The sequence below is a fragment of the Streptomyces sp. PL-25 genome (assembly GCF_058344915.1).
In genome coordinates this window covers 7,180,851-7,236,763 of sequence record NZ_CP136997.1, presented here as the reverse complement: position 1 = coordinate 7,236,763, position 55,913 = coordinate 7,180,851, and the positions used below count along the sequence as shown (strand labels likewise).

The following is a 55,913-nucleotide window of genomic DNA, read 5'->3' as shown; positions in this document are numbered from 1 at the left end:
GCGGCCCAGCCCAGCGCTGTCACGACCGCGCCGGCCCGGCGGACCCGGCTGCCCGAGCCGGTGCCGAACAGCACCGCGTCACCGACGTCCGAGGCGATCCGTACGGCGGTCGCGGTGACCAGGGCCGGGCCGCGCGGGGCGAGCAGCATGGCCAGCCCGGAGGCGGCGTCGCGCCAGGCCAGCGGACGCAGGGCCGTGGCCGTGTGCGGATGGGTGTTCCCCGCCGGGTCCACCAGCCCCACGGGCCGGGCCAGCCAGCCGGGCCGGTACGCCGCCACGGCTCCGTAGGCAGCCGTCACCGCCCCGACCGTACGCAGCAGTCCTGTACGCACCGACACACCTCCACCGAGCAGGAAAACACCTCTTGCGTGAAATGCCTTGCATGAGCGACCGGCACTCTTTGTCCTAATTCCTGCGCATACATACCCGTTGGGGCTTCTTTGGGTGCACAGTGGAGGGAGTACTACCCCCAACAGGAGGCGGCCATGATCCTCGTCGGCGTCATTCTGCTCATCGTCGGCTTCGTCACCGGCATCTCGATCCTGTGGACCATCGGCATCGTCCTGGCCGTGATCGGCGCGGTGCTGTGGATCCTGGGAGCCATGGGGCACGCGGTGGCGGGCCATCGCCACTACTGGTGACCGGCCCGGCAGCGCCTCGACGTCACCCGGACCTCATGTCACCCGTACGGGAGTGGTCTATTCCGTGCGGGGCGGGGTAACCGGACAATCGGAAGAGCAGTAACACAGTGTGACAGTTTGAGGCAACCATATGGCCATCCCGCTTAGGCAGAAGGCGTCGGATGAGCCGGACCGGTACGGGAGCACGCCCGCAGCGCTGCGCTGGGACGTCCGCTGGGACAGTGGCGCGATCAGCGCCGCCGAAGCCCGAGCGGCTGTCGGCGGGTTCCTGGACCACGTCCGTGTCACCGGCCGCACAACCGTCCCCGACCGCGTGGCACAGGACGCGCAACTGGTGGTCAGCGAGCTGATCACCAACGCGGTACGGCACGCCCCAGGCCCCTGCGGGCTGTGCCTGGAAGCGGAGCCCCGCACCGGGCTCGTGCGGATCAGCGTGTGGGACACCTCCCCCCGGCCGCCCCGGCCCCGCCCGCCGGACGGGCGCCGGGTGGGCGGTCACGGGCTGGAGATCGTCGAAGCGCTCAGCCACAGCCTGACGGTCACCGACCGTGAGAGCGGGAAGGAGATCACCGCCCAGTTGCTGCTGCCCGCGCCGTCCCGCGAGCAGTGAACCGGCGGCCCGCGCCAGCGGATGCGTCACCCGGACGGGCGGGCCATGCTGGAAGAGAACGAGCCGTGAAGGAGTACGCGATGGGCATGATGGACAAGCTCAAGGGGCTGCTCAAGGGACACGAGGAGCAGGCCGGCAAAGGCATCGACAAGGGCGGCGACTACGTCGACCAACGCACCCAGGGCAAGTACAGCGGCCAGGTGGACACGGCCCAGGACAAGCTCCGGGGACAGCTCGGCGACCAGGGCCGGGACACCGGCGAGCCGCCGCGCTGACCCCTTGGCCCGTCCCGGCCCCGGCGTGATCACCCGCGGGTGATCACGCCGGGGCCGTTCCTCGCGTCACGGCCGCCGGGCGACGGGTCCCGCTCAGAGGACGCGGGCGACTCCGGCGTAGATGCCGCTGCCCTCGGGCTGCGGCGCGGGAGCGTCCTTGACCCACTCGGTGGCCGTCACCAGACCCGGCTCCACGAGTTCCAGACCGTCGAAGAAACGGGCGACCTCCGCGCGGGTACGGAAACCGAGGCGGATGCCGCCCTTGGCGTACTCGGCGGTGACCTGCTCGGCCAGCTCCGGGTAGAGGTCGGACGCCGCGTGGGACAGCACCAGGTGGCTGCCGGAGGGGAGCGCGGCCACCAGCTCGCGGACGATGCCGTGGGCGTCCTGGTCGTCGGGGACGAAGTGCATCAGCGCGATCAGCGAGAGGACCACGGGACGCTCGAAGTCCAGTATCCGCCGGGCGTGTTCGAGGATCTGGTCCGGGTGGCGCACATCGGCCTGGATGTAGTCGGTGACGCCCTCGGGGCGGCTGACGAGCAGCGCCTCCGCGTGCCGCAGCACGATCGGGTCGTTGTCGGTGTAGACGATCCTGGCGGTCGGGACGGTGCGCTGGACGATCTGGTGCAGGTTGGGCTCGGTGGGGATACCCGTGCCGACGTCGAGGAACTGGTCCAGGCCGCGCCCGGCGAGCCAGGCGGCGGCGCGGTTCATGAACGCCCGGTTCTGCCGGGCCGCGTCATGGGCCTCGGGGGGCAGCTGGCGGCCGACGGCCTCGTCCACGGGGTAGTTGTCCTTGCCGCCGAGCAGCCAGTCGTACACCCGGGCGGGATGGGCCTTGCTGGTGTCTATCGTCGGGGTGGACGGGAGATCGGGGGTACCGGTGGCCATGCGGACTCCGTCGTGCGAGTGGAACGGGCAAGGGGTGTCGATCACCGCAGTCTCGCACACCGTTTCGCCTGCTGATAAGGGCAGTTGCCGAAGGGCGGTGGCCGCACGCGGGCAGCACGGCCGGGGCGGGCGGAAGCGGCGGAAGCGGCCGCCGGGGGCGCGTACGGCCCCCCTTCTCCTCTCCGCCGGGCCGTCGGGACGGCTCAGTCGGGCCGCCGCCCGTGCACACGATGCGGTTCGGCGTCGGCCCACTTGACCTCCAGGCCGAGTCCGGGCCGCCCCTGGTCGGGCCGCAGGGCTCCGCCGACGGGCGGGAGCGTGCCGTCGAACACCAGGCGCTCGAAGCGCACATGGTCGTGGAAGTACTCCAGGTGCCGCAGCCGCCGCACCGCGCAGAAGGCGTGGGCGGAGACCGCGGGGGCGCAGTGCGCCGAGAGGTCCAGGTGCCGGGCCGCCGCGAGCCCCGCCGCCTCCAGCAGGCCCGTGATGCCGCCGCAGCGGGTGACGTCGGCCTGGAGGCAGTCCACCGCGGCGCCGTCGACGAGAGCGGCGAAGTCCCCGGTGGTGTAGGCGTACTCCCCCGCGGCGATCTCCAGCCGCGCCGGTCCGCGGTCGCGCAGCATCCGCAGCCCCTCGGTGTCCGGTGAGCCGACCGGCTCCTCGAACCAGCGCACGTCCCACTCGTCGTGGAAGCGGTGCGCCCAGTACAGCGCCTCCTTCCGGCCCAGCGCGCCGTTGGCGTCGGCGAGCAGCGCGGGCGCGTCGCCGATCGCCCGGCGGACCGCGGTCAGCCGCGGCGGATCCTGCTCGGGGTGGCGCGAGGTCTTCAGCTTCACCCGGGGGATGCCCTGCTCCACCCAGTCGGCGAGCTGGTCCGCGAGGCGGTCCTCGGGGTAGTTGGTGAAGCCGCCGCTGCCGTAGACCGGGACGCGGTCGTGGTGGACGGGCAGGACCTGGACGAGCGGCAGGTCCAGCAGGCGGGCCTTGAGGTCCCACAGGGCGATGTCGGCGGCGGACAGGGCCATGGCGCCCACGCCGGGCTGACCGGCGTTGCGCATCCGCCGCCCCATCGGCTCCCACAGCGCGGCCGGTGCGGTCGCGTCCCGGCCGGTCAGCAGCGGGGCGAGGACGCCGGACAGGAAGACGGCGACCGACACGTCCCCGTAGGTGTAGCCGATGCCGGTCCGGCCGCCCGCGTGCACCCGGACCAGGACCATCGTGGTCGAGTGCCACTCCAGGGTGCCGTCCTGCTCGGCGCCGCCGGGCCCGTCGGTGGGCAGCTCGAAGGCGTGGACGTCGACGGCGTCGATCGGCTCGGACACCATGGCTGACTCCTTCGGACCGGCTGCTCGTGGGCGGCTTGCGCCGGGCTGGGCGTGTGACCCGGCAGCGGGGAGTCAAACCCGCGTCCGCGACACACCGCCGGGTCACCCCTGGGGCGGAACCTCCGCGGCAGCCGGCCCAAGCCCCGCATGAGGCGCCCCGCGGGCGGGACGGATGAACCGCTGGAGGGCGCCATGACACAGATTCACCCCGGCCTGGACGAGCCGCGGCACCGGACCCGTCCGCCCCGCGGCCGTACGGGCGAGCGGATCCGGGACTACCTGACCACGACGGATCACAAGAAGATCGGCAATCTCTATCTGGTCACCGCGTTCTGCTTCTTCCTGGCCGCCGGGGTCATGGCGATGCTGATGCGGGCGGAGCTGGCCCGGCCGGGGCTCCAGATCATGAACACCGACCAGTACAACCAGCTGTTCACGCTGCACGGCACGATCATGATGCTGCTGTTCGCGACGCCCACCTTCGCCGGGTTCGCCAACGCCGTGATGCCGTTGCAGATCGGCGCGCCGGACGTCGCCTTCCCCCGGCTGAACGCCCTCACCTACTGGTTCTTCCTGTTCGGCGGGCTCACCGTGGTGTCCGGGTTCGCGGTCGACCTGGGCGCCGCGCCCTTCGGCTGGTTCGCGTACGCGCCGCTGACCAGCTCCGTGCACAGCCCCGGGCACGGCGGCGACCTGTGGGCGATGGGGCTGGTGGTCGCGGGGTTGAGCACCACGCTGGGTGCGGTGAACTTCATCTCCACCGTGCTGTGCCTGCGCGCGCCGGGCATGACCATGTTCCGGATGCCGATCTTCACCTGGAACGTGCTGTTCACCTCGATCCTGGTGCTGCTGTCCTTCCCGGTGCTGACCGCGGCGCTGCTGGCGCTGGAGGCCGACCGCAGGTTCGGGGCGCACATCTACGACCCCGCGAACGGCGGCGCGCTGCTGTGGCAGCACCTGTTCTGGTTCTTCGGCCATCCGGAGGTCTACATCGTGGCGCTGCCGTTCTTCGGGGTGGTCACGGAAATCATCCCGGTCTTCAGCCGCAAACCGGTGTTCGGCTATGCGGGCATGGTGGGCGCGACCATCGCGATCACCATGCTGTCGGCGACGGTATGGGCCCACCACATGTTCGCCACGGGCGGGGTGCTGCTGCCGTTCTTCTCGATGCTGTCGTTCCTGATCGCCATCCCCACCGGGGTGAAGTTCTTCAACTGGATCGGGACGATGTGGAAGGGCAGCCTGTCCTTCGAGACGCCGATGCTCTGGTCGCTCGGCTTCATGGTCACCTTCCTTCTGGGCGGGCTCAGCGGGGTGCTGATCGCCTCCCCGCCGCTGGACTTCCACCTGACCGACAGCTACTTCATCGTCGCCCATCTGCACTACGTGCTCTTCGGCACGATCGTCTTCGCGACCTTCGGCGGGCTCTACTTCTGGTGGCCCAAGCTCACCGGCAGGCTGCTCGACGAACGGCTGGGGAAGTTCCACTTCTGGACGCTCTTCACCGGCTTCCAGACGACCTTCCTGGTCCAGCACTGGCTCGGCGAGATCGGCATGCCCCGGCGCTACGCCGACTACCTCGCGGCCGACGGGTTCACGGCGCTGAACACCGTCTCCTCGATCGGCGCCTTCCTGATCGGCCTGTCCACCCTCCCGTTCCTGTACAACGTGTGGCGCACCGGCCGGTACGGCGCGCGGGTGGACCTCGACGACCCGTGGGGCTACGGCCGCTCCCTGGAGTGGGCGACCTCCTGCCCGCCGCCCCGGCACAACTTCACCGCGCTGCCGCGCATCCGCTCCGACTCCCCCGCCTTCGACCTGCACCACCCCGAGGTGCTGCGGGAGCTGCCGGCCACCGGGCGCGGGAGCACGGAGCCCACCCCCGACCCCCGGAAGGGGGGGAGCTGATGAAGTCCGAGGCCCTTCTCTTCGCCGGCGTGGCGGTGTTCTTCCTGCTCACCGACACGGCCTACATCTGGTTCGCGCGCGAACCGGCGGGGATCGCCGCCCTCACGGTGTCCTGCCTCATGTCCGCTGTGATCGCCTTCTTCTGCCTGGTCAACCACCGCCGCAAGGGGCAGCGCCCGGAGGACCGCCCGGCCGGTGAGATCCGGGAGCGGGCCGGACGCGTCGACTTCTTCCCGCCGCGCAGCGGGCACCCGGTGGTCACCGCCGCCGGGGTGACGCTCTGCGCGATCGGCGTCGTCTACGGCCTGTGGCTCTTCCTGATCGGCTTCGGCGTCCTCGCGGCCGGAGTGATCGGCATGACGCTCGCGTACGTGGGCCGCCAGGGCGGCTGACGTCTTCCTGAGGGGCTACGGCGTCATATCTACGCCCGAATTGGGGCATAAAAGGCGTATAAGTCACCCATACAGGGGAACCCCTACGTGACGTAAAGACCCCCTTTTCGGAGAGGAGACGACAGCGATGTCGTATCCACACCGCTCCAGTGACGTGGGCACCCACCATCCGGAGATGATGGGCTCGCATCCCGAGATCGCGGAGATGCGGGAACGGCTCGAACGCACCGCGTCGAGCGGCCCGGCGATGGCCGTCGAAGGCCTCATCGTCCTGGCCGGCCTGTACGCCGCGATCTCTCCCTGGGTCGTGCACTTCGCGATCCAGCCCGCCATCACCGTCAACAACCTGATCGTCGGGATCACCGTCGGCATCATCGGGCTCGGTCTGGCACTGGCACCGGAACGCATGTTCCGGCTGGCCTGGGCGCTCGTGCCACTCGGCGTGTGGCTGTTCATCTCCCCCTGGGTGGTGACCCTCACCCACGGCGCACGGGCGGGCATCATCTGGAACAACTGCTGGGTCGGAGCGGTCATCGCCGCGCTGGGCCTCGCGGCCATGGGGCTGACCATCGGCGTGGCACGCCGGGGCCGCACCCACCGCTGACACCGCCGGCCCGGGGATGCGCCGTGCCCGCACACAGCCGAGCGGGCACGGCGCACCGACGGCACTGCCCCGCCTCACCCCTGCCCCGCCGCTCCCGCTACTCCTTCGCGGGGCCGGTGCCGCCCGCGACCGGATCGGCGGTACGTCCGGTGATCTGCAGGCGCTCCTCCGCCGTGGCGATCACCTCGACCCGTTCGCCGTAGTACCAGGTGCTCAGAGCGGCCCGCAGCCGCTGCCGCAGCGGGGCGCCGGGCCCGGGGTGCTCCAGCGGCAGCGGAATCTCCCTGACCAGCAGCCGGTGGCGGAGCCGCGCTTCGAGGCCACGGCGGGTCTCGGACATGCCGCCGGGCAGCGCCTGGAACACCTCGCCCGTCTCCTCGCCCTCCTCCAGCAGCTCCCTCTCGTGCCGTTGCAGCGCCAGGCAGACGCGCCGGGTGAGCAGGAAGGCGAGCACCGGGGCCAGGAAGAACGCCGCGCGGAAGATCCAGGTGAGGCCGTTGACGGAGACCTGGAAGGTGGTGGCGATCACGTCGTTGCCGCCCGCCAGCAGCAGGACGGCGTACCAGACGACGGCGGCGACGCCGAGCCCGGTGCGCACCGGGCGGTCGCGGGGCCGGTCGCACAGATGGTGCTCGACCAGGTCGCCGGTGATCCACCGCTCGAAGAAGGGATAGCCGTAGAGCACCAGGAACAGCAGGCCGGGCAGCACCACGGCGGGCAGCAGCACGTTCCACATGACGGTGTGGCCCGCGACGTTCCACTCCACACCGGGCATCAGCCGGAGCGCGCCCTCCAGGAAGCCGACGTACCAGTCCGGCTGGGCATCGGTGGACACCTGGTCGGGGACGTACGGGCCGAAGGCCCAGATGGGGTTGATCTGGGCGAGGCCCCCCAGCACGGCGAGGACGCCGAAGACCACCAGCGACAGCCCGGCCGACTTGCCGACGAAGGCCGGGAACATGGGCTGTCCGACCACGTTGCGGTTGGTGCGGCCGGGCGCGGACCACTGGGTGTGCTTCAGGTACACCACCAGGATCAGGTGCAGCGCGATCAGGGCGATCAGCAGCCCCGGCACGAACAGGACGTGCACGATGTACAGCCTGCGGACGATGGCCGTCCCGGGGAACGGCCCGCCCCAGGCGAAGTACGCGAGGTACGTCCCGACCACCGGCACGGACTGCACGATGGAGTTCGCGGTGCGCAGCCCCGTGCCGGACAGCAGGTCGTCGGGGAGTGAGTAGCCGCAGAACCCCTCCAGAAGGGCCAGCAGGAACAGGGTCACGCCCACGCACCAGTTGATCTCGCGGGGTCTGCGGAAGGCCCCGGTGAAGAAGATCCGCAGCAGATGCACCCCGACGGCCGCCACGAAGACCAGCGCGGCCCAGTGGTGCATCTGGCGCATCAGGAGCCCGCCGCGCACCCCGAAGCTCAGGTCGAGCGTGGACTCGTACGCCTTGGAGACCAGCAGGCCGCGCAGCGGACCGTACGAGCCCTGGTAAGGCACCTCGGCCATGCTGGGGTCGAAGAAGAGCGTCAGGAAGCTTCCCGTGAGGACCAGCACGGCGAAGCTGTACAGGGCGATCTCGCCCAGGAGGAAGCTCCAGTGGTCGGGGAACGCCTTGCGCAGCACCTGCCCGGCCAGTTCCGAGACCGGTGCCCGCCGGTCGGCGGCGACGTACGTACGGAACGCGGTCTGCCGCGCCCTCGCCTCGACCCGTGCCCCGCGCCGCCTCAGCACGCCCGCGTCACACTCCTTCATGTCACGTGGTGCTTCCCTCTGTGGTGCCTCAATCTTGGGTGTGCGCCGCGTACCCGTCGCGCAGGCGTGCCGGGGGCACCCCCATTGCCACACGAGGAGCAGCGGTGGACCGTCGCAGCGGCATCGTCGAGGAACTGACGCGGGACCACGCTCGCGTCCAGCACCTGTTCGACCGCATCCGGGCCGCCCCGCCGGGCAGCCCCGAGCGGACGGCCCTGGTGGAGCGGGCCGCCGCGGAGCTGGTCCGCAACGGGGTCGCCGAGAAGGCGCACCTGTACCCGGCGGTGCGCCGGTTCCTGCCGGACGGCGAGCACCGGGCCGCGCACGGTCTGCGCCGGCTGCGCGAGACCGAGGAGCTGCTGGTCCGGCTGGCGGCGGCGCACGGCGAGGACGCCACGCGTCTGCTGGTCGCGCTGGTCACCCAGGTGGGCGAGCGGTTCGTCGAGGAGCAGCAGGAGCTGTTCCCCCGGTTGCAGGCCCTGTGCCCCGCCGAGGTGCTGCGGGACCTCGGGACGCGGGCGCGGGCCGCCGCCGCGTCCGCGCCGACCCGGCCCCGGCCCGCCGCCCCGGACGCGGCGCCCCTGGTGAAGGTCACCGCCCGGGTGTGGGGGCCGCTGGACCGCCTCCGGGACCTGGCCACGCGCCGTGGCCGGCCCTGACGTTCCCGTGCCGCGCCGTCCCCGGACCCTGGGCGGGCGGCGCCGGGTGGGGCCGGGCGGACGCCCGCGCGTTGCGGGCGGGCGTCCTCGCGTGCAGAGTGGCGCTCGTGAAGCGCCACGTGCCGCGGGTCCGGCAGGCGGTGCTCGATCTGGAGCACCGGCTCGGCGCGTACGTCCTGGTCCGGCGCGGTCGCGACATCGAGCTGATGCACCGGGCCATGGGGTTCGCCACCCTGTCCCTGGTCACCCTGGCGCCGCTGCTCATCGTGGTGGCCGCCGCCGATCCGCTGGGCGAGGGCGGCTTCGCGTCGTGGCTGGTGGACGGCATGGGCCTGTCGGGCCGCTCCGCCCATGTGCTCACCGACATCATCACCCCGCCGGTCAAGGTGATCGGCACCACGAGCGTGTGGGGCGGTGTCCTGCTCGCGGTGTTCGGGGTGTCGTTCGCCGGCAGCGTCCAGAACGGCTACGAACGTGTCTGGGGGCTGCCGCCCGGCCCGTGGCACCGGGTGTGGCGGCAGGTCACCTGGCTGGCGGTGCTGACCGCGTACCTCTACCAGGAGGTGCTGAACGGCCACCAGTTCCACGGCCTGCCCCGGATCGCGGTGTCCGCGACGACGGGCGTGCTGTTCTTCTGGTGGGGCCAGCACTTCCTGCTGGGCGGCCAGCTGCACTGGCGGACCCTGCTGCCGGGCGCGCTCGCCACCATGGTGGGCCTGGGCGGCCTGCGTGTCTTCTCCTACCTGGTCTTCACCCCGCTGATCGTCGACAACGCGATCAGCTACGGCACCGTCGGGATCGTGCTGGTGGTGGAGTCCTGGCTCACCGGGGTCGGCTTCGTCGTCTACGGGGGCGCGATGTTCGGCCGCTGGTTCTGCGACCACCACTGGACGCCCCGGCACGAGCCGGGCCACGGCCGGCACGTCTGGCGGCGCGTACGGCGGGACACCCCGTGAGCGCCGGACCGTCCCGGACGCCTGTCCGGTCCCGCGCGGACACCGGGGCACGCAGAGCCCCCGACGAGGTCCGGGCCGGCCGCCGATGAGCGCCCTGACCATCGTGCTCGCCCTGTTCGCGGCGCTGTCCAACGCCTCCGCCTCGGTGCTCCAGCGCCGGGCCGCGACGGACGAGGCCCCGGGCGGCTCCGGGATCCGGCAGTCGGCGCGCTGGCTCGGCCGGGTGCTGCGGCGCCCCTACTGGCTGGCGGGCGCCGCGCTACTGGGCCTGTCCACCATCCTCCAGGCGGCGGCGCTGGCCGTGGGCAGTCTGTCGCTGGTCCAGCCGCTCATGGCCAGTGAGCTGCTGTTCACGCTGGCCGTGGGCAGTGTCGTCTTCCGCAGCCGCCCGGACTGGCGTACCTGGCTGGCGTTCGCCGCGCTGGCGGTGGGCCTCTCCCTCTTCCTCGGCGCGGCCTCCCCCTCGGAGGGCCGACCGACCGCCGAACCGCGTCTGTGGCTGCTGGTGGGTCCCGCGGTGCTCGCGCTGGTGGCCGTGTTCACGGCGGCCTCCCGCCTGGTGCGGGGCGCCCCGCGGGCCGGACTGCTGGGTCTGGCGTCCGCGGTGTCCTTCGCCGGCACCGCCGCGCTGCTCAAGGAGGTCATGGGGCGGCTCGGACAGGGCGTGCCCGCGGTGCTGGCCTCGTGGCCGCCGTACGCCACCCTCGTCGTCGGCGTGCTCAGCTTCCTGCTGCTCCAGAGCGCGTTCCGGGCCGGGAGCCTCACCGCGTCCCAGCCCGCGCTGACCCTCGGTGACGCCCTGACCAGCGTGGTCCTGGGCTGGGTGCTCTTCGAGGAGTACATCGGGCTGGGAGTGCGGGTGCTGCCCGAGGCGATCGGTGTCGCCCTGATCGGCGCGGGCAGCGTGGGTCTTGCGCGGGCCACGGCCGCCGACGGCGGCTGGGACAGCCCGCCCGGCGACGGCTGCCGCGAGGGTCCCGGCCCCGCCCCCTGACGGCGGGGCAGGAGCCGGGACCGGGGCCGGGCCGCGCTCCTGGCGCGAACCGGCCCGCCGGTCGGCCGGCCCGCCGGTCAGGCCAGATGCGCCTCCAGGGCCGCCCGGACGCCGGACTCGACGGCGCCCTCGATCCAGGACGGCTTGACCGAGGTGTGGTCCCCGGCGAAGCGCAGCGGGCCCTCGGGGGCGCGGATGTGTCCGAGCAGTTCGGTGTGCTGGCCGGGCAGCAGCACCGACGCCTCGCCGTACGCGTACGGATCGCGCAGCCAGCTCTGGGTGCGGCCGGCACCGGTGTAGAACACCTCCAGGCGCTGCCCGTAGACCTGCTGGAGACCGCGCAGGGCGAACGGGTAGCGGGCCTCGTCCTCGAAGGAGTCCCAGCGCGAGGCGTCGTCGGCCCAGCTGTAGGAGGCCAGCACGACGCCGCCCTTGCTGCCGGGCACCGGGTGCGAGGGGTTGATCATGAAGCGGTTGGAGTTGTCGGAGACGGATCCGCCGCCGACGATGTGCGCGGCCTCCGGCTGGTCGCGGCCCGCCCAGCGGGCGGCGGCGTAGTGGGCGCGCTGCGCCGCGCTGATGTGGCCGCGCGGCACCGAGGGGTGCGCGCCGAGCAGACTACCGTCGGCGGGCGCCTTCCCACCGCGGTAGTCGTCGTACAGCCCGGCCCGGACGGCGTCGAGTTCGCGTTTCCAGTCGGCCTCGGTGAACTCCCACCAGCGGCGGCTGAACTCCAGCAGCACCTTGGTCGCGCTGTCGTAGTGCAGTTCGGCGACGGCCCGGCGCTTGCCGTACGACATCAGGGGGCTGACCTGCACCTGCCGCAGCCCGGAGAACGGCACGGTGACGACGGCGAGATCACCGGTGAACTGCTCGCGCACCACCTTGCCGCCGCGCCCCTCCGAGACGGTGTCGATCCACACATGGGGTCCGTCCCGGCGCACGTGCGAGGTGTCCCCGCCGTCGGCGCCCTGCTGCCGGGTGCCGTCCCAGTACTCGATGTGCGTGGCCCGCCGGTCGCGGTGCAGCACGTCGGACACCTGGCGCAGCAGCGCGTCCGGCAGCGTCGCGGTGCCGCCGGTCAGCTCCCAGAAGGCGGTGTCCGGGCTGATCAGGGACTGGCTGATGAAACTGTGGATGAAGGAGAGCGGCAGCCGTGAGGTCAGGTTCTCCAGGGTGCCGACCAGGTCCAGGGTGCGCTCGTCGAAGCCGGCCTGCTCGGTCAGGAACCGGTACATCGACCAGTCCCCGTAGCGCTGGACGACACGCGCCCAGCCCTGCACCCGCTCGGGCAGGGGCTTGTCGACGCGCTTGCCGTCCTCGCCGACTGTGCTGAACTCGTCGCGCACGGGGTCGAGGGCGGCGGCGAGGATCGCCGAGGACGGGGTGTCCCAGTGCTTGCGCGGGACGCCGAAGGACTGGTTGACGCGGCGCGGCGACTTCGCGTACTCGGAGCGGCGGACGCGGACGCCGTTGACGTGCAGCCAGGCGTGGTTGACGGGTTTGCCGGAACCGTCGACGTCCAGGAGATGGAACGGCCGCTTCTTGAGGCCGAGCTGGTCGATCAGGCGCATCACCAGCGGATGGCTGCCGGGGATGCGCATCGCCCCGGCCTCCGCGTACTGCTTCGGATCGGCGAACGGCTGCGGGGCCTGCTCGTGGCCGCCGGTGCGGAAGGTCTTGATCCGTCCGCCGACCCGGTTGCCGTTGGCCTCGATCAGCGTCACCTGGTGTCCGGCGCGCTTGAGCAGCCAGGCGGCGACGAGGCCGGCCGGACCGGCGCCCACGACGAGGATCTTCTTGGCCGCCCCCGAACGGGCGCGGGGCAGCCCGGAGCCGAGGATCTTCTCGTACTGCGGGACGAGGGGCTTGTCGTGGTCATCGACGACCAGCAGCGCGCGGGCGACGGCGAGGCAGGTGTCCCAGTCGGCGGTGGAGCGGGCCGTGGCGGGGGCCTGTCCGGGACCGGCGGGGACCGCCGGAGCCGCCGGGGGTGCCAGGGGGGCCGCGCCGGCGGGCTCGGCGGTGCCCAGCCCGAGGGCCGCTGCGCCGGCCGCCGTGCCGGCCGCGGTGGTGAACAGCCGCCGGGACAGGGGCGGTTGGCTGGCTGTGGTGCGGAGTTCATGCATACGTCCTGGATAGGGCCCGCACGGCGCCCCCGGCCCGGGGATGATCAACCGTCACCTGAACGGGTGAGCGCGGGGAGCGAACCGCCTTGATGCGCCGCGCACGCGCCGGTGCGGATGCTTCCGCACGCCCCCGCATTCCGGGGAGCGCCCGCCCCCTCTTCAGGTATCGGACGGCGCCTCAGGTTCCGGACGGCGCCTCGGCCTCCGGTGGGCCGGATTCCGGCGCGGCCGCCGCCGGAGTGTCCTCGGTCAGGGTCACCGCCAGGCCGCCCGCGCAGCGCGCCACCACGTTGTAGAGGAAGGTGCACAGCGCGGTGAAGGCGGTGACGAACACGATCGTGACGATCGCCAGTACCGCCAGTCCCTCGGCCGGGGGCCAGGGGTCCTGGCCCAGCAGCCGCAGCAGGATCCACACCGGCGGCATGGTGACGGCCGCGCACACGATCAGGCCCAGGGAGAGCAGGCAGCCCGCCACCATGAGCGTCCAGGGCTCGGCGGTGTCCAGGCGCATCCGCCCACTGAGGGGCAGGGGGGCCGGGGCGGGTTCGCTGAGGGCGGGGGCGGAATCGGGAGCGGGGGCGGGATCCGGGGCGGGGGCGGGATCCGGGGCGGGGGCAGAGGGGGAGGCCGGTTCTGTGGGAGGGGCGGGTGCGGGTGAGGTCGCGGGGGGCGTGCCCTCGCCCTTGCCGCCGTCCGCGCCGGTGCCCGTGTCCGCGCCCGTGTCCGCGCCCGCAGCGGTGTCCTCTTTCGCGTCCGTGTCCGTGTCCGCGTCTGCGTCCGTGCCCGTGTCCGTGGTCGTCTCGGCGGCGTCCACGGTCTTTTCGGCGGCGGCCTGCTCCTTCGGTGGCGCGGGGCGCCCCGCGCGGCCGGCTCGGCTCCTGGCACGTCCGGTTCGGCTGGCCCGGCCCATGGCTGTCTCCTCTTCGGGTCCAGATGCTCCGGACGACGTCCGAGCCGTGCGAAACCCCCTTGGTCAGGCGGTCTCGACGCTATGCGCGGCGACGGCGGCCCGCACCCGCGGTTCACCCGGTCGGAGGCCGCTGGAGCCTGTCGGCGGCTGTCGGCGGGTGTCGGTGATCCATCGGCGAAGTGTCGGCAGCGGCTGTCACTTTGAGTGAGCCGAGGGCCGGGCGCCCGGCTCGCCCCACCCTCCGCACACACCCCCACGCACAACGCCCCCCACACCGCCACCACCACCTGCCGCAAGGGAACCCGTCATGACCGCGCCGTACGGCTCCTCCACCCCTTCCGTCTCCCCTTCCGACGCCGCTCCGCCCTGGGACGTCGCCCGCCCGCCGCGCGCGGACGGCCGCCTCTTCCTGGTCACCGGGGGCAACGCGGGCATCGGCTACTTCGTCGTGGAGCAACTCGCCGCCTCGGGGGCCGAGGTGGTGCTCGGCAGTCGCGACCCGGCGCGCGCGCAGGCGGCCATGGCGTCCGTACGCGGCCGGGTGCCCGGTGCCCGGGTGCGCGCCGTGCGGATGGATCTCGCCGATCCGCTGTCCCTCCCGGCCGCCGTGGCGGAGCTGCGGACGGACCACCTGGACGCGGTGGTGCTCAACGCGGGGATCGCGCTGGACCACCCGCCGCGCCGGGAGTCGGCGGCCGGTCACGAGCTGATGTTCGCGACCAACCACCTCGGCCACTTCGCCCTCACCGCGCATCTGATGCCGCTGCTGGCCGCGGCGCCCGCCGGCCGGGTGGTGACGACGGGCAGCTTCGCGGCCCGGTCGGAGCGACTGGACCTGGCCGACCCGCAGTCCCTGCGCGACTACCGGCCCAAGCGCACCTACGGCCGGTCCAAGCTGGCGCAGATGTCCTTCGCCCTGGAACTCGACCGGCGGCTGCGCGCCGTGGGCAGCCCGGTGTCGAGCCTGGTCGCGCATCCCGGGGGCGCCCTGGACTCGCTCACCCCCTCGCGCCCGCTGGTGCACACGCGTTCGGCCGGTGCACGGCTGCTCGGCCTGCCGGCCGGCGCCGTCCTCCAGGGCAAGGACGCGGGGGCCTGGCCGGCGGTGCGCGCGGTGCTCGACCCGGCGGCGCGCGGCGGGGACGTGTGGGGGCCGCGGGTGCTCGGGCTGCGCGGCCGGCCGCGCCGCGAGCCGGTCTGGCCGCACCTCGCCGACCGCGCCGAAGCCGCGCTTCTGTGGGACCTGAGCCGCGCCCTGACCGGAGTCGCCCCGGTGTGAGCCGGGGCGGCCCCGCCTCCCTACACCTCGCGGTCCGGCCAGCCCATCAGGCGGGCGCCGATGACCGCCGTCTGGAGGGTGTAGCGGTGCATCGGGTCGGCGGGATCGGCGCCGGTCAGCTTGTGGATGCGTTCCAGGCGGTAGGTGAACGCCCGGACGCTGAGGCTCAGGCGGCGCGCCGCCTCGGCGGCCGTGCAGCCGGCGTCGAAGTACGCGGCGAGGGTGTCCAGCAGGGGCTGGGCGCCGCCGCGTGCGCCGCGCAGCGGGCCGAGCGTGTCGCGCACGAGGTCGGCCATGGCCTGCCGGTCGCGGGTCAGGACCGGGTAGACGAGGAGGTCCGCCGCGCGCAGCACCGGTTCCTGGAGGTCGAGGCGGTGGGCCAGGTCGAGCGCGTTGAGGGCCTCCTCGTAGGAGTGGACGACTCCCCCGGCGCCGGGGTGCGGGCGGCCGATGGCGACCCGGCCGCCGTCGGTGGCGGCGTAGGCCTGCTTGGCGAAGAACGCCAGGACGTCGTCCTGGTCGCCGGGCGCGACACAGACGAGTCTGCCGTCCTTGGTGGTGAGCAGGACGCGGCGCTCGGCGAAGCGGGCGAGCAGCGAGGTCTCCACGTGCCGGGTGGCCGGGTGGGTGTCGTCGACGGGCTGTGCGCCCTGGGCGACGGCCACGGCGTGGGCGCGGGAGAAGAGCAGTCCGTAGCGTTCGGCGCGTTCCGCGAGCCGGCCGAGGTCGCTGCGCCCGTAGAGCAGGTCGTCGATGAACTCGCGGCGGGCGGCCTCCTCCTGGCGCATGGCGAGTTTCTGGGCGCGTTCGTGGCCCTCGGCGAAGGCGTCGACGGCCTGCTCCACGGCGGCGAGCAGCTGGTCCACGCCGGCCGTGCGCAGGGTGGCGGAGACCGCCCGGGTCTCGGCCAGATGCCGGCGGACCAGGCGGCGCAGTCCGTGTCCGTCCTCGGCCGCCCGCTCCCCCTGGGCCCGCAGGGACTCCAGTTCGTCCCGGGTGAGCCGGCGGCCGGTGACGCACACGTCGGCCAGCATCCGGGTGTACTCGGTCAGATAGTCGTCGGGCGCCTCTGGCCTCGTCACGGCCCCTCCCCCTGCTTGTTCGGTCGCTCGCGTTTTCTTAACCCATGCCGAACGCCAGTGCCAAACTTCCGAACGCCAAGCGCCAGGCCCCGGCGTGCGGCGGCCCTCGCGACCGGGTGCGGACCTGCGGGCGCACCCCCTGAAAGAGCGAGATCCGGTCGGGTTAGCATATGAGCGCTGCCTAGCTCGAAAGAGAAACCTGTGACTGTCAACGACGACTCGTTCACCAACTGGAAGCACCGCGAGGAGATCGCGGAGTCGATGATCCCGATGATCGGGAAGCTGCACCGCGAGCGGGACGTCACCGTCCTGCTGCACAGCCGCTCCCTGGTGAACAAGTCGGTGGTGAGCATCCTCAAGACCCACCGGTTCGCCCGGCAGATCGCCGGCGCGGAGCTGTCGGTCACCGAGACGCTCCCCTTCCTCCAGGCGCTCACCGCGCTGGACCTCGGCCCGTCCCAGATCGACATCGGCATGCTGGCGGCGACGTACCGGGCCGACGACCGCGGTCTGTCCGTGGCCGAGTTCACCGCCGAGGCCGTCGCGGGCGCCGTCGGGACGGCCGGGGAGGCCCGCCGCGAGGGCCGCGACGTGGTCCTCTACGGCTTCGGCCGCATCGGCCGCCTGGTGGCCCGGCTGCTCATCGAGAAGGCCGGTTCGGGCAACGGGCTGCGGCTGCGCGCGATCGTCGTGCGCGGCGGCGGCGACCGGGACATCGTCAAGCGCGCCTCCCTGCTGCGCCGCGACTCCATCCACGGCCAGTTCCAGGGCACGATCACCGTCGACGAGGAGAACAGCACCATCCTCGCCAACGGCAACGCGATCAAGGTGATCTACGCCGACGACCCCTCGGCGGTGGACTACACGGCGTACGGCATCAAGGACGCCGTCCTGATCGACAACACGGGCAAGTGGCGGGACCGCGAGGGCCTGTCCGAGCATCTGCGCCCCGGCATCGAGAAGGTCGTCCTGACCGCGCCCGGCAAGGGCGACGTGCCCAACATCGTGCACGGCGTCAACCACGACACCATCAAGCCGGACGAGCGGATCCTGTCCTGCGCCTCGTGCACCACCAACGCGATCGTCCCGCCGCTGAAGGCGATGGACGACGAGTTCGGCGTGGCGCGCGGCCATGTGGAGACCGTCCACTCCTTCACCAACGACCAGAACCTGCTGGACAACTACCACAAGTCCGAGCGCCGCGGCCGGTCCGCGCCGCTCAACATGGTCATCACCGAGACGGGTGCCGCCTCCGCCGTGGCCAAGGCGCTGCCGGACCTGCGCGCGCGGATCACCGGCAGCTCGATCCGGGTGCCGGTGCCGGACGTGTCGATCGCCATCCTCAACCTCCAGCTGCGCCGCGAGACCACCCGCGAGGAGGTCCTCGACCATCTGCGCGAGGTCTCGCTGACCTCGCCGCTCAAGCGCCAGATCGACTTCATCAGCGCCCCCGACGCGGTCTCCAGCGACTTCATCGGCTCGCGCCACGCCTCGATCGTCGACGCGGGCGCCACCAAGGTCGAGGGCGACAACGCCATCCTCTACCTGTGGTACGACAACGAGTTCGGCTACTCCTGCCAGGTCGTGCGGGTCGTCCAGCACGTCTCCGGCGTCGAGTACCCGACGTACCCTGCGCCCGCCGTCTGACCTCGGTGCCGGACCCGTCGTACGCCCCGGCCTCCCGCGCGCGGGGTGCCGGGGCGCCGTCGTCCGGAGTCGCGCACCCACCCGGTGGGCGGCCCCGGACGGTGTGTGAGACTGCGGCCATGATCCGTACCGCGACCCCCGCCGACGTGCCCGTCATCCACACGATGATCCGCGATCTGGCCGAGTACGAGAAGGCCCTCGACGAGGTGCGCGCCACCCCGGAGCAGCTGGCCGAGGCCCTGTTCGGCGAGCGGCCGGCGGCCTTCGCCCATCTCGCCGAGGACGCGGACGGCGAGGTGGTGGGCTTCGCCCTGTGGTTCCTCAACTTCTCCACCTGGCGCGGGGTGCACGGCATCTACCTGGAGGATCTGTACGTCCGGCCGCAGGCACGCGGCGGCGGCCACGGCAAGGCCCTGCTGACCGAGCTGGCGCGGCTGTGCGTGGAGCGCGGCTACGAGCGCCTGGAGTGGTCGGTCCTGAACTGGAACCGTCCGTCGATCGACTTCTACGAGTCCCTGGGCGCCCGCCCGCAGGACGAGTGGACGGTGTACCGGCTGACGGACGAGGCACTGGCCGCGCTGGGCGCTCCGGCGTAGCGGAGCCCGCTCCCGCCCCCGTGCGCGCGGCGGGCGCCGCGTCCGTCCCGGCGGCCTGACCCTGATCCGCGAGGTCTGCGACGGGGCCGGCACCGCGCCGCACCTGCGCAGCGCGCTCAGCACCGACGAGGGCGGGCGCGGTCTGTTCCTGGTCGCCCAGATCGCGCCGCGCTGGGGCACCCGGTACACCGGTGGCGGCAAGACGATCTGGGCGGAGCAGCCGCTGCCCGGCGGGGGCGGGTGAGCACACCCCCGCCGGGCGGGAGCCGGACGGTCAGCGCTCCTCGCGGAACACGACGTGCCGGGCGGCGACCGGGTCGTACTTGCGCAGGGTGAGCCGGTCGGGGTCGTTGAGCCGGTTCTTGCGCGTCACATAGGTGGCGCCGGTCCCGGCGGTGGACTTCAGCCGGACGACGGGGCGCACGGTGGTGCGTGCCATGGATCCTCCTTTCGGCCGCATCCCCGGATTGATCCAGACATGCCAGCCAGGGACGTCAACAGGGCGGACGGCCGCGGCATTCCCGGCGCACGGCGGAGGCCAAGAAAGGGTTCTGATCGGACATATCGGTCGCCCGGCGGGTGAGCGCAGTGCTAGAACTGGGAGCATGATCGGACGTTCCCGCCGGTCCCGCTCGAAGGCGGCAGCGCCGCGCGACGGCCGGCGGTCCGCTGATCCGTCCCGGCGTCCGGGGCCGCGCCGCCCGCCCGGACGCCGCCTTCCGTCGCCCTGGGGGCCGGGCACGCTGGCGGCGCAGGTCTTCCTGCTCCAGGTCATCGTCGTCCTGGTGCTGGTCGCCTCGGCGGCCGCCGCGCTCGTCCTCCAGGGGCGCTATGACGGCGACAACGACGCCCGCAAGCGCTCGCTGGCCGCCGCCGAGGCGTTCGCGCACGCCCCGGGCACCGCCCTCGCCTTCGCGGCCCCGGACCCCACGAAGCTGCTCCAGACCCCCGTGATGCAGGCGCAGGCCGGCGCGGGCATCGACTTCATCTCCGTGCTGAACACCAAGGGGGTGCGGCTGGCCGACACCGAGCCGCGGCTGATCGGGACGAAGGCGCAGGACGTCGGCCGGGCCGTGGCGGGCGAGACCTTCACCGACACCTTCCACGGCAAACCGGCCGACGCCGTGCGCGCGGTGGTGCCCGTGATGGACGCGAGCCGACGGGTGGTCGGGGTGGTCACCGCCGGGATCCAGGTCGAGAACGTGGGGTATCTGCTGGACCAGCAGGTGCCCATGGTGCTGGGTTCGGCCGCGCTCGCCCTCGCCCTCGCCACCGCGGGCACCGCCCTGGTCACCAGACGGCTGCGGCGCCAGACCCACGGCCTCGGACCGGCCGAGATGACCCGGATGTACGAGCACCACGACGCGGTGCTGCACGCGGTGCGCGAGGGCGTGCTGATCGTCGGCGCCGACGGCCGGCTGCTGCTGGCCAACGACGAGGCGCGCCGGCTGCTCCTGCTGCCGCCGGACGCCGACCAGCGGCATGTCACGGAACTGGGGCTGGCCCCCGACCTGACCCGGATCCTGGTGGCGGGCGAGGTGGTCTCCGACGAGGTGTGCCCGGCCGGTGACCGGCTGCTGGCCGTCAACACCCGGCGCACCGCCCCGTACGGGGACGCTCCCGGCCTGGTGGCGAGCTTCCGCGACACCACGGAGCTGCGCGCCCTGTCCGGCCGCGCGGAGACGGCCCGCGGCCGGCTGACCCTGCTGTACGAGGCCGGGGTGCGCATCGGCACCACCCTGGACGTACAGCGGACCGCGGAGGAACTGGCCGAGGTGGCGGTGGACCGGCTGGCCGACGTGGTCACCGTGGAGTTGCTGGAGGCCGTGCTGCACGGCGAGGAGCCGACCGGAGCCGTGCACCGGATGCGCCGCACCGCGCTGCGCGGTTCGCGCCATCCGCTCCAGCCGGTGGGCGATCTGATCCAGTTCGTGGTGGCCGACACGCCCATGGTGGCGGCGCTGCGCCAGGGCCGGGCCGTCCTGGTGCCGGACCTGCGGGCGGCCGAGGACTGGCGGGCCCAGGACCCGGAGGGCGCGGGCCGGGTGCTGGACTCCGGCATCCACTCGCTGATCGCGGTGCCGCTGCGGGCGCGGGGCGTGGTGCTCGGCATGGTCAACTTCTGGCGGGGGGCCGGCTCGCCGCGGTTCGACGAGGAGGACGTCGCGGTCGCCGAGGAGCTGGGGGCGCGGGCGGCGGTCGCCATCGACAACGCGCGCCGCTACTCCCGCGAGCACGCGATGGCGGTGACGCTCCAGCGCAGCCTGCTGCCCCGGGACCTGCCCGAGCAGGACGCCCTGGAGGTGGCCTGGCGCTACCGTCCGGCGCAGTCGGGCGTGGGCGGCGACTGGTTCGACGTGATACCCCTGCCGGGCTTCCGGACGGCGCTGGTGGTCGGCGACGTCGTCGGGCACGGGCTGCACGCCGCGGTGACCATGGGGCGGCTGCGTACGGCGGTGCTGAACTTCTCCTCGCTCGACCTGCCGCCGGACGAACTGCTCGGGCATCTGGACGAGATGGTGGCCCGGCTCGACACTCCGGCCGACGGCCCGGACGACGGTGAGGGGTCGCTGGTCACCGGGGCCACCTGCCTGTACGTCATCTACGACCCGGTGGGCGGGCACTGCACCTTCTCCCGGGCCGGGCATGTCGCGCCCGCCGTGGTGGACCCGGTGGGCCGGGTGACCTTCCCCGACCTGCCGCTGTCGCCGCCGCTGGGCGTGGGCGGGCATCCGTTCGAGTCCGGTGAGCTGACGCTGCCGGAGGGCAGCCGCCTGGTGCTGTTCACCGACGGGCTGATCGAGGACCGGCGGCGCGACATCGACGAGGGCCTCTCCCTGCTCGCCGCCGCGGTCGCGCACCCGGACCAGAGCCCGGAGGAGACCTGCCGGGCCCTCATGGAGACGATGCTGCCGGAGCACCCCAGCGACGACGTGGCGCTGCTGGTGGCCCGCACCCGGCTGCTGGACCCGTCCCATGTCGCCGTCTGGGACGTGCCGTTCGACGTGAGCGCGGTCTCGCGGGTGCGCACGCAGGTCAGCGGGCGGCTGGCCGACTGGGAGCTGGAGGACTCCGCGTTCGCCACCGAGCTGATCCTGAGCGAGCTGCTGACCAACGCGATCCGCTACGGCGCTCCCCCGGTGCGGGTCAGGATGCTGCTGGGCCGCACCCTGGTCTGCGAGGTCTCGGACGGCAGCAACACCTCCCCGCGGCTGCGCCGGGCGGCCACGACCGACGAGGGGGGCCGGGGGCTCTTCCTGGTCTCGCAGTTCGCGGACCGCTGGGGCACGCGCTATGTGGCCGACGGCAAGGTGATCTGGGCGGAGCAGAGCCTGGGCCGCGCCCCGGAGCCGGACCCGGCCGCGCTGATCGACCAGTTGGCCTGGTGAAGGGCGGCGCCGGCCGGCGGGCGGGGAGCCACGTCCGCAGGGCACCTTATTAGAAGCCGAGTAAGTTACTGAACCGTAACCTGCCGCCTGCTACCCGCGGTAACAGCACGTGGGTACGGTCTCCTTCCGTCACACCCCCACCCGCGTGCCCGGCCTCACCCCAGGAGGTTCCCCATGCCCGCGTCCAGACGGCTGCTCGCCGCGGCGGTCGCCGCTGCCGCCGCCTCGTGCCTCGCGGCCCAGGCCCTGCCCGCCGCGGCGGCCACCGGTCCCGCCCCCGTGGTGTCCCGGGGCGTCACCGTCCCGGAGTTCTACGACCCGCCCGCCGAACTCCCCGCCGCCGACGGCACCCTGGTCCGCACCGAGCCGCTGCCGCTCGCGCTGAGCCTGCCCAGCCTGCACGGCCCGCTGCCGGGCCGCGCCACCCGCCTGATGTACAAGTCGACCGACGCCAACGGCGCGCCCGTGGCCGTCACCGGCGCCTACATCGAGCCCACCGCCCGCTGGAAGGGCGGCGGCCCGCGCCCGCTCGTCGTCGTCGCCCCGGGCACCATGGGCCAGGGCGACCAGTGCGCGGCCTCACTGGGCCTGGAGCACCCGCTGGCGTTCAACGGCGAGACGGTGTCGATCGGTTACGAGGACCTGTCCGTCTACCGGCTGCTGGCCCAGGGCACCGCGGTCGTCGTCACCGACTACGTCGGCCTGGGCGCCACGGACCGGCTGCACACCTACGTCAACCGGATCGACGGGGCGCACGCCGTCCTGGACGCCGCACGGGCCGCGCGCACGGTTGCGGGCGCCTCGGTGACCGCGGACTCGCGGGTCGGCCTGTTCGGCTACAGCCAGGGCGGCGGCGCGACCGCCGCGGCCGCCGAACTCCAGCCCTCCTACGCCCCGGACGTCGCCCTCGCCGGCACCTACTCCGGCGCGCCGCCCGCGAACCTGACCGAGGTCACCAAGGGCATCGACGGCAGCGAACTGGCCGGCGCCCTCGGCTGGTCCCTCAACGGCTTCCTCCAGACCGACCCGGAGCTGCGGCCGATCGCCGAGGCCCACCTCAACTCCGCGGGCAAGGCGGCCCTTGAGGACCTGTCGACCATGTGCGTGGGCGACGCGATCCTGCACTACGGCTACGCCAAGAGCACCAAGTGGACGACCGACGGGCAGTCGCTGAGCGCCATCATCGGCGCCGACCCCGTTCTCCAGGGCTTCCTGGACACCCAGCGCATCGGCCGGCTCAAGCCCGCCGGGCCCGTCCGGGTGGCCACCGGTGTCAGCGACAACCTGGTGCCGCACGGCCAGGCACGGCAACTCGCCGTCGACTGGTGCCGCAAGGGCGCCGACGTCACCTACGCGCCGGTCGTCCTCCCGAACGTCGTCAGCCCCCTGCTCAACCACTTCGGCCCGCTGCTCACCGACCAGGGCACCGCCGTGTCCTGGCTCACCGACCGCCTGGAGGGCAGGGCGGCCCCGTCCAACTGCTTCACGATGCCCCTGCAGCCCTGAACCCCGCACACCACGGACCGGGCCGCCCCGCCACCACCGGCGGGGCGGCCCGGCGCGTCGGGGCACCCGGACCTCAGAGGGCGTTCCGGCTCCTGCGGCGCAGCGCGAAGTACGTCCCGGTGGCGCCCACGGCCAGCAGCGCGCCCGCGCCGAGACCGACCGGCAGGGCCGGGAAGGCGGCGGCGCCGCTGGTCGCGGCGGCGTTCTCGAACGCCGCGCCGGCCGTGATGGCGGCGGCCTTCGGCGCCACCGCGCGGACCGGCCCGACCGACCTGACCGAACCGTCCCGGTTCAGCAGCACCTGCCGGTTGTTGGGGTGCCTGAAGTCGAACATGCCCGCGAGCGAGCCCGCCGTCGCGTCGAAGGAGTGGTCTCCGATGCGCCCGGTGTGCCAGTTGTCCTCGATGAACCGGATGATCGATGCCTGGTCGGTCTGGGTATGGTCGACCTGGTTGACCTTGCTGTACGGGGAGACGACCAGCAGCGGCTGGCGGGTGCCGGGGCCGCACCGGTCCAGGTAGCCGCTGGCCGCCGGGGGCCCGGCCTGGCAGGCGGGGCTGTCGGTGGCCTTGCCGTTGGAGCCGGCCGAGGTGTCCGTGGAGCCGTTGCGCACCGGGGCGTAGGCGTGGTCGTACCAGCCGTCGGAGTCGTCGTAGGCGATGACGACGGCGGTGGAGCGCCACTGCGGGGAGCGCTGGATCGCGTTGATCTGGTCGACCAGGAAGTGCTGTTCGTCGAGCGGGTCGGAGTATCCGGCGTGCCCGTCCTGGTAGGAGGGCGCCTTGACGAAGCTGACGGCCGGGAGGCGGCCCGCCGTCAGCGCGGCGGAGAGGTCGGTCAGGTCGTAGTTGTGGTTGGCCCGTCCGTCGTGGCCGATCTCGGCGACGTTCTCCGGCGGCAGGTGGTGCGGGTTGGCCGTCGTCCGGTAGTACGCGAACGGGTTGTGGTGCGGGCTGTAGTCGACGACCTGGGCGCCGCCGACGTTGGCGTGCGCGGTGTCGCAGCGGGCGTACTCGCCCTGCTCGCCGCTCCAGGCGGTGGACGGGCGGAAGCCGCCCTGGAACCAGCCCCAGCTGATGTCCGCGCGGTTGAGCAGGTCGCCGATGGTGCGGCCCTTCATCACGGCGAGCGCGGCGCTGGAGGTGTGGTTCTTGCCGGAGCAGTCGTCGAAGGCCGGGTCCGGGTCGTTGATCATCGTGCCCACGCCGTGCGCGTCGGGCGACTTGACCACGGACGGGTCGGGCGTGGCCGTCTGCTTCGGGTGCTCGGTGCCGGAGGCCGGGTCGACGGAGACGATGCCGTGCGTCTGCCCGGAGGCCAGGTTGATGGCGCCGGGTGTGGAGGGGCCGTAGTTCGAGCCGAAGGAACGGTCGCTGAGCGCGTAGTGCTGGGCGTAGTTCCACATCGCGGTGACGGTGTTGCCGTCGTAGTAGTCCATGACGAGGCCGGGCTCGCCGAACAGGCCGCCGCTGCACTTGTCGACCTCGGTGTTCTGCACGAACCGGTCGGCCCTGCCGCCGTTGTACGCGTACTGCTCGGGGCCGTAGGAGTGGTTCTGGTCGCAGGTGACGGCCTGGCCAGGGCCGAGCCGCTTGGGCGTGTACTGATTGGGGTTGTGCTCCAGCAGCCCGGCGTGCGCCAGGGTGTCGATGTCCTTCGGGGTCCTGCGCGACGCGGTGAACTTGGTGCCGTCGGTGTTCGCGGCCCGCGGATAGGTGGCGAAGTAGTGGTCGAAGGAGATGTTCTCGTCGAAGAGGACGACGACGTGCTCGATCGGTGTGGCGGTGGGCCGGTGCCCGTCGGGCGCGGCGGGCGCGGCCAGGCCGGGGGCGGCGCCGCCCAGCACGGTCAGCGCGGCGGTGCCGGCGAGCGCCCCCAGGTTCCGCATCGTTGCTCGTCTTCCCCTGCTGGCCATGTGAGTTCACCCTCCGGGCAGGATCGTGGCCGCGGCGTACGGACCGGGCTGCTCCGCCGCGCGGGCGGCGCGACGAAGCAGCCATGATGACGCGGGAGGGGGCACCGGGTCAGGCAAGCCGAGCCCATTCTTGACCGGGTATTGACCGAACGGCGGAGCGAAACCGTCGCCGGGGAGCGGGTGTTCTCAGGTGAGCAGCGCGCGTCCGTACCAGTCCCGTTCGTCGCGTACGCCGGGCAGGACGTAGAAGTAGCCGCCGCCGAACGGTGAGATGTAGTCGGTCAGCGGTTCGCCCTCCAGGCGCTTCTGCACGGTCTCGAACTGGCGGGCGAGATCGCGCTGGTAGCAGCAGAAGAGCAGGCCCATGTCGAGGTTGCCGTTGCGGTCCGTGCCGAGGTCGTAGTTGTGGGCGCGGCGCAGGATGCGCTGGTCCTCGGTCTCGGCGGTGCGCGGGTTGGCGCGGCGGATGTGGGCGTCCAGCGGGATCACGTCGCCCTTGGGGTCGTCCGCGTAGTGGGGCGTGTCGTCCTCGAAGTCGCCGTCCAGGGGCGCGCCGGTCTCCCGGACCCGGCCGAACATGCGTTCCTGCTCGGTGAGGGCGACCCGGTCCCAGAACTCCACCAGCATGCGGATCAGCCGGACGACCTGGTAGCTGCCGCCGGTCGCCCACGGCGGTTCGCCCGCGTCCCGGCCGACCCACACCAGGCGGTCCATCTGGCGGGCGTCGCCGGCGTCCGGGTTGGCCGTGCCGTCCTTGAAGCCCATCAGGTTGCGCGGGGTGCCGGAGGGGCGGGGCGGGCTCGCGAAGCCGTCCAGCCGCCAGCGCACCTGCATCGCGCCGCGGGTGTGGCGGGCGATGTCGCGCAGCGCGTGCAGGACGGTGTCCGTCTCGTCGGCGTGCAGCTGGAGGCTGAGGTCGCCGTGGCACCAGTCGGGCCTGAGGTCGTCGTCCGGGAAGGACGGCATGGCGGTCAGCCGGCGCGGACGAGCGGCGGCGAGCCCGAAGCGGTCGTCGAAGAGCGAGGCGCCGACGCCGAGGGTCACGGCCAGCGCGCCCGGGGGCAGCGAGCCGCCGAGGACCCCGGAGTCCGTGGGCGGCGCGGTGATCCCGGCCGGCGGGGGTGTGCCGCCGGCGGTGAGGAAGCGGGCCCGGTCGGTCAGGGTGCGCATCAGGTCGGCCAGCTCCGCCCGGCCGTCGGCGGTGACGTCGAGGGCCGCGAACACGGTGGAGCGGCGCGGGGCCGTCGGCACGGCCCACTGGTGCGGGCCGTGGAACGGCACGGCGGGCGCGCTGTTCCACGGCCCCGCGCCGAGAGCCGGTCCGGCGCCGCGGGCCGCGCCGCCCGAGGCGAGTCCGGCACCGGCCAGTGCCGCACCCCGCAAAAAGCGGCGCCGTCCCACCCTCTCGCGCGCTCCCCCGCCGTCCGCCTCCCGTGCCGGCCGCCCGGCTCCCGCGGCCCGGTCCGTGTGCTCCCCGCGCGTCATGAGGTCCTCCGCGGGTCGCACAGGGTGGCCACGGACGCCAGCCGTTCGACCAGGTCGCCCAGCACGGCGTCGGCCCGCTCCCGCTGCGGGCGGGTGAGCCGGTCCAGCGGGGTCCACCGGTTCCCGTGCCGGAAGCCGTCGAGGAGGTTCGCGGCCCGGTCCATGCCCCGGTCCAGCTCGCCGAGCGCGGCGTGGCGGGAGGCGAGCAGCGGACGCAGCCGGGACAGGACCGCGCGGGTGCCGTCCAGGTTGGCGCGGGCGGTGGCGAGGTTGGTGCCGCTGCCGTAGTCGGTGCGGCCGGTCAGCTCGAACTGCACGGTGTTCTCCAGGATCTCGTGGGCGCGCAGCCCGAGCTGGGCCGGGTCCATCCGGGCCTGCGCCCAATCGTCGCGCAGTGCGGTGACCTCCCGCACCAGGGCGGCGGCCGGGGCCCGCAGGGTGCGCGCGCCCTCGCCGTGCCACAGGCCGTACTCGATCCGGTGGAAGCCGCCGAAGGACGGGTCGTGGACGCCGCCGGGCAGGCCCGCGTCGGTGCCGTTGACCCGTCCGTCGGCGTCGCCGAAGGCGTCGTAGGCCGCTCCGAGCCGCTCGTACTGCTCGTGCGCGGGCAGCCAGGCGGTGCGGGCCGCCGCGAGGTCGCCGCGGTCGACGGCGTCCCGCAGTCGCCCGGTCAGCCGTACGGTCTCCTCCAGTGCGCCCGCGATCCACTTCTGGTAGTCGAGCGCCGGCGGGATCAGGTCGTGCTGGGTGACGGGGGCCGCGGCCGGGCCGCCGCGCCCGCTCGCCACGCGGACCGTGGGTCCGGTGACCGCGTCGGCGTCCTCCAGCAGGCAGCGGAACGCGTAGGAGCCCTTGCCGACGCGCACGGTCAGGGTCCGGGTGGTGCCCGGACCGATGCCCTCGACCTCGCCGTACACGGCGTGGCTGCGCGGGTCCTCCAGATATGCCTCGGCGGCCCGGTCGGAGGTGTTGCGCAGCGCGAAGACCTGGACGCCGGGCACCGGTTCGTCCCAGCCGCGCCCGCAGCCGCCCGAGGACACCTCGACGGTGGTGTGCGGCGGCCCGGCGTCCGCGGCCCGCCCGGCGCGCGGACCGCGGGCGTACGCCCAGGCCCCCGCGAGCGCCAGGACGAGCCCGACCACGACAAGGCCGACGAGGCCGGGGCCCGCGCCGATCGCGCTCCCGGGCCGGTCCCGCCGCGCTCCGGAACCGGGCAGTCGCATGGCGGTCCCTCCCCAGGACGAGTCCGTGTGATCGCCTCATGCTAGTGACCCGAGTCGGAGATTCGTCAGCAGTGGGCAACGGCGGCCGTTCGGGCAGGCGTCCGGGGAAATGGGTGGCCGACGTGTTCCCCCGGCTTTCCCGAGGTGCGGGGGCGTGCGGGCGCGGTGCAGGGTGGAAGGCGTGAGTGCCTGGCAGGGACGCTTCATGGGCCGCGCGCAGCCGCGGCGGTGGCGTCATGCGCTGCTGCTGACCGCCGTCGTGCTCGTCGGGCTGATCACCGTGTTCGACATCGTGACGCCGTCCGACATCGTCCTCGGTCCGCTGCTGGTGATCGCGCCCGCGATCACCGCGTGGACCGAGGGCCCGTGGACGACCGGCTGCGTGGGGGCGCTGGCCGTGGCGGCGCAGGCGTTCATCGGCTGGCGCTCCGACCTCCTGCTGTCCCGCAACCTGCTGGTGCAGGTGGTGGCGCTCGCGCTGCTCTCCGTGCTGATCGTGGCCCTGTGCCTGGTGCGCGACCGGCGGCGGCGCGAACTGGCGCAGGTGCGCTCGGTGGCCGAGGCCGCCCAACGGGTCCTGCTGTGGCCGCTGCCGCAGCGGCTGGGCCCGGTGCGGCTCGCCTCGCTCTATCTGGCCGCGGAGGACGAGGCGTCGATCGGGGGCGACCTGTACGCGGCGGCCCGCACCGGCGGCGGGGCCCGCCTGATGATCGGTGATGTGCGCGGCAAGGGCCTGCCGGCGATCGGGGAGGCGGCGCTGCTGCTGGGCGCCTTCCGCGAGGCCGCCCACCAGCACACCGCCCTGCCCTCGCTCGCCGCCTCCCTGGAGCGCAGCGTCACCCGCTATCTCGCCGACTTCGAACCGGAGGAGGAGTTCGGGGAGCGGTTCGTGACCGCTCTGCTGCTGGAGGTGCCCGACGACGATCCGGTCGTACGGATGACCAGCTGCGGGCATGTGGCGCCGCTGCTGCTCGGTCCGGACGGCCGGGTGACCGTCCCCGACCTGAGCCCCGCTCCCCCGCTCGGGGTCGGACTGACCGCTCCCGGCGGTTCCACCGTGGACGTGCTGCCCTTCGGGCCGGGCGACACCCTGCTCCTCTACACCGACGGGGTGGTCGAGGCGCGCGACCGCCAGGGCGTCTTCTACCCGCTGGCGGAACGCGCCGCGCAGTGGGCCGGGAGCGCCCCGCAGGCGCTGCTCGACCATGTCCGGCGCGATCTGATCGCGCACACCGGGGGCCGGCTCGGCGACGACGTGGCGATGATCGCGGTCCGCCGCCAAGGCGCCTCACAGGGCGGCGCGGACGCTCCCGGTGGACGGAAGTGACCGTCCGGAACGGACAATCGGACCCGGGCTTTCCAATTTGATCACCAAAGCTCGTATAGTGACCGGCAGTTGAGCAGCACGTGTCACCTGTCACCAGCCAGGGCCTGTTCCAGGACCCGAACGAGGGCCGTTCTCGACCGAGCGGCGGCCACCCGAGGACCCGATTGATGACCGCCCCCTCCCCGCACGGCGAGCGATCCGCCGTCCGTACTCTCGTGCCCCTTCCCGCCGCCACCGCGCTCGTGTGCGCCGCCGTGGTCGCGGGCGCGGTCCCGGCGGCGCCCGCCTCGGTGCGCACGCCCCTGGCCTGGGGGGCGGGGCTCGCGTCCATCGTCCTGGTGGCCGCCGTGTTCTGGGCGGTACGCGCCGGCCGGACCGCCCGTGCCCTGCGGCGCCGGCTGCACACGGTCACCCAGGACGCCGAGCGCCTGGCCCAGGAGCGGCACCGCACCGCCGAGGAGGCGCAGCGGGAGCGGCAGCACCTGATCGACGAACTGAGCCGGCAGCGTGCCGAGTTCGCCGAGTCCCTCGCGCACGAGCGGGTCCGCGCCGAGGAGGGCGCCGCCCGCGAGACCGAACGGCTGACGCAGGACAACGCCCGGCTCACCGGTGAGCTGGAGCGGGCGCACCGGGCCCGGGACGCGGCGATCTCCGCGACCTCCAACGCGGCCGGCCGTATGCAGGCGCTCACCACCGCCATGCTCGCCGACCTGCGGGCCATGGAGGAGCGCCACTCGGACGAGGACGTCCTCGCCGATCTGCTGCACCTGGACCACCGCACGGCGCAGGCGGGCCGTCTGGCCGACTCGGTCGCCGTGCTGACCGGCGCGCGCTCGGGGCGGCGCTGGGCGCGGCCCATCGCCATGGAGTCGATCCTGCGCGGCGCGATGGGGCGCATCAGCGCCTACCGCCGGGTGCGGGTGCACGCTGCCAGCGAGACCGCCGTCGCCGGGCACGCCGCCGAGGGTGTGATGCACGCGCTCGCCGAACTCCTCGACAACGCCGCCAACTTCTCCCCGCCCACCTCCGAGGTGCACGTCTACGTGGAGGAGGTGCCCGCGGGTGTCATCCTCTCCGTGGAGGACAGCGGCCTGGTGATGGGCGAGGTGCAGCTGCGCCGCGCCGAGCGGGCCGTCGCGGGCGACGTCTCGGAGCTGGGCGGTCTGACCGGCACCCGGCTCGGGCTCGCCGTCGTGGGGCGCCTGGCGCTCAAGTACGGCCTGAAGGTGTCCTTCCGGCCGTCCGCGCGGGGCGGCACGGGCGTGCTGATGCTGATCCCGCAGGACATCCTCACGAGCCCCGTCGCCTCCGTCGCGGCCCCCGCACGGGACACCCCGCGCGCCGTGAGCACCGCGACCGCCGCGACCGCTGAGAGCGCCGCGGCAGGCGGGGACACCGACCGACCTGCGGCCCCGGACGACGCCCCGGTGCCGTCCTCCGTACCGGCCGCCGGGTCCTCCGTACCCGCCGCGTCCACCGCGCCCTCCGCCGCCGGTCCCGCGCCCGTGCACGAGAGCACGCCGGACGGCACGGACGGCGACACCGCCGAATGGCCCGCCGCGCTGCCCAAGCGGCGCAGGGGCCGCACGCTCGCCGACGCCGAGCGGTCCCGGAACACGGCACGGACCCCGGCGCCGCGCCCCGCCGCCGCCGCGGCCGAGGACGTCAAGACCCGCGCCGCCCGCTTCAGCAGCTTCCGCCAGGCCGTGCGCCCGGGAGCCGCCGACCACGCGGCGGCTCCCGGACCGGCCACCGGACCGCAGCCGGACGGGGGCGACGCCACCGCTCCCCCGGCGCCGGCCGACCTCCCCTCCCACCCCACCGCGCACCCGGAAGGCGACGCCACCTCATGACCGGCCAGACCACCGCCGACGACCAGCTCACCTGGCTCCTGGAGGGCCTGTTGGAGCGGACCCCGGGCGCGCGGCACGCGCTCGTGCTGTCCCGTGACGGACTGAAGCTGTGCCGCACCCCGGAGCTGACGGTCGACCAGGCCGACCAGCTCGCCGCCATCGCCGCCGGCATCCAGTCGCTCTCGCACGGCGCGTCCGCCGAGTTCGGCGACGGCACCGGCGGGGTGCGCTCGGCGATGACCGAGTTCTACGGCGGGGTGCTGTTCATCGTGGAGGCCGGCCAGGGCGCCCATCTGGCGGTCGTCACCACCGAGGACGCGGACGCCGGCCTCGTCGGGCACAACATGAGCGAACTGGTGGAGCAGCTCGGCGAGTATCTGACGGCCCAGCCCCGTACGTCATGAGCAGGCCCGGCAGGGACGACGCCCCGGACCGTCTCTACACCATCACCGGCGGGCGCACCAGCTCCGGCCCGGACAACCCGTTCGACCTGGTCACCCTGGTCGTCGCGGAGTCCGAGCCGGCGCCCGGGATGCAGTCGGAGCACACCGCGATCCTGCGGCTGGCCGCGTTCCCCACGGCCGTGGTGGAGATCGCCGCCGAGCTGCGGCTGCCCGTGAGCATCACGAAGGTGCTGCTGTGCGACCTGCTGGCGGCGGGCCGTGTCAGCGCCCGCCATCCGCGCACGTCCGCCGTTCTCGACCCCGACATCCTGGAGCAGGTGCTCGTTGGACTCCGCAACCTCTGACGCCCGCACCCCGTTGGGTGCCTCCGCCGACAACGGTCTGAAGATCGTCGTCGTGGGCGGTTTCGGCGTCGGCAAGACCACCCTGGTCCGTTCCGTCAGCGAGATCCGTCCCCTCAACACCGAGGAGACGATGACGCAGGCGGGCGAGGCGATCGACGACGTCAGCGGGGTGCGCGGCAAGTCCGCGACGACCGTCGCCTTCGACTTCGGCCGCATTACCCTGGACGCGCACAATGTGCTGTACCTGTTCGGCGCCCCCGGCCAGGAGCGGTTCTGGTTCCTGTGGGACCGGCTGTTCTCCGGCACGCTCGGCGCGGTCGTCCTCGTCGACACCCGCCGCATCGGCGACTCCTGGTACGCCATCGACCGTCTGGAGCACCACGGCACGCCGTTCATCGTGGCGTGCAACGACTTCGGCGGCCCGGCCCACTCGCACGCGGCGATCCGCGACGCGCTCGACCTGGATCCGCGGGTGCCGCTGGTGGACTGCGACGCCCGCGCCCGGGAGTCCAGCAAGCAGGTGCTGATCACCCTGGTGCAGCACCTCAAGGACCACTACGCCGGACGGGCCGCGCCTGCGGCCCCGGCCCGACAGGAGTTCGTGTGATCCCCGACGCCGTTCCGCTCAGCGGCCCCCGGTTCCAGACCGAACCCGCCGTCCTGTACCGGGAGATGCGGCGCGACCACGGTGCCGTCACCCCGGTGCTGCTCGACGGGGACGTACCGGCGTGGCTGGTGCTGGGCTACCGCGAGCTGCACCAGGTGACCGGCGATCCGGTGCTGTTCAGCCGGGACTCCGAGCTGTGGAACCAGTGGGAGAACATCCCCGGCGACTGGCCGCTGCTGCCGATGATCGGCCACCGGCAGCCGTCGATCCTGTACACGGTCGGCGAGCGGCACCGCGAGCGCGCCGCGATGATCAGCAACGCCCTGGAGGCGGTGGAGCCGGCCGAACTGCGCCGGCACGCCGAGCGGTTCGCCGACGAGCTGATCGACGCGGTGTGCGCCGAGGGCACCGCCGACCTGGTCGCCGACTACGCGATGCTGCTGCCGGTGCGGGTCCTCGCCCGGCTGTACGGGTTCTCCGACGAGGAGGGCCCGGCCCTGGTGACCGCGCTCAACGACATGATCGACGGCCGGGAGCGCGCCATCGCGGGGCAGACGCATCTGGCGCGTTCCATGGCGCAGTTGCTCGCCGAGCGCCGCGAGCGGCCCGCGGACGACGTGGCCTCGCGGATGCTGGCCGACACCGGCGGCTTCACCGAGGAGGAGGTCGCCCAGGACCTGATGGTGATGCTGGCGGCCGGCCACCAGCCGACCGCCGACTGGATCGGCAACTCGCTGCGCCTGATGCTGACCGACGAGCGGTTCGCCGCCTCGCTGTTCGGCGGGCGCAACAGCGTCGCCGAGGCCATGAACGAGGTGCTGTGGGAGGACACGCCCACGCAGAACGTGGCCGGGCGCTGGGCCGCCCGCGACACCCAGCTCGGCGGGCGGCGCATCCGCGCCGGCGATCTGCTGCTGCTCGGTCTCCAGGGCGCCAACTCCGACCCCCAGGTGCGCACCCACGGTTCGGCGCTGACCGGCGGCAACAACGCGCACTTCTCCTTCGGTCACGGTGAGCACCGCTGTCCGTTCCCCGCGCAGGAGGTCGCCGAGGTGATCGCGCGCACGGGCATCGAGGTGGTGCTGGACCGGCTGCCGGACATCGATCTGGCACAGAGCGCGGACTCCCTGACGCGCCGGCCCTCGCCCTGGCTGCGGGGGCTGACGGAACTGCCCGTGCGGTTCACCCCGACCCCTGCCCTGAAAGGCACGTCACGATGACGACCGGCACCGAAGAGACGACGACCGACGGCACGCGCATCGCCCTGGATCCCTTCGTCACCGACCTGGACGGCGAGAGCGCCCGGCTGCGCGCGGCCGGGCCGCTGGCGGCCGTGGAGCTGCCGGGCGGTGTCCCGGTGTGGGCCGTCACCCGGCACGCCGAGGCGCGGGCCCTGCTGACCGATCCCCGGCTGGTGAAGGACATCGAGGTGTGGGGGGCCTGGCGGCGCGGAGAGATCCCGGCCGACTGGCCGCTGATCGGCCTGGCCAACCCGGGCCGTTCGATGCTCACGGTGGACGGCGCCGAGCACCGCAGGCTGCGCACGCTGGTGGCGCAGGCGCTGACCCCGCGCCGGGTGGAGCGGATGCGCGGGCGCATCGAGCAGCTCACCCGGGAGCTGCTGGACGCCCTCCCCGCCGACGGCGGGAGCGTCGACCTGAAGGCGGCCTTCGCCTATCCGCTGCCGATGTACGTCGTCGCGGACCTGATGGGCATCGAGACGGACCGGCTGCCCCGGCTGAAGGTGCTGTTCGAGAAGTTCTTCTCCACCCAGACGCCGCCCGACGAGGTCGTCGCCACGCTGACCGAGCTGGCGCAGATCATGGGCGAGACGGTGGCCGCCAAGCGGGCCGCGCCGGGCGACGACCTGACCAGCGCGCTCGTGCTGGCCTCCGAGGACGGCGACACCCTGACCGACGCGGAGATCGTCTCCACCCTCCAGCTGATGGTGGCCGCGGGGCACGAGACGACGATCTCGCTGATCGTGAACGCGGTGGTCAACCTGTCCACGCACCCCGAGCAGCGTGCGCTGGTGCTGTCCGGCGCGGTCGGCTGGCCGGCGGTGATCGAGGAGACCCTGCGCTGGTCCACGCCCACCTCGCACGTGCTGATCCGGTTCGCCACCGAGGACGTCCCGGTCGGCGACAAGGTGATCCCGGCCGGGGACGCGCTGATCGTCTCCTACGGTGCGATAGGCCGCGACGAGCGGGCGCACGGCCCGAGCGCGGGCGACTTCGACATCACCCGCGAGGTGGGCGCCGGCCGGCACATCTCCTTCGGGCACGGCCCGCACGTGTGCCCGGGGGCGGCGCTGTCCCGGCTGGAGGCGGGGGTGGCGCTGCCCGCGCTGTACGCCCGCTTCCCGCGCCTGGACCTCGCGGTGCCGGCCGCCGAGCTGCGCCACAAGCCGGTGGTGACCCAGAACGACCTGTTCGAGCTGCCGGTCCTGCTGGAGCCGTAGGACGCCGCGGACCGGGGGGCAGGCCCCCGCCTGGACACCGGACGGGGGCCTGTGCGCGGGAGCGTTGGGCAGGCCTTGCACCTGCATCTCCCCGCGGGAAGCGGGGTGTCTTTCCTTGGACCACCAACGCGGGGCCGGACGCCGGGAGTTCGGCGGCCCGCTCGCTTCCCACCGTAGCCGGGCCGCGCGGCGGGCGCCCGGTGGGGGCCGGGCGGTGTCACCCGGACGCCCGGACGTCCCAGCTCACCGACCGACCGGTCCTGCCGGTCCCGCCGGTCCCGCCGGGACGCCGGGGCGGTGTCGTCGGGGGCACGGGAGCGACGTACGGTGCGGAACAGGGCCGCCCGCCGCACGGCGCGGGCCGCCGCCACCGCACCGAGGAGGTCACCGCATGGACCGGATGCTCGCCGCCCGCCTGCACGTGCCGAGCCGCACCCTGCGGATGGAGGAGGTGCCCCGGCCCCGGCCCGCCGCAGGCGAGGTGCTGGTGAAGGTGGAGGCGGCTGGGGTGTGCCTGTCCGACGTGCATCTGATCGACGGCACCCTCACGCCCGCGCTGCTGCCGGGCGACACCGTCACCCTCGGCCACGAGGTGGCCGGGACCGTCCACGAGGCGGGCGAGGGCGTCACCCGCTGGTCGCCGGGGCAGCGGGTGGTGCTGTACGCCGGTGAGAACCGCGACGGCGCCACCTGGACGCGCGGTGTCGACTACGACGGCGGCTGGGCGCAGTACGCGCTGTCCTCCGCGGACGCGCTGACCGCGCTGCCGGACACCATCCCCTTCGAACAGGGCGCGATCATCCCCGACGCGGTGTCGACGCCGTGGGGTGCCGTCACCGGTACCGGGGCGGTGCGGCCCGCCGAGGCGGTCGGCGTGTGGGGCGCGGGCGGCCTGGGCGTGCACGCGGTGCAGTTGCTGCGCGCAGTCGGCGCCTGCCCGGTGATCGCCGTCGACCCCAGCCCCGTCGCCCGCGAACGCGCCCTCGCCGCCGGGGCCGACCTCGCGCTGGATCCGGCCGGCCCCGGACTGAGCGCACAGGTGCGCACGGCCACCGGCGGGGCGGGCCTCGCGGCGGCCTTCGACTTCGCCGGGGTGCCGGCCGTGCGCGAGCAGGCGCTGTCCGTCCTCGCGCCCCGGGGGCGGCTCGTCCTGGTCGGGCTCACCGACCGGCCGCTCAGTGTCACCGACGGCACCCGGTTCAGCTATCTCCAGCAGCAGATCCTCGGCCACTACGGTTCCGACATGACGGTGGCCCTGCCGCAGCTGCTGCGTCTGGTCCAGGGCGGCCGGGTGGACTTCTCCGCGTCGGTGAGCGGGGTGCTGCCGCTGGCCGAGGCCGGGCGCGCGGTCGAGATGCTGGCGAAGAAGGAGGGCGACCCCGTGCGGCTCATCCTGCGCCCCTGACGGTCCGCCCGGCGGGAGCACGGCCGGTCAGCGGGGGCAGGACCCGGGTCAGGGCGTGCGCGCCGGCCGCGCTCCGCAGGGCGGGGGCCAGGTTCCGGGCGGCGTCCGGGGCGGTCGGTACGGGGCCCGGGTCGCCGGGCGCCGCCGCGTTGCCCTCGGCCGCGGGCGCGGGCAGGACCGGGCCCAGCAGGAGCCCGCCTCCCAGCGCCAGGACCGCCACCACTTGCCGCCCGCCGATGCGTCCGACGTGACCGGACAAACGCCACCTCCCTGAGTGTGCCGGGCGGTGCGCCCGGCACACGGAGGCTGGCAGAGACCGGGAGCCCGCGCCCGTGTGTCGGAGACGGCTCCCCCGGACGGAGGACACAGCAGGTCAGGAGAGTGCGCCCGGCCCCTTCTTGGTGTAGGCGCACTCGGTGTAGACGTACCCGGGCCGGAGATCGGCCGTGTCGGACGCGGGCGACGCGGTGCTGCCGCCGCGCGGCTTGTGCAGGAAGTACGTCGTGCCGGGCGGCAGCGAGATCGTGCGCTGCGGGTAGTCCTTGCCGCTGTCGCTGCACGGGTGGAAGCCGCCCAGCGCCAGGGTGGCGCCGAAGCTGTAGGCGGAGCAGCTGCCGCACGCCCTCACGGTGACGCTGCCGGTGACCGGGCCGGTGTACAGGACCTCGATGTCGTCCGGGCTGTCGTTCTTGATGGTGACCTGGATGCTGCCGCCCGAGTCCGTCGTCGGCAGCTTCTTGCCGGCGGCGGGGACCGTCTGCGCTATCTCCGCGGCGATGGCGATCTTCTGCGCGCGGGCCCGGTTCGCGTCGTGCGGGTGGTCGCGGACGAACTTGTTCATGCTGGTCAGGGCGGAGTCGAAGGAACCGGTCCGGTACTGGTGCACACCGCAGGGGTAGGTGCCCGAGGCGACGCCCCGGTCGGCACGGTCGGCTTCCTTGTCCAGGGTGGCGGCCTGGGCCGGGGCGGTGCTCGCGACCGTGCGGATCTGCGCGCCGAGGCCGCTCAGGCGGCTGACGGCGGCGCACGGGTCGTCGCCGCCGACGTCCTTGGCCGCCTTGTCCACGGCGGACTTGACGGCGGGCTCGGCCTCGGCGGCTTGCGCCGACCCGGAGAAGGTGGTGAGCAGTTCGCCGAAGTGCCCCGTCCAGCCGGTCTGTCCACCGCTCAGCTCGTTCGCCCCGCAGCCGTACAGGGCGTCGGCCAGCCTGCTGTCCGGCCAGGTGGCCAGGGTGCCCAGGTCCTGCTCGCGCATGCTCTGCGGGACCGTGCGCAGGAACTCCAGCGGGGTGATGGCCTCGCAGTACTTCTGCTGCGCGTAGGCGGCTGCGACGGTGCGGTAGTAGACGGCCATCCGGTCCGGGAGGCGGTGCGCCGCCCGGGAGCCGGGGTGCCGGTGCCCGAGGTCGGCGTAGACGCCCAGCGCGTCGCGGAATCCGGGCTGTGCGGTGGCGAAGGGCTGGTTCGCGCGGGCCTTGACGAGGTCGTCGGCGTGCTGGAGCCGGTCCAGGAGCATCTGCTCGGTGGCCTCGTCGCGGGCGTTGCCGTACAGCACGCCGCCGCCGATCGGCACGGCCAGCAGCACCAGGCCGAGGAGGGCGGCCACGGGCGCGCTGCCGGGCCAGGACAGCCGGGAGCGCAGGCCCGCCACGGCGCCGTGCGCGGCGGCGGCCCCCAGGACCACCGCGTAGCCGGCGAGGACCCCCGCCGGGACGCCGTCGGGGTCGGCCGGGAGCGCGACGACGAGCAGCACCGCGGTCGCGGCCCAGCACGCCGCCGCCCACACCCAGCGGCGCAGCAGCGCGTAGCCGAGGCCGAGGCCGGTGAGGTTGAGCAGGGCGACGGCGAGCGCGCGCAGGGCGTCGGGCGCCACGGGCGGCGCGGGCGGTGGGCCCGGCGGTCTCGGCGGCATCGGTGGCACCACGAATCCGTCGGCCGGTCCCGGAACGTCCCCGGACATGTCGACTCCCCCCCCCTGTCACGCCTGTCACGATCGGTACCCGCAGGTCGGCGGTGTGCCAGTGTACGGGGCAACTCCCCTGCCCCGACACCGAGTTGGGTACCCCGCCACCGCTTCCCGCCACCGCGCGGCGACGCGCTCCCACGCGTACGCCGGCAGAGTGCGGCGCGCGCCCGGCCCTTCCATGCGCCCGGCGCATGATTTCGTGGAACTTCAGGCATTGGACGCATGTGTCCGTCCTGATCGACCCTGGGAGGGATCCACCGCACCCGTACCGAGGAGCCGACCGGTCCATGAAGGCGCCGTACCGCCTGCCGTTCACCCCGCTGCCGCTCGCCGCGGCGGCCCGAGGGGCCGTCGCGCTCGCCGTGCCGCTGCTGGCGGGGGTGGCGACCGGGCAGGTGGCCCTCGCGGTGCTCGCGGGCATCGGCGCCCTGTGGGGCGTGGGCCAGGACGGCGACGACCCCTACCGGCAGCGGCTGCTGCGGCTGGGCTGCACGGGCGGCTGCGCCGCCCTCGGCCTGCTCGCCGGGGAACTCGCGCTGCGCTCCGGGCGTCCGGGCGCGGTGACCTGCTGCCTGGTCGCCGCCGCCCTGGTCGCCGGTGCCGTCAGCCTGCGCGGGCGGCTCGCCTCGGTGTCCGGTCTGCATCTGCTGCTCGGGGTGACCGTGGGCGGCGGCATCCCGGTGCCGGGGCCCTGGTGGCAGGCGCCGCCGGCCCTGCTCAGCGGCGTCGCCCTGGTCGCCCTGCTGTCCGCCACGCCGTGGCTGTGGCGGCGCCACGCCATCGAGCGGGCGGCCGTCCGCGCCGTGTACCGGGCCGCGTCCGGGGCCCTGGCCGCGGCGGGCGGCCCGGACGCCGAAGCCGCGCGGCGGCGGCTCACCGCCGCCCTCGACCACGCGCACCGGGTGCTGGACCGCCACCTGACCGGCCGCCGGCGCCCCGGGAAGGAGCCGGACGCCCTGCGCACCGCCTTCCACACGGCCGTCCGGCTGGGCGAGGTGACCTCGGCCCTGGTGTGGGAGGGGCGCGAGCTGCCCCGGTGCGTGAGCCGGGTGCCGCTGCTGATGGCGGCCCGGCTGCTGCCGGAGCCGGGCCGCGGCGCCGCCTCCGCGACGGCTGCCGCCGGCCCGGCGGGGTCCGCGCACCCGGCGGGCGTGCCCTGCGCCGGGAGCGGCTCGCCCGCCCTGCGCGCGCTCACCGCGCTGTACACCTCCTGCGGTCCGGACCGCCCGCGGGACACCACCCCGCGGCTCCCTGCCTCCCCCTGGCACGGGCGGGCGGCACAGGTCCGCTACACCGTGCTGCTCGCGGGCTGTGTGCTCGCCGCCCAGCTGTGCGCGGTGCTGCTGCACGGCCCGCGCGGCTACTGGCTGCCGATGACGGTCGCCTTCGTCTACAAGCCCGACTTCGGTCCGGTGTTCCGCCGCGCCCTGCACCGCTGCGCCGGGACCGTCGCCGGGGTGGCCGCCATCGGCGCGGTGACCCTGCTTACGACCGGGACGTACGCCCTGATCGGCGCCGTGGCGGCGTTCGCCGCGGTCATGGCCGTCGGGGTGCGCCACCACTACGCGCTCGCCACGACCGGTCTGACGGCGATCGTCTTCGTCCTCGTCGACCTGCTGGGCGACCACCGGGAGCTGTCCTGGGCGCGCATCCTGGACACGGCGCTGGCCGCGGCCATCGTGCTGGTCGCGCACTTCGCGCTGTGGCCCCACTCGGCGCGGGGCCGGGCCGCGGCCCGGACGCGGGCCGCCGTGTCGGCCGCCCACCGCTACCGGGACCTGCCGGCCGGTGCCCCGGCCGCCGAGCGGTACGCGCTGCGCCGCACCGCCTACCACCGGCTCGCGGAGGCCCGCCGTGCGGTCCTGGACGCCCGGCGGGAGCCGGGCCGGACCGCTCGCGAGGTGGCCGGCCTCCTGGACGCGGAGGAGGAGGCCATCGCCGCCGCCGAGCGGCTGTGCGACGCCGTCGGCGCACGCCACGTGGGGTCCGCTCCGGCCGCGTACGCGCCCGGCGCCGTCCGCTGCACCGCGGCGGGTGCGATGGGAGGATGAGCGCGATGGATCTCCAGGTGCTGCGTGCGTTCCGGGCGGTGGCCGAGGGTCTGACGGTGACCGAGGCCGCCGCCGACGCGCGCGTCACCCAGCCGGCGCTGTCACGGGCGCTGCACCGGCTGCAGGAGGAGATCGGCGCGGAACTCCTCCAGCGGGTGGGCCGGGTGCTGCGGCCGACCCCGGCCGGGCGGGTGTTCAAGGAGTACGTCGACGCCGCCCTGGACGCCTACGACCGGGGGCGGCGGGCCGTGGCCGAGGTGGTCGACCCCGCGGCGGGCGTGGTGTCGCTGGCCTTTCTGCACACCCTGGGCACCTGGCTGGTGCCGCGGCTCGTCACCGGGTTCCGCGAGGAGTTCCCGCAGGCCCGCTTCGAGCTGCGCCAGCACGAGGAGAACGGCCTGATCCAGCATCTGCTGGAGGCCACGGCGGATCTGGTCATCACCAGCGGGGACCCGGGGCACCCGCTGATCACCTGGCGGCGGCTGCTGGTCGAACCGCTCTGGCTCGCCGTCCCGCGCGGCCACCGGCTCGCCCGGCGCAGCCGGGTCCGGCTGGCCGAGGTCGCCCAGGAGCCCTTCATCCTCCTCAGACCGGGCTACGGGCTGCGCAGCGTCACCGAGACCCTGTGCCGCCAGGCCGGTTTCTCCCCGCGCGTCGGCTTCGAGGGCGAGGAGGTGCACACCCTGCGCGGCCTGGTCGCGGCCGGTCTCGGGGTGTCCCTGATCCCGTCCTCGCCGGACGCTGCGGGGACCTCGGGCCTCCCGATCCGCTATCTGGAGATCACCGATGTGCACGGGGCGCGTGACATCGGCATCGCCCGGCTCACCGGCCGTACGCTGCCGCCGGTGGCGCGGCGCTTTTTCGACCACGCGGTCCGCTCGGCGGCCGTCCGGGCCGCGGATCCGGGGTGACGGCGCCGTGGCCCGGGGCCGGTGCCCGGCGCGATGAAATGCGCGCGGCGCCTTCTCGCAGCAGGCTGGTGGTCTGGTCGAACCCGTCGGGAGTCCCAGTGAACAGGCCGCCTGAGTGCCGTCGCGCGGAGAACCGCCCCGAGCCGCGGTGCGTCGCCGTGCGCCCGTGCGGTCCCGCCGCGCCCTCGCGGGCCCCGGCACGGCGCGGCGGGGGCGAGCGGTGAGGCGCCCGTGCCGGCGGAGCGAGCAGGCCAGGGCGCGCGCGGCGCGCAGGAAGGCCGAGCGGCCCCGGGTGCCCGCGCCGCCGCTGTGGCTGCGCTGGCTGCCGGTCGGGTATCTGGCGGCCGTGCTCGCCATCGAGCCGGTCACGCCGGTGGACTGGCCGGTGAGCTTCCTGCTGATCGCGCTGCCGCTGGTCGCCGCGTACGCCTACGGCCCGGCGGCGGTGGCCGCCGTCACCGTCTTCGCGATGGTGTTCGAGGGCGTGCTGGCGGGCACCCCGTGCTGCGCGGGCCGGTCCGTGGGCTACCTCTGGGACCGCCACTACGTGGCCAACTACGTCTGCACCACTCTGGTGGGCGTGCTCGGGACGATCCTCGCGGTGCACCGGATGCGCCGCGAGCGCACGCTGGCCACGGTGCGTTCGGTGGCGGAGACCGCGCAGCGGGTGTTACTGCGCCCGGTCCCCCGGCGGCTCGGCCAGGTCTCCGTGGAGACGCTCTATCTCTCCGCGGCGGCCGAGGCCCGTATCGGCGGCGATCTGTACGAGGCGGTGCCGACCGCGTTCGGGGTACGGCTGCTGGTCGGCGACGTACGGGGCAAGGGGCTGGTCGCCGTGGAGACGGCCGCGACCATGCTGGGCGCCTTCCGGGAGGCCGCCCACGACGAGCCGGACCTGCGGGGCGTGGCCCGCCGCATGGAGCGGAGCATGAGCCGCCATGCCGCGCAGCTGCCCGGGGGCGAGGCCGCGGAGCGGTTCGTGACGGCGGTGTTCGCGGAGATCCCGGAGCACGAGCCGGTCGTCCGCATCGTCAACTGCGGCCATCCGCCGCCGCTGATCATCAAGGAGGGCGGGGTCGCCGAGCTGCACGCCTCGGACCCCTCGCCGCCCATCAACCTCGGTGTGCTGATCGGCGACGGCTACCAGCTGGACATCGAGCCGTTCCGGCCCGGGGACCAGCTGCTGCTGTACACCGACGGGGTCACCGAGACGCGCGATCCCGACGGGGTCTTCTATCCGCTGGCCGACCGTGTCGCGCCCTGGGTGGGCCTCGCGCCCCGCGAACTCCTCGACCGGCTGCACGAGGATCTGCTCGTCTACAGCGGCGGGCACCTCGACGACGACATCGCCGCGCTCGCCGCGTACCGGCTGCCGGGCGACAGCCGCCTGTGAGCGGCCCCGCCGCCGGTCCTCCGTACTCCCGCGGACTCCCGCGGAACTCCCCCGGGGCTCCCTCGTACGCGCCGCGCGCCCGTGCGTCAGCCGCCGCCGCGGTGCCCCTCGGGCGCGCCGCCGCCCGGGTCGGTGCCGGCGGACCGCGGCGCGCGCCGTCCCGAGCGGTCGCGGCGGGCCAGGGCGCGCTGGGCCCGGGACAGTCCGGGCGGGAGCCGGCGGCGCAGGGCGGCACGGGCCGCGTTGGCGCCCGGGGCGCCGTGGACGCCGCCGCCGGGGTGGGCGCCGGCGGAGGCCAGGTAGAGGCCGGCGACCGGGGTCTCGGGGCGTCCGGTGCCGGGCACCGGGCGGAACACGAGCTGCTGGTGCAGGGCGGTGGTGCCGCCGTTGATGGCGCCGGTGTCGAGGTTGGCGTCGAGGGCCTGGAGGGTGGGCGGGGCGAGGATCCGGCGGGCCCGGACGGTGGCGCGGAAGCCGGGTGCGAAGCGTTCCACCTGACGTTCGACCCGGTCGGCCATGATCTCCTGTTCCCGGAGGTCCCAGGTGCCGGTGAGGCCTTCGTCCCCCGCGTCGCCGGTGATCTCGCGCGGGACGTGCGTGTAGGCCCAGGCCGACTCGGTGCCGTACGGCGAGCGGGTGGCGTCGGCGGTCGTCATCTGGCCGAACAGCGCGAACGGCCGGTCGGGGACCTGGCGCAGGGCGATCTGGGCGGCGAACCGGGTGAGTTCGTCGAGGCCGTCGGCGAGGTGGACGGTGCCCGCGCCCGCGGCCCGGTCCGTCGCCCACGGGACGGGCCGGTCCAGCGCCCAGTCCACCTTGAAGGTGGCGAAGTCCCACTGGAAGCGGCGCAGGTCGGCGAGGAGCTGGGCGGGCAGGTGCGCGGCGTCGACGAGGGTGCCGTACAGGGCGGGCACGGACACGTCCGCGAGCACGGCGCGGCGGGCCGCCACCGCCTCGCCGCCCGCGGTGCGCACGCCGACGGCACGTCCGCCGCGCACCACGACCCGCTCTACCCGCTCGCCGCAGCGCAGGACGCCGCCCCGGTCGCGCAGCCGCCGGGCCAGCGCCCCGGACAGGGCACCCGCACCGCCGACCGGCACGGGGAAGCCGTGGCTCTGTCCGAGCATGGACATCAGCCAGCCGAACCCGCCGCTCCCGGCGGACTCGGGGGCGAGGTCGGCGTGCAGGGCGTTGCCGGCCAGCAGCAGCCTGCCGCCCTCGCCGCCGAACTCCTCCTCCCCCATCCGGCGCACCGGCAGCAGCAGGGTGCGGGCCAGTCGCAGCCCGCCCGCCCCGCGCACCCGGGCGGCCAGCCGGGCACCCGCCCTGACCGGCGGGAACGGGGCGAACAGGGCGTCCATCAGATCGGGTCCGAGGCGCTGCCAGACGGCGTACAGGCTCCGCCAGGCGTCCCCGTCCCCGGCGGCGAACGCGTCCAGCGAGGCGGCGGTGGTGTCGACGGCGCGGTCCAGGACGGCGCAGCGGCCGTCGGTGAGGGGGTGCGCGAGGACGTGCGGCGCGTGGCTCCAGCGCAGGCCGTGGTCCTGGAGGCGCAGCCGGGCCAGTACGGGCGAGGCGGCGGCCAGCGGGTAGAAGGAGCTGAAGAGGTCGTTGACGAAGGCGGGGTCGACGCCCCGGTCGTGCCGCACGGCTCCGCCGGGTCCGGGCTGCTCCTCCAGGACCTCCACGCTCCAGCCGGCGTCGGCGAGCACGTTGGCCGCCACCAGGCCGTTGGGGCCCGCTCCGATCACCACGGCGTCAGGCACGGCCGCCGCCCTGTCCGCCGGGCGCCCCGGCCGGGTGCGGCGCGGCGCTCCGGGGGCGGTCGCCGTCGGCCTCGCACACCTTGGCGAGGCGGGCGAGCATGGCGCGGTGCCGGAGCTGGATCAGCGATTCGACGCCCATGTTGTGCACGGCTCCGCCCGCGCCCTGGAGGGGGTGCTCGTCCACGATCACCAGGGTGTGCTCGCCCCAGGGCCGCACCTCGACGGCGATGCGGGCGGTGCCCAGGAAGCCCGCGTCGGCCTCCAGTTCGAGGAGCGCCCCCTCCTCGCAGTTGCGCACGGTGGTCTGGTTGGTGAGCCGCAGCGGCCCCAGCCGGACCTGGTACTCGATGGCGGAGCCGACCTGCGGCCAGCGGCCGCGCACGGGGGCGGACCGTGCCGTGCCCACCACCCATTCGGCGTACCGGGTGCCGTCGGCGAGCACGGCCCACACGACCTCGGGAGCGGTCCTGATCAGACGGTGACGTACGGCCACGCGAGCCTCCGCAGTTCGCCGGGTCGATGTCGGGCGGTCGGTCCGCCGAGTGCCCCGGGCCGTCCGCGTCAACCGTCCCCCGCCGCCGGGCCGCCCGGCTGTCCGCTGCCGGGCGCGTCCGGGCCGGGCGCGGGGGTGTCCGGCCGCCTGTACGGCTCTGCGCCGCCGGGTCCCGGGGGCAGCGCGAGGTGGGTGAGGTCGCCGGGCGGCGGGGTGGTCACGGGCCACAGCGGTGCCGGTGTCCCGTCGGCGACCGCGGCCGGGGCGTCGGTGAGGTTCATCCGGTCGCGCAACCGGCCGTAGAAGTCCATCGGGCCCAGCCGTACGGCGCGCAGCCGGCGCGGGGCGGCGTAGACGCCGATCCAGTCCCCCGGGTCGAGCACGCCGCGCAGTTGCCCGTCGATGCTGACGGCGGCCTGCCCGGACCGGTCCAGCACGCGCAGCGCCACGGGTTCGTCGGGCGCGGCCACCACCGAGCGGTTGAACGCCATGTGCGGGGCGACGGGCGTGAAGACCAGGGCGTCCGCGCGCGGGGAGACGACCGGGCCGCCGGCGGCGAAGCTGTACGCCGTGGAGCCGGTGGGGGTGGCGACGAGCAGCGCGTCGGCGGAGTAGGACGCCAGGAGCCGGCCGGCGATGTAGACGCCGACGGAGACCTGCCGGTCGCGGGCGAGTTTCTCCACGACGATGTCGTTGAGGGCGGTGACGTTCAGGGCGATGCCCCAGTCGCCGCCGGACTCGCAGTCGGTGCGCACCCGGGGCGGGGGCAGCATGGGGCGGCGGCCGTAGCGCATCAGCTCGCCGATGCCCGCGGGCACCCGGAGGCGGCGGGAGGCCCGCAGGGTGAGCAGCATGCGGCTCTCCACGGTGAGCCGGTCCTCGACGACGGCGTCCAGGGCGGTGCGGACGAAGGCGGCGGGGACCTCGGTGAGGAAGCCGACCCGGCCGAGGTCGACGCCGAGGACCAGGGCGTCGTGCTCGGCGGCGAGCCGGGCGCCGCGCAGGAAGGTGCCGTCGCCGCCCAGGGTGACGATGAGGTCGGGGTCGCCGGCGGCCTCCACCTCCTCGTCGGCGTCGCGCCGTCCGCCGTCGTGCCAGACGTCGATGTCGGTGCACCGCACGGCGCGTTCGTCGCACCACGCGTGCACGGTCTCCTCGGCGGCCTGGGCCTCGGGGCGTCCGCCGTGGACGACCAGGCCGATGCGCTGCACTGTCACAGCTCGGCCGGGTTCCCGCGCGGCGGGTCCGGCAGCGGCGGATCCAGGTAAAGAAATCGTATGGTCCAGTCCAAAGAATCATTTGGTCCAGACCAATCCATTGACGTGCCCGCAACAGCCTCAGGAAGCTGGGGCGACTTCCCCACCACCTCCCCTTCTCCCTGGAGGCACAGTGAGACGCCTTCGCGCATGTCTGGGCGCGACCGCCGCCGTCGGGCTCGCCGCCCTCGGCACCACCGCCCTCGTCGCGGGCAACGCCTCGGGCGCACCGAGCGCGCAGGACGCGCTGAGCAACCGCTGGTACGCCGCGGCCCCGTACCTCATGCCGCTGGACAACGATCCGCCGGACGCGGGCGCCATCATGGACGCCACCGGTCTCAAGGCGTTCCAGCTCGCCTTCGTCCTCGCCCCCAACGGCGGCGGCTGCTCCCCCACCTGGGACGGCACGGCCCCGGTCTCCTCGGACACCGCCGTCAAGTCGGTGATCGACTCCATCCGCGCCAAGGGCGGCGACGTCTCCGTCTCCATCGGCGGCTACGGCGGCACCAAGCTCGGCCAGGCCTGCTCGGACCCGGCGGCCACGGCGGCGGCCTACCAGCAGGTCGTCACCAAGTACGGGCTGCACGCCATCGACTTCGACCTGGAGGAGCCGGAGTACGAGAACACGGCGGCCATCCACAACGAGATCGGCGCCGCCAAGATCCTCCAGCAGAACAACCCGGGCCTGTACGTCTCCGTCACCACCGCGGGCACGGCCGACGGCACCGGCTGGTTCGGCAAGCAGATGCTGCTGGAGGCGAAGTCGCAGGGGTTCACTCCGAACAACTTCTCCATCATGCCCTTCGACGGCGGCTTCAACGGCGCGGCCTCGCAGACCGCCGCGCTGACCAAGTTCAACCAGGTGCTCCAGTCCACGTTCGGCTGGGACGAGGCGACCGCCTACGCCCACGAGGGCTTCTCCGGCATGAACGGCCGCAGCGACACCGGGGAGATGTTCCCGCAGGCCGACTTCCAGACGGTGCTGGACTACGCGACCGGCCACCACATGGACCGCTTCACCTTCTGGTCCCTCAACCGCGACCGCCAGTGCTCGCCGCCCGACAACGGCGGCCGGACGTCCGGCACCTGCTCCAGCGTGCCGCAGAACTCCTGGGACTTCGCGAAGTACTCGGTGAAGTTCGCCGGGGCGACGCCGCCCACCACCCCGCCCACCACGCCGCCCACCTCGCCGCCGCCGGGCACCGGCTGCAAGACGGCCTGGAACGCGACCACCGCCTACACCGGCGGCAGCGAGGTCTCCTACAACCAGCACAACTGGAAGGCCAAGTGGTGGACGCAGAACGAGACGCCCGGGGCCTCCCAGTGGGGGGCGTGGCAGGACGAGGGCGCCTGCTGACGCTCTGAACCCCCCGGCGACGGCCGGGCGTGGCGCGGAACTCCGCCGCCGCGCCCGGCCGTTCCTCGCGCCCGGCCGTCCCTCGTGCCCGGCCGTTCCTCGTGCGCCGAACCGCGGGCGGCTCAGGTCGTCTTGGCGACCGTCAGCAGGACCGCCGCGTCCTCGGCCGCCTCCAGGCTGTGCCGGGCCGGGGGCACGATGAGCAGGTCGCCCGCCATGCCGTCCCAGGAGGCGTCGCCGCTGCGCAGCCGGACCCGGCCGCGCAGCACCAGCACGGTCGCCTCCCCCGGGTTCTCGTGCTCGGCCAGGACCGTGCCGGCGCGCAGGGTGACCAGCGTCTGCCGCAGCACGTGCTCATGGCCGCCGTAGACGGTCTCCGCACTGCGGCCCGTGGAGGACCGCGCCGCCCGTTCCAGGTGCTCGCGGGTGCGGGCGTCGAGGGAGATCTTCTGCATGGCGCTCCTCCGAACGGTGAGGGTACCGGCGGCTGTTCAGTAGCGGACGCCGATGCGGCGCCAGCGGCGTCCGCCGGTGCCCGGCTCCGCCGGACGGGTCGGGACTCGGCGCCGGTAGAGGACGTAGGGACGCCACAGATACCACAGCGGGATGCTCCAGGCGTGCACCAGCCGGGTGAAGGGCCACACCGCGAGGATCGCCCAGGCGGCGGTGGCGTGCACCCGGTAGATCAGCGGGGCGTGTGCGATGGCCGCGACGTCGGGGTCGCCCGCGAACAGCCCGCGGAACCACAGCGCCACGCTGCGCCGGTAGTCGTAGCCCGCGCCGAACAGGTTGATGCCCAGCGTCGGGATGATCCCGAGCACGATCACGACCGCCAGCAGCACCAGCGCCACCCAGTCGACCGGGCTGGTGGCGGCGCGCACCCGGGGCACGGTGGTGCGGCGCAGGGCGAGCACCGCGACTCCGGCGATCACCGCGAGCGCGGCGACGGTGCCGCCGATCGAGGAGAACCAGCGGTAGACGTCCTCGGGGACGCCCAGCCACCGGGTGAAGGACTCCGGGACCAGGATGCCCAGCACATGTCCCGCCACGGCCGCGAAGGTCCCGTAGTGGAAGAGCGGGCCGCCCCACTTGAGCAGGCGGTGCTCCTGGAGCTGGGTGGAGCGGCTGGTCCAGCCGAACTGGTCGTAGCGCCAGCGCCAGACATGGCCGACGACGAAGGTGACGAGGGCGAGGTAGGGCAGGATGACCCACCACCACAGGTCCCAGGAGTTCATCGGCTCTCTCCGGTCGGCAGGGGTTCGGGGGCGGGGTGCGGCGCGCGGGGCTCCGGGGAGTGACCCGCTGCGGCCAGGTACTCGGGCGGGGCGAAGGGCTCCAGGCCCACCTCCTCGCCGGGCGGGCCCTCGGCGGCCCGGCGCCGCCAGTCGGCCAGCGTGCGGCGGCCCGGCCGGGGCAGCCGCCCGCACACCGCGTCCAGCACCGGCGTGTACGGGTCGCCGCGCTCGGCCAGCGCCCCGCGCAGCAGTTCGAGGCCGGCCTGGCACTGGAGGAGGACGCGGTGGCCCGGCTCGGGGGCGAGCGCCGCGAACTCCAGCATCAGCGGCAGGAAGTCGGGCAGTTCCCTCTCGGGCGGGTCCTGCCCCGCCCGGCGGTAGGCGTGCTTGAGGGCCAGCAGCGCCATGCCCCGGGCGCGGGTGTCGCCGTGCCGGTAGTACGTCAGGTGCAGGCTCCGGCTGCGCGTGTGGTCGAAGGTGGCCACGTAGCGGGCGGCGGCCTCGGTCGGCGCCAGGGCGCGCAGATGCGCGGCGACGGCCGCCAGCCGGGCCCGGTCGGCGGGGTCGGCGACGGCCGGGAGGACGGCACACACGTCGTCGAGGCGGGCGAGCACCGCCGGGTCCGGGTAGCGCAGCAGGACGCTCGCGAGGCGGTGCACGAGCGGGGTGCCGGCGGCGGCCCGGCGCCCGGCCAGTCGGGGGCTCATGGGGCGTCCGGGGTGCCGAAGAGCCCCGGCGCGGGGCCGTCGCCGTTCCAGCCGAGCAGGTTGAAGCGCACCTGTCCGTCGCTGTCGCGGAAGTGGCCGCCGCCGCCCGGCGCGGCGAGTCCGGGCAGCGCGGGCGGCGGCAGCGGGCCGAGCGGGTCGTCGTCCGCCGCCCGGTCGCCCACACCGCCGGGCCGGTCGAGGGAGCAGTGCTGGGCCATGAGCGCCCCGGAGTCCTCGGTGTGCGCCTTGGGCACGACATAGCGTTCGTCGTACTTGGCGACGGCCAGCAGCCGGTACAGGTCCTCCAGGTCGGCGGCGCTCGCGCCGGCCCGCTCCAGCAGCGCGGCGGAGGTGGGGTCGCCGAGCTGCCGGGCGCGCATGTGGGCGCGCAGCGCGGTCAGTTTGCGCAGTACGCCCTCGACGACGGCGGTGTCCCCGGCGGTGAAGAGGTTCGCCAGGTACTCGACGGGGATGCGCAGTTCGTCGATGGCGGCGAAGATCCGGTCGGGGTCGTCGTCGTGGTGGCCGGTGGTGTGCACGGCGTCGGCGACCGGCGAGAGCGGCGGGACGTACCAGACCATGGGCAGGGTGCGGTACTCCGGGTGCAGGGGCAGCGCCACCCGGTGCCGTGCGACCAGGTCGTACACCGGTGAGCGCCGGGCGGCCTCGATCCAGTCGGGCGGCACGCCGTCGCGTGCGGCGGCCTCCCGCACCCAGGGTTCGTCCGGGTCCAGGAAGACCGACAGCTGGGCCTCGTAGAGGTCCTTCTCGTCCGGCACGGAGGCGGCGTGCAGGACGGCGTCGGCGTCGTAGAGCAGGACGCCGAGGTGGCGCAGCCGTCCCACACAGGTCTCGGAGCAGATGGTGGGCTGCCCGGCCTCGATGCGCGGGTAGCAGAAGGTGCACTTCTCGGCCTTGCCGGTGCGGTGGTTGAAGTAGACCTTCTTGTACGGGCAGCCGGAGACGCACATCCGCCAGCCGCGGCAGCGGTCCTCGTCGACCAGGACGATGCCGTCCTCCTCCCGCTTGTACATCGCGCCCGAGGGGCAGGAGGCGACGCAGGACGGGTTGAGGCAGTGCTCGCAGATGCGCGGCAGATAGAACATGAAGGTGTGCTCGAACTCAAGACGCACCCGTTCGCCCAGGTCCTTCAGGTTGGGGTCCGAGCGGGCGTGGTCCTGCGCCCCGGCGAGGTCGTCGTCCCAGTTGGGGCCGTGCACGGGCCGCATGTCGCGGCCGGTCAGCTGGGACTTGGGGCGGGCGCTGGTGAAGCGGTCGGAGAGCGGGGCGGTGGTCAGGCTGCGGTAGTCGTAGGTCCACGGCTCGTAGAAGTCGTCCAGCGCGGGCAGTTCGGGGTTGTAGAAGAGGGTGAGCAGCTTGCGCACCCGGCCGCCGGAGCGCAGCCGCAGCCTGCCGCGCCGGTTCAGGGTCCAGCCGCCCTTCCAGCGGTCCTGGTCCTCGTAGCGGCGCGGGTAGCCGGTGCCCGGCTTGGTCTCCACGTTGTTGAACCAGACGTACTCGGTGCCCGGCCGGTTGGTCCAGGTCTGCTTGCACGTCACCGAACAGGTGTGGCAGCCGATGCACTTGTCGAGGTTCATCACCATCGCCACCTGGGCCATGACCTTCACCGGAAGTCGACCTCCTGTGCGCGGCGGCGGATGACGGTGAACTCGTCCCGCTGGTTGCCGGTGGGACCGATGTAGTTGAAGGCGTAGGTGAACTGCGCGTAGCCGCCGATCAGATGGGTGGGTTTGATCAGCAGCCGGGTCAGGGAGTTGTCGCCGCCGCCGAGCAGTCCGGAGGTCTCGGTGCGCGGGACGTTCAGATGGCGGTCCATGGTGTGGTGCATGTAGACGGTGCCCTCGGGCATGCGGTGGGTGACCACGGCGCGGCAGGCGACGACGCCGTTGCGGTTGTAGGACTCGATCCAGTCGTTGTCGGCGACGCCGATCTTCTCCGCGTCCAGGGGGCTCATCCAGATCACCGGCCCGCCGCGGAACAGGGTGAGCATGAGCAGGTTCTCCTGGTACTCGGAGTGGATGGACCACTTCGAGTGCGGGGTGAGGTAGCGCACCACGAGTTCGGGGTGCCCCGCCGGATGTCTGCGCGGGTCGCCGAACTGGGCGAGCAGGTTCAGCGGGGGCCGGTAGACGGGCAGTTGCTCACCGAACTCGGCCATCCAGTCGTGGTCGAGGAAGAAGTGCTGACGGCCCGTCAGGGTGTGCCAGGGCGTGAGACGTTCGACGTTGACGGTGAAGGGCGAGTAGCGGCGGCCGCCGGACTCGGTGCCGGACCACTCGGCGGAGGTGATGACCGCGCGGGGCTGGGTCCGGGTGTCCTCGAAGGTGATGCGGTCGCCGGAGCGCTCCTCGGCCAGGTCGGCGAGCGGCACGCCGGTCTTCTCCTCCAGGGCGCGCAGCGACTGCACGGCCACCCGGCCGTTGGTGGTGCCGGACAGCGCGAGCAGCGCCTCGCAGAACTGGTCGTCGCGGGCGATGGAGGGCCGCCCGTCGGCGACGCCGCCGCGCACGGTGCCGTTGCGCGAGCGCAGGTCGTCGATCTCCGGTCCGGGTTTCCAGGTGATGCCCTTGGTGGAGGTGCCGAGGGTGTCGAGCAGCGGTCCGACGGCGGCCATCTTCTCGGCGACCTTGGTGTAGTCGCGTTCGACGACGGTCAGCCGCGGCATGGTCCGGCCGGGCACGGGCTCGCACTCGCCGGCCCTCCAGTCGCGCACCCGCCCGTGCGGCTGGGCCAGTTCGTCGGGGGTGTCGTGGGCGAGCGGGGAGGCGATGACGTCCCGGCGCACGCCGAGGTGGGCGGCGGCGAGCCGGGAGAACTCGGCGGCCAGCGCGTGGAAGACGTCGAAGTCGCTGCGGGCCTCCCAGGGCGGTGCGATCGCCGGGTTGAAGGCGTGCACGAAGGGATGCATGTCGGTGGAGGACAGGTCGTACTTCTCGTACCAGGTGGCGGCCGGGAGCACCACGTCGGAGAACAGGCAGGTGCTGGTCATCCGGAAGTCGACGGCCACCGACAGGTCGAGCTTGCCGACCGGTGCCTGATCGCGCCAGGTGACCTCCTCGGGGCGCAGGCCGGGCGGTGTCTCGGCAGCGGTCACGGCGTCGTCGGTGCCGAGCAGGTGGCGCAGCATGTACTCGTGGCCCTTCATCGAGGACGCGAAGAGATTCGCGCGCCAGATGAGCAGGACACGGGGGAAGTTGGCCGGGTCGTCGGGGTCCTCGGCGGCGAACCGCAGCCGCCCCGACCTCAGTTCGTCCACGACGTGGTCGGCGACCTCCTTGCCGGCGCGTTCGGCCTCGTCGCACAGGTCGAGCGGGTTGCGGCCGAACGCCGGGTGGGAGGGCATCCAGCCCAGGCGGGCGGCGAGCGCGTTGCAGTCGGGCAGCGTGCGGCCGGCGAGCCGGCCCCGGCCGAGCGGGCTGGTGAGCAGGTCGGCGGAGAACGCCTCGTAGCGCCACTGGTCGGTGGCCAGCCAGAAGAGCGGGGTGCCCGCCATGTGCCGGGTGGGCCGCTGCCAGTCCAGGCCGAAGGCGAGGTGCGACCAGCCGGTGAGCGGGCGGACCTTCTCCTGGCCGACGTAGTGCGCCCAGCCGCCGCCGTTGACGCCCTGGCAGCCGGTGAGCAGCAGCAGGGAGAGGAAGGAGCGGTAGATCTGGTCGGAGTGGAACCAGTGGTTGGTGCCCGCGCCCATGGCGATCATGGACCGGCCGCCGGTGCGTTCGGCGTTGCGGGCGAACTCGCGGGCGATCCGGGCCGCCGCCCGCGCCGGCACCGAGGTGATGGCCTCCTGCCAGGCGGGGGTGCAGGGCACGCTCGCGTCGTCGTAGCCGGTGGGCCAGGTGCCGGGCAGCCCGGGGCGGCCCACCGCGTACTGGGCGAGGACCAGGTCGTAGACGGTGGTGACGAGGTGGCCGCCGACGCGGGTCGCGGGCACGCCGCGGCGCACGGTGTCCTGCGCCCGGCCCGGTCCGGCGTCGAAGCGCGGCAGGTCCACCGCCACCGCCTCGCCGTCCGGCCGCCCGTACAGCGACAGCAGCGGGTCGGTGTCCTCCAGGCGCAGGTTCCAGCGGGGGCCGTCCTCGGGAGCGGTCCAGCGGAAGCCGAGCGAGCCGTTGGGCACGGCCGGCTCGCCGGTGCGGGCGTCCAGCAGCACGGTCTTGAACGCGGCGGCCTCCTCGCCCTCGCGGTCCGGCAGGTCGGCGGCGGTGAGGAACTTGTCCGGGACGTACACGCCCGGCATGCCCTCGCGTTCCCGCAGCCGCACCAGGAAGGGCAGGTCCGTGTAGGTCCTGGCGTACTCCATGAAGCGCGGCACCGGCCGGTCGCGGTGGAACTCGGTGAGGATGACATGGCCCATGGCCATGGCCAGCGCGCCGTCGGTGCCGGGCGCCGCCGCGAGCCATTCGTCGGCGAACTTGGTGTGGTCGCCGTAGTCCGGGGAGACCACGACCACCTTCTGGCCGCGGTAGCGGGCCTCGGTCATGAAGTGCGCGTCGGGGGTGCGGGTGATCGGCAGGTTGGTGCCCCACACGATCAGATAGCCGCAGTTCCACCAGTCGGCGGACTCCGGTACGTCCGTCTGGTCCCCGAAGACCTGCGGCGAGGCCATCGGCAGATCGGCGTACCAGTCGTAGAACGAGGAGATCGTCCCGCCGATCATCGACAGATAGCGGGTGCCCGCCGAGTACGAGGCCATGGACATCGCGGGGATCGGCGAGAAGCCGACGATGCGGTCGGGGCCGTACCGCTTGACCGTGTGGACCTGGGCGGCCGCCATCAGTTCGACGGCCTCCTGCCAGGTGCAGCGCACGAAGCCGCCCTTGCCGCGGGCCCGCTTGTAGACCGCGGTGCGCCCGGGGTCCGCGGTCAGCCACTCCCAGGCCGCCACCGGGTCGGCGGTGCGCGCCCTGGCCTCGCGCCACAGGTCCAGCAGCGGGCCGCGCACATAGGGGTAGCGGATCCGGGTCGGCGAGTAGGTGTACCAGGAGAAGGCCGCGCCGCGCGGGCAGCCGCGCGGCTCGTACTCGGGCGAGTCGGGGCCCACGGACGGGTAGTCGGTGGCCTGGGTCTCCCAGGTGATGATCCCGTCCTTGACGAACACCCGCCAGGAGCAGGAGCCCGTGCAGTTCACCCCGTGGGTGGAGCGCACCTCCCGGTCGTGGCGCCAGCGCTCCCGGTAGAACTCGTCGGCCCCCCGGCCGCCGTCCCGGTACAGGACCCGCCGGTCGGGCGACTGCTCCCCGGGGAAGAAGTACTGCGCCGAGCGCAACAGACGTTCGAGGGCCTCCCCCGAGCGGTCGGTGCCCACGCTCCTGCCTCTCTCGCGCCGGGGTGCCGCCGGACGCGTCCCCGCGCATGTCGGAATCCGGCCGTCGACCAGTCTTGATCGGGAGGTATCAGCTCACAAGCAGCCAATCGTGCGAATCATCGGAAAGCCTCCGTACGGGGGTCGGCGTAGGGTGATCGTGCCGGGGCACCGCGGGGGAAGGAACGGGGCTCCGGCCCCTGGCGGGAGGTACCTGCATGCCCGACGACCCACGGCGGCCCGTCCCGGGCGCCGAGACGGCCGGACGGACGGCCCCCGCACCGGAGGGAGCCGGCCGGCGCGGGCTGCACCGGCTGCTGGACGCCATGGTGGCCATGAGCGCGGAGGTGGACACCAGGACCCTGCTCCAGCACATCGTGGACGTCGCCGCCGATCTCGTCGGCGCCCGGTACGGCGCGCTCGGCGTGCTCGGCGAGGGCGGGGACTTCACCGATCTGATCACGGTGGGGGCGGACGCGGAGGCCGAACGGCTCAGGGCCGAGGCCGGGCTGCCCCAGCGCCACGGGCTGCTGGGCAGCCTCGTCACCGACCGCAGGCCGCTGCGGGTGGACGATGTGCGCGCCGACCCGCGCTCGGTCGGGTTCCCGGCCGGGCACCCGCCGATGACCACGCTGCTCGGGGTGCCCCTGACGGTGCGCGGCACGGTGTACGGCAACCTGTACCTCGCCGACCGCAGGGACGGCCGGCCGTTCGGCGACGAGGACGAGGCCCTGCTGACCGCGCTGGCCAGCGCGGCGGGCGTCAGCATCGAGAACGCCCGGCTGTACCAGCGGCTGAAGCGGGCCACCGAGCAGTTCCAGCGCCGGATGCTGCCCGTGCTGCCCGATCTGCGGCCGCTGCGGGTGGCGGCGCGCTACG

Annotated in this window: 48 protein-coding genes and 1 pseudogene (2 of these 49 cut by a window edge); 28 read left to right on the top strand and 21 right to left on the bottom strand. The window is 74.0% G+C overall.

Annotated features, from left to right (window positions below):
• Window positions 1-332: the 5' portion of a hypothetical protein gene (locus tag R4Z62_RS31970; protein WP_079159300.1), read on the bottom strand. 76 nt of this gene lie to the left of the window's left edge; the window shows 332 of its 408 coding nt (coding positions 1-332); its start codon is at window positions 330-332; the stop codon falls past the left edge of the window.
• Between the two features lie 153 nt (window positions 333-485).
• On the opposite strand from R4Z62_RS31970, the gene R4Z62_RS31965 reads away from it, so the two are divergent.
• The 3 genes from R4Z62_RS31965 (at window position 486) to R4Z62_RS31955 (ending at window position 1,526) form a co-directional block, all read left to right on the top strand.
• Entirely contained in the window at window positions 486-641 is a 156-nt protein-coding gene (locus R4Z62_RS31965; RefSeq protein WP_173860931.1) for a DUF6131 family protein, read from the top strand.
• Window positions 642-771: 130 nt separating this feature from the next.
• Window positions 772-1,251, top strand: a complete 480-nt coding sequence (locus R4Z62_RS31960; protein ID WP_064536873.1) for an ATP-binding protein — start codon at window positions 772-774, stop codon at window positions 1,249-1,251.
• A gap of 80 nt (window positions 1,252-1,331) precedes the next feature.
• Window positions 1,332-1,526, top strand: coding sequence for an antitoxin (locus R4Z62_RS31955; RefSeq protein ID WP_064536872.1), 195 nt, complete (start codon window positions 1,332-1,334; stop codon window positions 1,524-1,526).
• Between the two features lie 93 nt (window positions 1,527-1,619).
• Here the strand turns inward: R4Z62_RS31955 and R4Z62_RS31950 are convergent, their stop codons facing one another.
• Together R4Z62_RS31950 and R4Z62_RS31945 are read right to left on the bottom strand one after the other, a co-directional pair.
• Window positions 1,620-2,417 (bottom strand): SAM-dependent methyltransferase, encoded by a 798-nt coding sequence (locus tag R4Z62_RS31950; RefSeq protein WP_355482114.1) that lies wholly within the window; start codon window positions 2,415-2,417, stop codon window positions 1,620-1,622.
• Between the two features lie 203 nt (window positions 2,418-2,620).
• The gene (locus R4Z62_RS31945; RefSeq protein ID WP_355482116.1) at window positions 2,621-3,742 is read right to left on the bottom strand and encodes an enolase C-terminal domain-like protein; all 1,122 of its coding nucleotides are present in this window, start codon (window positions 3,740-3,742) and stop codon (window positions 2,621-2,623) included.
• Window positions 3,743-3,934: 192 nt separating this feature from the next.
• On the opposite strand from R4Z62_RS31945, the gene ctaD reads away from it, so the two are divergent.
• The 3 genes from ctaD (at window position 3,935) to R4Z62_RS31930 (ending at window position 6,646) form a co-directional block, all read left to right on the top strand.
• Window positions 3,935-5,650: an aa3-type cytochrome oxidase subunit I gene (gene ctaD, locus R4Z62_RS31940; protein WP_491521616.1), complete on the top strand. Its 1,716-nt coding sequence runs from the start codon at window positions 3,935-3,937 to the stop codon at window positions 5,648-5,650.
• Window positions 5,650-6,042 (top strand): aa3-type cytochrome oxidase subunit IV, encoded by a 393-nt coding sequence (gene ctaF / locus R4Z62_RS31935; RefSeq protein WP_491521615.1) that lies wholly within the window; start codon window positions 5,650-5,652, stop codon window positions 6,040-6,042. Before ctaD ends, ctaF begins: the two co-directional genes overlap by 1 nt.
• A gap of 127 nt (window positions 6,043-6,169) precedes the next feature.
• The gene (locus R4Z62_RS31930) at window positions 6,170-6,646 is read left to right on the top strand and encodes an SPW repeat protein (RefSeq protein ID WP_173860930.1); all 477 of its coding nucleotides are present in this window, start codon (window positions 6,170-6,172) and stop codon (window positions 6,644-6,646) included.
• Between the two features lie 97 nt (window positions 6,647-6,743).
• On the opposite strand, the gene qcrB is transcribed toward R4Z62_RS31930, so the two are convergent.
• The gene (gene qcrB / locus R4Z62_RS31925) at window positions 6,744-8,405 is read right to left on the bottom strand and encodes a cytochrome bc1 complex cytochrome b subunit (RefSeq protein WP_491521614.1); all 1,662 of its coding nucleotides are present in this window, start codon (window positions 8,403-8,405) and stop codon (window positions 6,744-6,746) included.
• A 104-nt stretch (window positions 8,406-8,509) separates the two neighbouring features.
• Here qcrB and R4Z62_RS31920 point away from each other — a divergent pair, with 104 nt between their 5' ends.
• From R4Z62_RS31920 to R4Z62_RS31910, 3 genes are all read left to right on the top strand, one after another.
• The gene (locus tag R4Z62_RS31920; RefSeq protein ID WP_491521613.1) at window positions 8,510-9,064 is read left to right on the top strand and encodes a hemerythrin domain-containing protein; all 555 of its coding nucleotides are present in this window, start codon (window positions 8,510-8,512) and stop codon (window positions 9,062-9,064) included.
• Between the two features lie 107 nt (window positions 9,065-9,171).
• On the top strand, window positions 9,172-10,020 hold the full coding sequence (locus R4Z62_RS31915) for a ribonuclease BN (RefSeq protein ID WP_382851519.1): 849 nt from the start codon (window positions 9,172-9,174) through the stop codon (window positions 10,018-10,020).
• 85 nt (window positions 10,021-10,105) lie between these two features.
• A complete protein-coding gene (locus tag R4Z62_RS31910) occupies window positions 10,106-11,014 on the top strand; it encodes a DMT family transporter (RefSeq protein ID WP_491521612.1) in 909 nt (302 codons plus the stop codon).
• 77 nt (window positions 11,015-11,091) lie between these two features.
• Here R4Z62_RS31910 and R4Z62_RS31905 read toward each other — a convergent pair whose 3' ends face one another.
• Together R4Z62_RS31905 and R4Z62_RS31900 are read right to left on the bottom strand one after the other, a co-directional pair.
• Complete coding sequence (locus R4Z62_RS31905) at window positions 11,092-13,143, bottom strand: flavin monoamine oxidase family protein (RefSeq protein WP_064536864.1); 2,052 nt, start codon at window positions 13,141-13,143, stop codon at window positions 11,092-11,094.
• A gap of 178 nt (window positions 13,144-13,321) precedes the next feature.
• Window positions 13,322-13,654 carry a DUF3566 domain-containing protein gene (locus tag R4Z62_RS31900; protein ID WP_491521611.1) on the bottom strand — a complete coding sequence of 111 codons (333 nt, stop codon included), beginning with the start codon at window positions 13,652-13,654 and terminating at the stop codon, window positions 13,322-13,324.
• A 706-nt stretch (window positions 13,655-14,360) separates the two neighbouring features.
• On the opposite strand from R4Z62_RS31900, the gene R4Z62_RS31895 reads away from it, so the two are divergent.
• A complete protein-coding gene (locus R4Z62_RS31895; protein ID WP_491521610.1) occupies window positions 14,361-15,332 on the top strand; it encodes an SDR family NAD(P)-dependent oxidoreductase in 972 nt (323 codons plus the stop codon).
• A gap of 20 nt (window positions 15,333-15,352) precedes the next feature.
• Here the strand turns inward: R4Z62_RS31895 and R4Z62_RS31890 are convergent, their stop codons facing one another.
• Window positions 15,353-16,366: a PucR family transcriptional regulator gene (locus R4Z62_RS31890; RefSeq protein WP_491521954.1), complete on the bottom strand. Its 1,014-nt coding sequence runs from the start codon at window positions 16,364-16,366 to the stop codon at window positions 15,353-15,355.
• Window positions 16,367-16,615: 249 nt separating this feature from the next.
• On the opposite strand from R4Z62_RS31890, the gene R4Z62_RS31885 reads away from it, so the two are divergent.
• The 3 genes and pseudogenes from R4Z62_RS31885 to R4Z62_RS31875 form a co-directional block, all read left to right on the top strand.
• Window positions 16,616-18,061 carry a glyceraldehyde-3-phosphate dehydrogenase gene (locus R4Z62_RS31885; protein WP_064536860.1) on the top strand — a complete coding sequence of 482 codons (1,446 nt, stop codon included), beginning with the start codon at window positions 16,616-16,618 and terminating at the stop codon, window positions 18,059-18,061.
• A gap of 119 nt (window positions 18,062-18,180) precedes the next feature.
• The gene (locus tag R4Z62_RS31880) at window positions 18,181-18,657 is read left to right on the top strand and encodes a GNAT family N-acetyltransferase (protein WP_064536859.1); all 477 of its coding nucleotides are present in this window, start codon (window positions 18,181-18,183) and stop codon (window positions 18,655-18,657) included.
• 58 nt (window positions 18,658-18,715) lie between these two features.
• Window positions 18,716-18,901, top strand: a pseudogene (locus R4Z62_RS31875) (ATP-binding protein); the annotation flags it as partial.
• A gap of 30 nt (window positions 18,902-18,931) precedes the next feature.
• Here R4Z62_RS31875 and rpmG read toward each other — a convergent pair.
• Window positions 18,932-19,096, bottom strand: a complete 165-nt coding sequence (gene rpmG, locus R4Z62_RS31870; RefSeq protein WP_018569900.1) for a 50S ribosomal protein L33 — start codon at window positions 19,094-19,096, stop codon at window positions 18,932-18,934.
• Between the two features lie 166 nt (window positions 19,097-19,262).
• Here rpmG and R4Z62_RS31865 point away from each other — a divergent pair, with 166 nt between their 5' ends.
• Together R4Z62_RS31865 and R4Z62_RS31860 are read left to right on the top strand one after the other, a co-directional pair.
• Window positions 19,263-22,046: a SpoIIE family protein phosphatase gene (locus R4Z62_RS31865; RefSeq protein WP_491521609.1), complete on the top strand. Its 2,784-nt coding sequence runs from the start codon at window positions 19,263-19,265 to the stop codon at window positions 22,044-22,046.
• Between the two features lie 174 nt (window positions 22,047-22,220).
• Entirely contained in the window at window positions 22,221-23,552 is a 1,332-nt protein-coding gene (locus R4Z62_RS31860; RefSeq protein WP_064536858.1) for a lipase family protein, read from the top strand.
• 73 nt (window positions 23,553-23,625) lie between these two features.
• On the opposite strand, the gene R4Z62_RS31855 is transcribed toward R4Z62_RS31860, so the two are convergent.
• From R4Z62_RS31855 to R4Z62_RS31845, 3 genes are all read right to left on the bottom strand, one after another.
• Window positions 23,626-25,467, bottom strand: coding sequence for a phospholipase C (locus tag R4Z62_RS31855; RefSeq protein WP_491521608.1), 1,842 nt, complete (start codon window positions 25,465-25,467; stop codon window positions 23,626-23,628).
• A gap of 186 nt (window positions 25,468-25,653) precedes the next feature.
• Window positions 25,654-26,952: an iron uptake transporter deferrochelatase/peroxidase subunit gene (gene efeB, locus R4Z62_RS31850; RefSeq protein ID WP_491521607.1), complete on the bottom strand. Its 1,299-nt coding sequence runs from the start codon at window positions 26,950-26,952 to the stop codon at window positions 25,654-25,656.
• Window positions 26,949-28,175, bottom strand: a complete 1,227-nt coding sequence (locus tag R4Z62_RS31845; protein ID WP_491521606.1) for an EfeM/EfeO family lipoprotein — start codon at window positions 28,173-28,175, stop codon at window positions 26,949-26,951. The genes efeB and R4Z62_RS31845 overlap by 4 nt, the downstream gene beginning before the upstream one ends.
• A 205-nt stretch (window positions 28,176-28,380) precedes the next feature.
• On the opposite strand from R4Z62_RS31845, the gene R4Z62_RS31840 reads away from it, so the two are divergent.
• The 8 genes from R4Z62_RS31840 to R4Z62_RS31805 all read left to right on the top strand — a co-directional run bounded on the left by R4Z62_RS31840 (window position 28,381) and on the right by R4Z62_RS31805 (window position 36,576).
• A complete protein-coding gene (locus tag R4Z62_RS31840; protein WP_491521953.1) occupies window positions 28,381-29,502 on the top strand; it encodes a PP2C family protein-serine/threonine phosphatase in 1,122 nt (373 codons plus the stop codon).
• Between the two features lie 167 nt (window positions 29,503-29,669).
• On the top strand, window positions 29,670-31,355 hold the full coding sequence (locus tag R4Z62_RS31835; protein WP_491521605.1) for a sensor histidine kinase: 1,686 nt from the start codon (window positions 29,670-29,672) through the stop codon (window positions 31,353-31,355).
• Entirely contained in the window at window positions 31,352-31,759 is a 408-nt protein-coding gene (locus R4Z62_RS31830) for a roadblock/LC7 domain-containing protein (protein ID WP_018569908.1), read from the top strand. The genes R4Z62_RS31835 and R4Z62_RS31830 overlap by 4 nt, the downstream gene beginning before the upstream one ends.
• Complete coding sequence (locus R4Z62_RS31825; RefSeq protein ID WP_064536853.1) at window positions 31,756-32,103, top strand: DUF742 domain-containing protein; 348 nt, start codon at window positions 31,756-31,758, stop codon at window positions 32,101-32,103. Before R4Z62_RS31830 ends, R4Z62_RS31825 begins: the two co-directional genes overlap by 4 nt.
• Complete coding sequence (locus tag R4Z62_RS31820) at window positions 32,084-32,710, top strand: GTP-binding protein (protein WP_355482142.1); 627 nt, start codon at window positions 32,084-32,086, stop codon at window positions 32,708-32,710. The genes R4Z62_RS31825 and R4Z62_RS31820 overlap by 20 nt, the downstream gene beginning before the upstream one ends.
• Window positions 32,707-33,930 (top strand): cytochrome P450, encoded by a 1,224-nt coding sequence (locus R4Z62_RS31815; protein WP_018569911.1) that lies wholly within the window; start codon window positions 32,707-32,709, stop codon window positions 33,928-33,930. The genes R4Z62_RS31820 and R4Z62_RS31815 overlap by 4 nt, the downstream gene beginning before the upstream one ends.
• A complete protein-coding gene (locus R4Z62_RS31810) occupies window positions 33,927-35,171 on the top strand; it encodes a cytochrome P450 family protein (protein ID WP_355482145.1) in 1,245 nt (414 codons plus the stop codon). Before R4Z62_RS31815 ends, R4Z62_RS31810 begins: the two co-directional genes overlap by 4 nt.
• 391 nt (window positions 35,172-35,562) lie before the next feature.
• Window positions 35,563-36,576: a zinc-binding dehydrogenase gene (locus R4Z62_RS31805; protein ID WP_491521604.1), complete on the top strand. Its 1,014-nt coding sequence runs from the start codon at window positions 35,563-35,565 to the stop codon at window positions 36,574-36,576.
• On the opposite strand, the gene R4Z62_RS31800 is transcribed toward R4Z62_RS31805, so the two are convergent.
• Window positions 36,560-36,835, bottom strand: a complete 276-nt coding sequence (locus tag R4Z62_RS31800) for a hypothetical protein (RefSeq protein ID WP_355482149.1) — start codon at window positions 36,833-36,835, stop codon at window positions 36,560-36,562. The genes R4Z62_RS31805 and R4Z62_RS31800 overlap by 17 nt on opposite strands.
• Window positions 36,836-36,949: 114 nt before the next feature.
• Window positions 36,950-38,536, bottom strand: a complete 1,587-nt coding sequence (locus R4Z62_RS31795; protein ID WP_491521603.1) for a hypothetical protein — start codon at window positions 38,534-38,536, stop codon at window positions 36,950-36,952.
• Between the two features lie 293 nt (window positions 38,537-38,829).
• Here R4Z62_RS31795 and R4Z62_RS31790 point away from each other — a divergent pair, with 293 nt between their 5' ends.
• The 3 genes from R4Z62_RS31790 (at window position 38,830) to R4Z62_RS31780 (ending at window position 42,897) form a co-directional block, all read left to right on the top strand.
• Window positions 38,830-40,593, top strand: coding sequence for an FUSC family protein (locus R4Z62_RS31790; protein ID WP_491521602.1), 1,764 nt, complete (start codon window positions 38,830-38,832; stop codon window positions 40,591-40,593).
• Complete coding sequence (locus R4Z62_RS31785; protein ID WP_491521601.1) at window positions 40,590-41,504, top strand: LysR family transcriptional regulator; 915 nt, start codon at window positions 40,590-40,592, stop codon at window positions 41,502-41,504. The genes R4Z62_RS31790 and R4Z62_RS31785 overlap by 4 nt, the downstream gene beginning before the upstream one ends.
• A gap of 220 nt (window positions 41,505-41,724) precedes the next feature.
• On the top strand, window positions 41,725-42,897 hold the full coding sequence (locus R4Z62_RS31780) for a PP2C family protein-serine/threonine phosphatase (protein WP_491521600.1): 1,173 nt from the start codon (window positions 41,725-41,727) through the stop codon (window positions 42,895-42,897).
• Between the two features lie 86 nt (window positions 42,898-42,983).
• Here the strand turns inward: R4Z62_RS31780 and R4Z62_RS31775 are convergent, their stop codons facing one another.
• The 3 genes from R4Z62_RS31775 to R4Z62_RS31765 form a co-directional block, all read right to left on the bottom strand.
• Entirely contained in the window at window positions 42,984-44,663 is a 1,680-nt protein-coding gene (locus R4Z62_RS31775) for a phytoene desaturase family protein (protein WP_064536845.1), read from the bottom strand.
• Window positions 44,656-45,156: an SRPBCC family protein gene (locus R4Z62_RS31770; RefSeq protein ID WP_064536844.1), complete on the bottom strand. Its 501-nt coding sequence runs from the start codon at window positions 45,154-45,156 to the stop codon at window positions 44,656-44,658. The genes R4Z62_RS31775 and R4Z62_RS31770 overlap by 8 nt, the downstream gene beginning before the upstream one ends.
• 68 nt (window positions 45,157-45,224) lie before the next feature.
• On the bottom strand, window positions 45,225-46,373 hold the full coding sequence (locus R4Z62_RS31765) for an NAD(+)/NADH kinase (RefSeq protein WP_355482156.1): 1,149 nt from the start codon (window positions 46,371-46,373) through the stop codon (window positions 45,225-45,227).
• Between the two features lie 172 nt (window positions 46,374-46,545).
• On the opposite strand from R4Z62_RS31765, the gene R4Z62_RS31760 reads away from it, so the two are divergent.
• Window positions 46,546-47,769: a chitinase gene (locus R4Z62_RS31760; protein WP_382850648.1), complete on the top strand. Its 1,224-nt coding sequence runs from the start codon at window positions 46,546-46,548 to the stop codon at window positions 47,767-47,769.
• A 122-nt stretch (window positions 47,770-47,891) separates the two neighbouring features.
• Here the strand turns inward: R4Z62_RS31760 and R4Z62_RS31755 are convergent, their stop codons facing one another.
• The 5 genes from R4Z62_RS31755 to R4Z62_RS31735 are packed head-to-tail and all read right to left on the bottom strand — an operon-like array spanning window position 47,892 to window position 55,037.
• Entirely contained in the window at window positions 47,892-48,224 is a 333-nt protein-coding gene (locus R4Z62_RS31755) for a cupin domain-containing protein (RefSeq protein ID WP_385501345.1), read from the bottom strand.
• Between the two features lie 36 nt (window positions 48,225-48,260).
• Window positions 48,261-49,004, bottom strand: a complete 744-nt coding sequence (gene narI, locus R4Z62_RS31750) for a respiratory nitrate reductase subunit gamma (protein WP_064536840.1) — start codon at window positions 49,002-49,004, stop codon at window positions 48,261-48,263.
• On the bottom strand, window positions 49,001-49,711 hold the full coding sequence (narJ, locus tag R4Z62_RS31745; RefSeq protein ID WP_491521599.1) for a nitrate reductase molybdenum cofactor assembly chaperone: 711 nt from the start codon (window positions 49,709-49,711) through the stop codon (window positions 49,001-49,003). The genes narI and narJ overlap by 4 nt, the downstream gene beginning before the upstream one ends.
• Window positions 49,708-51,330 (bottom strand): nitrate reductase subunit beta, encoded by a 1,623-nt coding sequence (gene narH, locus R4Z62_RS31740; protein WP_491521952.1) that lies wholly within the window; start codon window positions 51,328-51,330, stop codon window positions 49,708-49,710. Before narH ends, narJ begins: the two co-directional genes overlap by 4 nt.
• Window positions 51,331-51,335: 5 nt before the next feature.
• Window positions 51,336-55,037 carry a nitrate reductase subunit alpha gene (locus tag R4Z62_RS31735; protein WP_491521598.1) on the bottom strand — a complete coding sequence of 1,234 codons (3,702 nt, stop codon included), beginning with the start codon at window positions 55,035-55,037 and terminating at the stop codon, window positions 51,336-51,338.
• Window positions 55,038-55,252: 215 nt separating this feature from the next.
• Here R4Z62_RS31735 and R4Z62_RS31730 point away from each other — a divergent pair, with 215 nt between their 5' ends.
• On the top strand, window positions 55,253-55,913 hold the 5' portion of the coding sequence (locus R4Z62_RS31730; protein WP_064536837.1) for a PP2C family protein-serine/threonine phosphatase. 638 nt of this gene lie beyond the right edge of the window; 661 of the gene's 1,299 nt are visible here — the first part of the coding sequence; the start codon lies at window positions 55,253-55,255; its stop codon lies beyond the right edge, outside the window.

What these genes read in the sequence shown, in the direction of transcription:
- narJ (WP_491521599.1), bottom strand. Translation starts at nt 49,711, where the DNA reads ATGAGCCCCCGACTGGCCGGGCGCCGGGCCGCCGCCGGCACCCCGCTC.
- R4Z62_RS31805 (WP_491521604.1), top strand. Translation starts at nt 35,563, where the DNA reads ATGGACCGGATGCTCGCCGCCCGCCTGCACGTGCCGAGCCGCACCCTG.
- R4Z62_RS31840 (WP_491521953.1), top strand. Translation starts at nt 28,381, where the DNA reads ATGGGCCGCGCGCAGCCGCGGCGGTGGCGTCATGCGCTGCTGCTGACC.
- R4Z62_RS31830 (WP_018569908.1), top strand. Translation starts at nt 31,352, where the DNA reads ATGACCGGCCAGACCACCGCCGACGACCAGCTCACCTGGCTCCTGGAG.
- efeB (WP_491521607.1), bottom strand. Translation starts at nt 26,952, where the DNA reads ATGACGCGCGGGGAGCACACGGACCGGGCCGCGGGAGCCGGGCGGCCG.
- R4Z62_RS31895 (WP_491521610.1), top strand. Translation starts at nt 14,361, where the DNA reads ATGACCGCGCCGTACGGCTCCTCCACCCCTTCCGTCTCCCCTTCCGAC.
- ctaF (WP_491521615.1), top strand. Translation starts at nt 5,650, where the DNA reads ATGAAGTCCGAGGCCCTTCTCTTCGCCGGCGTGGCGGTGTTCTTCCTG.
- R4Z62_RS31960 (WP_064536873.1), top strand. Translation starts at nt 772, where the DNA reads ATGGCCATCCCGCTTAGGCAGAAGGCGTCGGATGAGCCGGACCGGTAC.
- narH (WP_491521952.1), bottom strand. Translation starts at nt 51,330, where the DNA reads ATGGCCCAGGTGGCGATGGTGATGAACCTCGACAAGTGCATCGGCTGC.
- R4Z62_RS31835 (WP_491521605.1), top strand. Translation starts at nt 29,670, where the DNA reads ATGACCGCCCCCTCCCCGCACGGCGAGCGATCCGCCGTCCGTACTCTC.
- R4Z62_RS31825 (WP_064536853.1), top strand. Translation starts at nt 31,756, where the DNA reads ATGAGCAGGCCCGGCAGGGACGACGCCCCGGACCGTCTCTACACCATC.
- R4Z62_RS31865 (WP_491521609.1), top strand. Translation starts at nt 19,263, where the DNA reads ATGATCGGACGTTCCCGCCGGTCCCGCTCGAAGGCGGCAGCGCCGCGC.
- R4Z62_RS31910 (WP_491521612.1), top strand. Translation starts at nt 10,106, where the DNA reads ATGAGCGCCCTGACCATCGTGCTCGCCCTGTTCGCGGCGCTGTCCAAC.
- R4Z62_RS31855 (WP_491521608.1), bottom strand. Translation starts at nt 25,467, where the DNA reads ATGGCCAGCAGGGGAAGACGAGCAACGATGCGGAACCTGGGGGCGCTC.
- R4Z62_RS31900 (WP_491521611.1), bottom strand. Translation starts at nt 13,654, where the DNA reads ATGCGCCTGGACACCGCCGAGCCCTGGACGCTCATGGTGGCGGGCTGC.
- ctaD (WP_491521616.1), top strand. Translation starts at nt 3,935, where the DNA reads ATGACACAGATTCACCCCGGCCTGGACGAGCCGCGGCACCGGACCCGT.
- qcrB (WP_491521614.1), bottom strand. Translation starts at nt 8,405, where the DNA reads ATGAAGGAGTGTGACGCGGGCGTGCTGAGGCGGCGCGGGGCACGGGTC.
- R4Z62_RS31810 (WP_355482145.1), top strand. Translation starts at nt 33,927, where the DNA reads ATGACGACCGGCACCGAAGAGACGACGACCGACGGCACGCGCATCGCC.
- R4Z62_RS31930 (WP_173860930.1), top strand. Translation starts at nt 6,170, where the DNA reads ATGTCGTATCCACACCGCTCCAGTGACGTGGGCACCCACCATCCGGAG.
- rpmG (WP_018569900.1), bottom strand. Translation starts at nt 19,096, where the DNA reads ATGGCACGCACCACCGTGCGCCCCGTCGTCCGGCTGAAGTCCACCGCC.
- R4Z62_RS31795 (WP_491521603.1), bottom strand. Translation starts at nt 38,536, where the DNA reads ATGTCCGGGGACGTTCCGGGACCGGCCGACGGATTCGTGGTGCCACCG.
- R4Z62_RS31880 (WP_064536859.1), top strand. Translation starts at nt 18,181, where the DNA reads ATGATCCGTACCGCGACCCCCGCCGACGTGCCCGTCATCCACACGATG.
- R4Z62_RS31845 (WP_491521606.1), bottom strand. Translation starts at nt 28,175, where the DNA reads ATGCGACTGCCCGGTTCCGGAGCGCGGCGGGACCGGCCCGGGAGCGCG.
- R4Z62_RS31790 (WP_491521602.1), top strand. Translation starts at nt 38,830, where the DNA reads ATGAAGGCGCCGTACCGCCTGCCGTTCACCCCGCTGCCGCTCGCCGCG.
- R4Z62_RS31950 (WP_355482114.1), bottom strand. Translation starts at nt 2,417, where the DNA reads ATGGCCACCGGTACCCCCGATCTCCCGTCCACCCCGACGATAGACACC.
- R4Z62_RS31965 (WP_173860931.1), top strand. Translation starts at nt 486, where the DNA reads ATGATCCTCGTCGGCGTCATTCTGCTCATCGTCGGCTTCGTCACCGGC.
- R4Z62_RS31905 (WP_064536864.1), bottom strand. Translation starts at nt 13,143, where the DNA reads ATGCATGAACTCCGCACCACAGCCAGCCAACCGCCCCTGTCCCGGCGG.
- R4Z62_RS31785 (WP_491521601.1), top strand. Translation starts at nt 40,590, where the DNA reads ATGAGCGCGATGGATCTCCAGGTGCTGCGTGCGTTCCGGGCGGTGGCC.
- R4Z62_RS31945 (WP_355482116.1), bottom strand. Translation starts at nt 3,742, where the DNA reads ATGGTGTCCGAGCCGATCGACGCCGTCGACGTCCACGCCTTCGAGCTG.
- R4Z62_RS31860 (WP_064536858.1), top strand. Translation starts at nt 22,221, where the DNA reads ATGCCCGCGTCCAGACGGCTGCTCGCCGCGGCGGTCGCCGCTGCCGCC.
- R4Z62_RS31890 (WP_491521954.1), bottom strand. Translation starts at nt 16,366, where the DNA reads ATGCTGGCCGACGTGTGCGTCACCGGCCGCCGGCTCACCCGGGACGAA.
- R4Z62_RS31955 (WP_064536872.1), top strand. Translation starts at nt 1,332, where the DNA reads ATGGGCATGATGGACAAGCTCAAGGGGCTGCTCAAGGGACACGAGGAG.
- R4Z62_RS31755 (WP_385501345.1), bottom strand. Translation starts at nt 48,224, where the DNA reads ATGCAGAAGATCTCCCTCGACGCCCGCACCCGCGAGCACCTGGAACGG.
- narI (WP_064536840.1), bottom strand. Translation starts at nt 49,004, where the DNA reads ATGAACTCCTGGGACCTGTGGTGGTGGGTCATCCTGCCCTACCTCGCC.